49 protein-coding genes and 1 pseudogene (2 of these 50 cut by a window edge) are annotated in these 57,671 nt (G+C 71.8%); 24 read left to right on the forward strand and 26 right to left on the reverse strand.

Annotation, left to right across the window (positions count from 1 at the left end):
- From MPTA5024_RS06490 to MPTA5024_RS44175, 3 genes and pseudogenes are all read left to right on the forward strand, one after another.
- Positions 1 to 33, forward strand: partial view of an ABC transporter permease gene (locus MPTA5024_RS06490; protein ID WP_036320755.1) — the 3' end only. 1,323 nt of this gene lie to the left of the window's left edge; only the last 33 of its 1,356 coding nucleotides appear in the window; the start codon falls outside the window, past its left edge; its stop codon occupies positions 31 to 33.
- 3 nt (positions 34 to 36) lie between these two features.
- Positions 37 to 2,790 carry an alkaline phosphatase family protein gene (locus tag MPTA5024_RS06495; RefSeq protein ID WP_036320758.1) on the forward strand — a complete coding sequence of 918 codons (2,754 nt, stop codon included), beginning with the start codon at positions 37 to 39 and terminating at the stop codon, positions 2,788 to 2,790.
- A 159-nt stretch (positions 2,791 to 2,949) separates the two neighbouring features.
- Positions 2,950 to 3,159 (forward strand): annotated as a pseudogene (locus MPTA5024_RS44175) (NAD(P)-dependent oxidoreductase); the annotation flags it as partial.
- Positions 3,160 to 3,301: 142 nt separating this feature from the next.
- Here MPTA5024_RS44175 and MPTA5024_RS40645 read toward each other — a convergent pair.
- The 8 genes from MPTA5024_RS40645 to MPTA5024_RS06535 all read right to left on the reverse strand — a co-directional run bounded on the left by MPTA5024_RS40645 (position 3,302) and on the right by MPTA5024_RS06535 (position 10,470).
- Positions 3,302 to 4,108 (reverse strand): class I SAM-dependent methyltransferase, encoded by an 807-nt coding sequence (locus MPTA5024_RS40645; protein WP_036320761.1) that lies wholly within the window; start codon positions 4,106 to 4,108, stop codon positions 3,302 to 3,304.
- The gene (locus tag MPTA5024_RS40650; RefSeq protein WP_036320763.1) at positions 4,105 to 4,584 is read right to left on the reverse strand and encodes a GbsR/MarR family transcriptional regulator; all 480 of its coding nucleotides are present in this window, start codon (positions 4,582 to 4,584) and stop codon (positions 4,105 to 4,107) included. The genes MPTA5024_RS40645 and MPTA5024_RS40650 overlap by 4 nt, the downstream gene beginning before the upstream one ends.
- A 148-nt stretch (positions 4,585 to 4,732) precedes the next feature.
- Positions 4,733 to 5,458, reverse strand: a complete 726-nt coding sequence (locus MPTA5024_RS06510; protein ID WP_051457770.1) for a 3-oxoacid CoA-transferase subunit B — start codon at positions 5,456 to 5,458, stop codon at positions 4,733 to 4,735.
- The gene (locus tag MPTA5024_RS06515) at positions 5,455 to 6,135 is read right to left on the reverse strand and encodes a 3-oxoacid CoA-transferase subunit A (protein WP_036320766.1); all 681 of its coding nucleotides are present in this window, start codon (positions 6,133 to 6,135) and stop codon (positions 5,455 to 5,457) included. The genes MPTA5024_RS06510 and MPTA5024_RS06515 overlap by 4 nt, the downstream gene beginning before the upstream one ends.
- Positions 6,132 to 7,319, reverse strand: a complete 1,188-nt coding sequence (locus tag MPTA5024_RS06520) for a thiolase family protein (RefSeq protein WP_036323431.1) — start codon at positions 7,317 to 7,319, stop codon at positions 6,132 to 6,134. Before MPTA5024_RS06520 ends, MPTA5024_RS06515 begins: the two co-directional genes overlap by 4 nt.
- 236 nt (positions 7,320 to 7,555) lie before the next feature.
- The gene (locus tag MPTA5024_RS06525; RefSeq protein WP_036320767.1) at positions 7,556 to 8,305 is read right to left on the reverse strand and encodes an SDR family oxidoreductase; all 750 of its coding nucleotides are present in this window, start codon (positions 8,303 to 8,305) and stop codon (positions 7,556 to 7,558) included.
- Between the two features lie 17 nt (positions 8,306 to 8,322).
- Entirely contained in the window at positions 8,323 to 8,910 is a 588-nt protein-coding gene (locus tag MPTA5024_RS06530; protein ID WP_036320768.1) for an NADPH-dependent FMN reductase, read from the reverse strand.
- A gap of 63 nt (positions 8,911 to 8,973) precedes the next feature.
- On the reverse strand, positions 8,974 to 10,470 hold the full coding sequence (locus tag MPTA5024_RS06535; RefSeq protein ID WP_036320770.1) for an MFS transporter: 1,497 nt from the start codon (positions 10,468 to 10,470) through the stop codon (positions 8,974 to 8,976).
- Between the two features lie 86 nt (positions 10,471 to 10,556).
- Here MPTA5024_RS06535 and MPTA5024_RS06540 point away from each other — a divergent pair, with 86 nt between their 5' ends.
- Complete coding sequence (locus tag MPTA5024_RS06540) at positions 10,557 to 11,300, forward strand: TetR/AcrR family transcriptional regulator (RefSeq protein WP_036323433.1); 744 nt, start codon at positions 10,557 to 10,559, stop codon at positions 11,298 to 11,300.
- A gap of 70 nt (positions 11,301 to 11,370) precedes the next feature.
- Here the strand turns inward: MPTA5024_RS06540 and MPTA5024_RS06545 are convergent, their stop codons facing one another.
- Complete coding sequence (locus tag MPTA5024_RS06545) at positions 11,371 to 12,117, reverse strand: IclR family transcriptional regulator (RefSeq protein ID WP_232326245.1); 747 nt, start codon at positions 12,115 to 12,117, stop codon at positions 11,371 to 11,373.
- A gap of 124 nt (positions 12,118 to 12,241) precedes the next feature.
- Between MPTA5024_RS06545 and pobA the strand changes: the two genes are divergently transcribed.
- From pobA to pcaC, 6 genes are read left to right on the forward strand one after another with little or no spacing between them, the layout of a single operon-like run.
- Positions 12,242 to 13,432, forward strand: a complete 1,191-nt coding sequence (gene pobA, locus MPTA5024_RS06550) for a 4-hydroxybenzoate 3-monooxygenase (RefSeq protein ID WP_036323434.1) — start codon at positions 12,242 to 12,244, stop codon at positions 13,430 to 13,432.
- A complete protein-coding gene (gene pcaH, locus MPTA5024_RS06555; RefSeq protein ID WP_036320774.1) occupies positions 13,429 to 14,094 on the forward strand; it encodes a protocatechuate 3,4-dioxygenase subunit beta in 666 nt (221 codons plus the stop codon). Before pobA ends, pcaH begins: the two co-directional genes overlap by 4 nt.
- A complete protein-coding gene (locus MPTA5024_RS06560) occupies positions 14,091 to 14,582 on the forward strand; it encodes a hypothetical protein (protein ID WP_036320776.1) in 492 nt (163 codons plus the stop codon). The genes pcaH and MPTA5024_RS06560 overlap by 4 nt, the downstream gene beginning before the upstream one ends.
- Positions 14,572 to 15,741 carry a 3-carboxy-cis,cis-muconate cycloisomerase gene (gene pcaB / locus MPTA5024_RS06565; RefSeq protein WP_036320777.1) on the forward strand — a complete coding sequence of 390 codons (1,170 nt, stop codon included), beginning with the start codon at positions 14,572 to 14,574 and terminating at the stop codon, positions 15,739 to 15,741. The genes MPTA5024_RS06560 and pcaB overlap by 11 nt, the downstream gene beginning before the upstream one ends.
- Positions 15,738 to 16,493, forward strand: coding sequence for an alpha/beta fold hydrolase (locus MPTA5024_RS06570; protein WP_036320778.1), 756 nt, complete (start codon positions 15,738 to 15,740; stop codon positions 16,491 to 16,493). The genes pcaB and MPTA5024_RS06570 overlap by 4 nt, the downstream gene beginning before the upstream one ends.
- On the forward strand, positions 16,490 to 16,858 hold the full coding sequence (gene pcaC, locus MPTA5024_RS06575) for a 4-carboxymuconolactone decarboxylase (protein WP_232326246.1): 369 nt from the start codon (positions 16,490 to 16,492) through the stop codon (positions 16,856 to 16,858). Before MPTA5024_RS06570 ends, pcaC begins: the two co-directional genes overlap by 4 nt.
- Before the next feature lie 51 nt (positions 16,859 to 16,909).
- On the opposite strand, the gene MPTA5024_RS06580 is transcribed toward pcaC, so the two are convergent.
- Positions 16,910 to 20,974 carry a hypothetical protein gene (locus tag MPTA5024_RS06580; protein ID WP_036320780.1) on the reverse strand — a complete coding sequence of 1,355 codons (4,065 nt, stop codon included), beginning with the start codon at positions 20,972 to 20,974 and terminating at the stop codon, positions 16,910 to 16,912.
- 64 nt (positions 20,975 to 21,038) lie between these two features.
- Between MPTA5024_RS06580 and MPTA5024_RS40655 the strand changes: the two genes are divergently transcribed.
- Both MPTA5024_RS40655 and MPTA5024_RS06585 read left to right on the forward strand, forming a co-directional pair.
- The gene (locus MPTA5024_RS40655) at positions 21,039 to 21,206 is read left to right on the forward strand and encodes a hypothetical protein (protein ID WP_157099310.1); all 168 of its coding nucleotides are present in this window, start codon (positions 21,039 to 21,041) and stop codon (positions 21,204 to 21,206) included.
- Entirely contained in the window at positions 21,203 to 21,904 is a 702-nt protein-coding gene (locus MPTA5024_RS06585) for a hypothetical protein (protein ID WP_063794628.1), read from the forward strand. Before MPTA5024_RS40655 ends, MPTA5024_RS06585 begins: the two co-directional genes overlap by 4 nt.
- Positions 21,905 to 21,906: 2 nt before the next feature.
- Here MPTA5024_RS06585 and MPTA5024_RS06590 read toward each other — a convergent pair whose 3' ends face one another.
- A complete protein-coding gene (locus MPTA5024_RS06590) occupies positions 21,907 to 22,815 on the reverse strand; it encodes a helix-turn-helix transcriptional regulator (protein WP_051457771.1) in 909 nt (302 codons plus the stop codon).
- Between the two features lie 210 nt (positions 22,816 to 23,025).
- Between MPTA5024_RS06590 and MPTA5024_RS06595 the strand changes: the two genes are divergently transcribed.
- From MPTA5024_RS06595 to MPTA5024_RS06615, 6 genes are all read left to right on the forward strand, one after another.
- A complete protein-coding gene (locus MPTA5024_RS06595; protein ID WP_036320782.1) occupies positions 23,026 to 24,000 on the forward strand; it encodes an aldo/keto reductase in 975 nt (324 codons plus the stop codon).
- Positions 24,001 to 24,406: 406 nt separating this feature from the next.
- On the forward strand, positions 24,407 to 24,556 hold the full coding sequence (locus MPTA5024_RS40660; RefSeq protein WP_157099311.1) for a hypothetical protein: 150 nt from the start codon (positions 24,407 to 24,409) through the stop codon (positions 24,554 to 24,556).
- Between the two features lie 112 nt (positions 24,557 to 24,668).
- Positions 24,669 to 26,285, forward strand: a complete 1,617-nt coding sequence (locus tag MPTA5024_RS06600) for a cellulose binding domain-containing protein (protein WP_198166974.1) — start codon at positions 24,669 to 24,671, stop codon at positions 26,283 to 26,285.
- 94 nt (positions 26,286 to 26,379) lie between these two features.
- The gene (locus MPTA5024_RS06605; RefSeq protein ID WP_036320783.1) at positions 26,380 to 27,858 is read left to right on the forward strand and encodes an arabinofuranosidase catalytic domain-containing protein; all 1,479 of its coding nucleotides are present in this window, start codon (positions 26,380 to 26,382) and stop codon (positions 27,856 to 27,858) included.
- A gap of 146 nt (positions 27,859 to 28,004) precedes the next feature.
- Entirely contained in the window at positions 28,005 to 29,849 is a 1,845-nt protein-coding gene (locus MPTA5024_RS06610) for a cellulose binding domain-containing protein (RefSeq protein ID WP_198166975.1), read from the forward strand.
- A gap of 712 nt (positions 29,850 to 30,561) precedes the next feature.
- Positions 30,562 to 32,349 (forward strand): ricin-type beta-trefoil lectin domain protein, encoded by a 1,788-nt coding sequence (locus tag MPTA5024_RS06615; RefSeq protein ID WP_084369461.1) that lies wholly within the window; start codon positions 30,562 to 30,564, stop codon positions 32,347 to 32,349.
- A gap of 128 nt (positions 32,350 to 32,477) precedes the next feature.
- Here MPTA5024_RS06615 and MPTA5024_RS06620 read toward each other — a convergent pair whose 3' ends face one another.
- Positions 32,478 to 33,938 (reverse strand): RICIN domain-containing protein, encoded by a 1,461-nt coding sequence (locus MPTA5024_RS06620; RefSeq protein ID WP_036320785.1) that lies wholly within the window; start codon positions 33,936 to 33,938, stop codon positions 32,478 to 32,480.
- Between the two features lie 555 nt (positions 33,939 to 34,493).
- Positions 34,494 to 35,432: an amidohydrolase family protein gene (locus MPTA5024_RS06625; protein ID WP_232326248.1), complete on the reverse strand. Its 939-nt coding sequence runs from the start codon at positions 35,430 to 35,432 to the stop codon at positions 34,494 to 34,496.
- A gap of 166 nt (positions 35,433 to 35,598) precedes the next feature.
- On the opposite strand from MPTA5024_RS06625, the gene MPTA5024_RS06630 reads away from it, so the two are divergent.
- Both MPTA5024_RS06630 and MPTA5024_RS06635 read left to right on the forward strand, forming a co-directional pair.
- Complete coding sequence (locus MPTA5024_RS06630; RefSeq protein WP_036320791.1) at positions 35,599 to 36,891, forward strand: enolase C-terminal domain-like protein; 1,293 nt, start codon at positions 35,599 to 35,601, stop codon at positions 36,889 to 36,891.
- A 1-nt stretch (position 36,892) separates the two neighbouring features.
- A complete protein-coding gene (locus MPTA5024_RS06635) occupies positions 36,893 to 37,597 on the forward strand; it encodes a FadR/GntR family transcriptional regulator (protein WP_036320793.1) in 705 nt (234 codons plus the stop codon).
- A gap of 53 nt (positions 37,598 to 37,650) precedes the next feature.
- Here the strand turns inward: MPTA5024_RS06635 and MPTA5024_RS06640 are convergent, their stop codons facing one another.
- The 8 genes from MPTA5024_RS06640 to MPTA5024_RS06675 form a co-directional block, all read right to left on the reverse strand.
- Positions 37,651 to 38,607: a PDR/VanB family oxidoreductase gene (locus MPTA5024_RS06640; protein WP_036320795.1), complete on the reverse strand. Its 957-nt coding sequence runs from the start codon at positions 38,605 to 38,607 to the stop codon at positions 37,651 to 37,653.
- 36 nt (positions 38,608 to 38,643) lie between these two features.
- On the reverse strand, positions 38,644 to 38,865 hold the full coding sequence (locus tag MPTA5024_RS06645) for a hypothetical protein (RefSeq protein WP_036320796.1): 222 nt from the start codon (positions 38,863 to 38,865) through the stop codon (positions 38,644 to 38,646).
- Entirely contained in the window at positions 38,862 to 39,929 is a 1,068-nt protein-coding gene (locus MPTA5024_RS06650; RefSeq protein WP_198166976.1) for an aromatic ring-hydroxylating dioxygenase subunit alpha, read from the reverse strand. The genes MPTA5024_RS06645 and MPTA5024_RS06650 overlap by 4 nt, the downstream gene beginning before the upstream one ends.
- Before the next feature lie 2 nt (positions 39,930 to 39,931).
- Complete coding sequence (locus tag MPTA5024_RS06655; RefSeq protein ID WP_051457773.1) at positions 39,932 to 41,503, reverse strand: acyl-CoA synthetase; 1,572 nt, start codon at positions 41,501 to 41,503, stop codon at positions 39,932 to 39,934.
- Between the two features lie 59 nt (positions 41,504 to 41,562).
- Entirely contained in the window at positions 41,563 to 42,921 is a 1,359-nt protein-coding gene (locus MPTA5024_RS06660; RefSeq protein WP_051457774.1) for an MFS transporter, read from the reverse strand.
- 110 nt (positions 42,922 to 43,031) lie between these two features.
- A complete protein-coding gene (locus MPTA5024_RS06665) occupies positions 43,032 to 43,490 on the reverse strand; it encodes a MaoC family dehydratase (protein ID WP_036320798.1) in 459 nt (152 codons plus the stop codon).
- The gene (locus MPTA5024_RS06670; protein ID WP_036320799.1) at positions 43,487 to 44,380 is read right to left on the reverse strand and encodes an amidohydrolase family protein; all 894 of its coding nucleotides are present in this window, start codon (positions 44,378 to 44,380) and stop codon (positions 43,487 to 43,489) included. Before MPTA5024_RS06670 ends, MPTA5024_RS06665 begins: the two co-directional genes overlap by 4 nt.
- Before the next feature lies 1 nt (position 44,381).
- Positions 44,382 to 45,293: an SDR family oxidoreductase gene (locus MPTA5024_RS06675; protein ID WP_036320802.1), complete on the reverse strand. Its 912-nt coding sequence runs from the start codon at positions 45,291 to 45,293 to the stop codon at positions 44,382 to 44,384.
- A gap of 105 nt (positions 45,294 to 45,398) precedes the next feature.
- Between MPTA5024_RS06675 and MPTA5024_RS06680 the strand changes: the two genes are divergently transcribed.
- Positions 45,399 to 46,232, forward strand: coding sequence for a PaaX family transcriptional regulator (locus tag MPTA5024_RS06680; protein WP_036320804.1), 834 nt, complete (start codon positions 45,399 to 45,401; stop codon positions 46,230 to 46,232).
- 94 nt (positions 46,233 to 46,326) lie between these two features.
- On the opposite strand, the gene MPTA5024_RS06685 is transcribed toward MPTA5024_RS06680, so the two are convergent.
- The gene (locus tag MPTA5024_RS06685) at positions 46,327 to 47,679 is read right to left on the reverse strand and encodes an extracellular catalytic domain type 1 short-chain-length polyhydroxyalkanoate depolymerase (protein WP_036320807.1); all 1,353 of its coding nucleotides are present in this window, start codon (positions 47,677 to 47,679) and stop codon (positions 46,327 to 46,329) included.
- Between the two features lie 257 nt (positions 47,680 to 47,936).
- Here MPTA5024_RS06685 and MPTA5024_RS06690 point away from each other — a divergent pair, with 257 nt between their 5' ends.
- Positions 47,937 to 48,398, forward strand: a complete 462-nt coding sequence (locus MPTA5024_RS06690) for a MarR family winged helix-turn-helix transcriptional regulator (RefSeq protein ID WP_063794629.1) — start codon at positions 47,937 to 47,939, stop codon at positions 48,396 to 48,398.
- A 25-nt stretch (positions 48,399 to 48,423) separates the two neighbouring features.
- On the opposite strand, the gene MPTA5024_RS06695 is transcribed toward MPTA5024_RS06690, so the two are convergent.
- Genes MPTA5024_RS06695 through MPTA5024_RS06705 form a run of 3 tightly spaced genes read right to left on the reverse strand, consistent with a single transcriptional unit; the run spans position 48,424 to position 52,120 of the window.
- On the reverse strand, positions 48,424 to 49,476 hold the full coding sequence (locus MPTA5024_RS06695; RefSeq protein ID WP_036320809.1) for an ABC transporter permease: 1,053 nt from the start codon (positions 49,474 to 49,476) through the stop codon (positions 48,424 to 48,426).
- On the reverse strand, positions 49,469 to 51,022 hold the full coding sequence (locus MPTA5024_RS06700) for a sugar ABC transporter ATP-binding protein (protein ID WP_157099312.1): 1,554 nt from the start codon (positions 51,020 to 51,022) through the stop codon (positions 49,469 to 49,471). Before MPTA5024_RS06700 ends, MPTA5024_RS06695 begins: the two co-directional genes overlap by 8 nt.
- 12 nt (positions 51,023 to 51,034) lie before the next feature.
- Positions 51,035 to 52,120: a sugar ABC transporter substrate-binding protein gene (locus MPTA5024_RS06705; RefSeq protein WP_036320814.1), complete on the reverse strand. Its 1,086-nt coding sequence runs from the start codon at positions 52,118 to 52,120 to the stop codon at positions 51,035 to 51,037.
- 293 nt (positions 52,121 to 52,413) lie between these two features.
- Here MPTA5024_RS06705 and MPTA5024_RS06710 point away from each other — a divergent pair, with 293 nt between their 5' ends.
- On the forward strand, positions 52,414 to 53,148 hold the full coding sequence (locus MPTA5024_RS06710) for a FadR/GntR family transcriptional regulator (RefSeq protein WP_051457775.1): 735 nt from the start codon (positions 52,414 to 52,416) through the stop codon (positions 53,146 to 53,148).
- Positions 53,149 to 53,490: 342 nt separating this feature from the next.
- Positions 53,491 to 55,479 carry an alpha-L-fucosidase gene (locus tag MPTA5024_RS06715; RefSeq protein ID WP_036320816.1) on the forward strand — a complete coding sequence of 663 codons (1,989 nt, stop codon included), beginning with the start codon at positions 53,491 to 53,493 and terminating at the stop codon, positions 55,477 to 55,479.
- Between the two features lie 128 nt (positions 55,480 to 55,607).
- Here MPTA5024_RS06715 and MPTA5024_RS43270 read toward each other — a convergent pair whose 3' ends face one another.
- Positions 55,608 to 57,671, reverse strand: the 3' portion of a protein-coding gene (locus MPTA5024_RS43270; RefSeq protein WP_232326250.1) for an RICIN domain-containing protein. The gene runs 321 nt beyond the window's last position; the window shows 2,064 of its 2,385 coding nt (coding positions 322-2,385); its start codon lies off the right edge, out of view; the stop codon is at positions 55,608 to 55,610.

The raw sequence follows: 57,671 nt of genomic DNA on the forward strand, positions 1-57,671 counted from the left end.
GTCGATCTGCTCGCAAGCACCCCGAAGGATTGATTCATGCACGTCACGCGCCAGCGCGTCGCCAAGGTCCGGACCGGGCTCCTCGACGGGCGCACCGGCCGGCGGACCCGTCTCCTCGCGGCCGCCACCGCAACCCTCGTCGTCGCGGGCGGGGGCATCGCCTACGCGTCCACCGACGTCTTCGGCAGCAGCCAGGTCGGCCAGACCACCGACAAGGGCCTGGTCGCCTCCGCCGACCAGTACATCAAGCCGATCGGCGATCGTCTCGTCATCAACAACGGCAAGATCATGTCGTCCTCGGTCAGCCCGGACGGCACCCACCTCGCGGCCTCCATCACCGACGGCGGGATGGCGCTCGCCATCGTCGACCTGAAGAGCTGGACGGTGCAGCAGCTCGTCGGCAACAACGCGGCGGCGAACCTGCGCATCAGCGGCAACGACGTGGGCCAGGAAGGCCCCACGTACTCGCCCGACGGTTCGCAGCTGTGGCTGGGCCGCGCCGACATGTTCACCAAGTTCACCGTGAACCCGGACGGCTCCCTCGCCAACCCGGTCAACATCACCATCGCGGCGCAGGGCTCGAAGCACGCGCTCGTGGGTGAGCCGGTGTTCTCCGCCGACGGCAAGACCGTGTACGTCGCCGTCAACGGCCAGAACCGGGTGGTCGCCATGGACGCGGCGACCGGGGCCATCCAGCAGAGCTGGGCCGTGGGCAACGCCCCGCGTGACATGGTCATGGTCGGCACGAAGCTCTACGTCAGCAACGAGGGCGGCCGTCCGGCCAGGCCCGGCGAGACGACGATCAACTCGTACGGCACGCAGGTGCCGGCCGACCCGAACACCGGTGCGACCACCACCGGCACCGTCAGCGTCATCGACCTGGCGAACCCGGCCTCCGCGCCCGCGAGCATCGACGTCGGCCTGCACCCGACCGCGCTGTACGCCAAGAACGGTGCGCTGTTCGTCACCAACACCGCCACCAACGACGTGTCGGTCATCGACACCGCCGGCGACAAGGTCGTCCAGACCATCGCCACCCAGCCGTGGCCGCAGGCCTCGGTGGGCTACGAGCCCGACGCGGTGACGCTGACCGACGACGGTCACCTGCTGGTGACGCTCGGCCGCGCCAACGCGGTCGCCGTCTACCGGTACACCAGCCCGCAGGAGCCGGTCAGCTACGTCGGCCTGCTCCCGACGGACTACTTCCCCGCTGAGATCACCACCGTCGGCGGCCAGGTGCTGGTCTCCAACACCCGTGGCATCGACGCCCGCCGTCCCACCACGGCCGCCGGGCACGGCACCCACGACACGACGTCGAGCCTGCAGCGGTTCACGCTGCCGGACGACAAGGAGATCGCCAAGTACACGGACACGGTCTTCGAGCAGAACGGCTGGGGCAAGAACGACGTCAAGATCGCCCATGGCAACAAGCAGAAGGCCGAGCCGGTCCCGAAGCGTCTCGGCGACCCGTCGACGATCAACCACGTCTTCCTGATCGTCAAGGAGAACCGGACCTACGACCAGGTCTTCGGTGACATCGCGAAGGGCAACGGCGACCCGTCGCTGGCCCAGTACGGCGAGAACGTGACGCCCAACCAGCACGCGCTGGCCGACCAGTTCGGGCTGTACGACAACACGTACGACATCGGCACGAACTCCGCCGAGGGTCACAACTGGCTGATGCAGGCCGACAACCCGGAGTACACCGAGTCCAGCGCCGGTCAGTACCTGCGCAGCTACGACACCGAGGACGACGCCCTCGGCCACCAGCGGACCGGCTTCATCTGGAGCGGCGCGCAGGCCGCGGGCAAGTCCGTGCGTAACTTCGGCGAGTTCCACCAGTTCCTCACCAAGCCGGCCGGCGCGACGTGGCAGAACCTGTACTGCGACACCAAGAACATGCAGGCCACCGGGCAGAACACCGCCTACACCCTGAACTCGTCCTCGCCGATCCCGTCGCTCAACGACGTGTCGGTGCACGGCTTCCCGAAGTTCGACACCAGCGTGCCGGACATCTACCGGTACGAGATCTGGAAGCGTGACTTCGAGGCCAACGGGCCGGCGAACCTGAACATGTTCTGGCTGTCCAGCGACCACACGGGTGGCCCGGTGAACGGCGCCGCCCAGGTCGCCGACAACGACCTGGCGGTCGGGAAGATCGTCGACGAGATCTCGCACAGCAAGTACTGGAAGGACTCCGCGATCTTCGTCGTCGAGGACGACTCCCAGGCCGGCACCGACCACGTCGACGGTCACCGCGCCCCGATCCAGATCATCAGCCCCTGGGCCAAGCACGGCACCGTGGACAGCCACTACTACACGCAGATCACCATGATCCGCACCATCGAGCAGATCCTCGGGATCCAGCCGATGAACCAGAAGGACAGCGCGGCCACCCCGATGACCGCGGCGTTCACCGGCAAGCCCGACTACACGCCGTTCACCGCCCTGCCGAACCGCACCTCCCTGACCCTGGGTCTGTCGGGCTCCAACCTGCCGTCCTGCGGTGCGGACACCCCCGCGCCGCAGGACCCGGCCGCCGCGGCCCCGCCGTCGGCGAAGGTGCCCGCGGACAAGCAGGAGATCGCGAAGAAGTGGGGGGCCTGGAAGTCCCAGCAGTCGTTCAACGGGCCCAACGCCCGGGCCGACTCCGGCAACCCCGAGCAGATGAACCGCTTCTCGTGGTACGAGGCGCACGACTTCAAGAAGCCCTACCCGGGTGACGACGAGATCTACACCCCGGACCAGGTGCCGGGCGCGTACATCCCGTCGTCCGACACCGACGGCTGATCTTCAGCACCTCACGCGACGGCCCGCCGGCACCCCCGGCGGGCCGTCCGCGCTTCGACCGGCTGGAGAGGCGGCGCCTCCGGGATGATTTGATCGGACGAAAGGAAAGCGTTCGCGCGCCTCTACCGGGAGCGCCGTGCCGTCCTCGACTGGGACCGCCGCTTCCCCGGCTTCGGCAACTACCGGCGCACGGCCGGGATCGTCGGCGCCTCGGCCGTCGGCCGCCGGTTGATCGAGTTGCTGCGCCCGTTCGACCTCCAGGTGCTCGTCTCCGATCCGTACCTGACGGAGGACCTCGGCGTGCCGCGCGTGGAGCTGGACGAGCTGCTCGGCCGCTGTGACGTGGTGAGCCTGCACGCGCCCTCGCTGCCGGAGACCCGGCTCGCTCGGCGGGGAGCTGGCCAGGATGTCCGGCCTCGCGCTGGAGGAGCTCTCGCGCTACGCGCGCGGCCTGCCCTTCGCCCACCCGGTGACGGTGGAGACGCTCAGCCGCATCGCCTAGCGGTCCGGGTCAGAACGTGAACCGGTAGTCGACGGACGAGGCGCGCAGCGCCGGGACGGCGTGCATGAGCTGGTAGATGGCGCGGTAGCGACGTATCGGGATCCGGTCGCGGTGCGCGGTGATGGGCACCTGTTCCGCGCAGGTGAGGCGGGGGTTCATCCGCTCGACGTCCCGGCCGTCGCGCGGCGACCACCGCAAGATCTTGACCATCCGGACCGCCCAGGGAGCCAGCCCGTCGAAGAGCAGCTCGCCCGAGGCGAAGTGATCGGTCAGCCGGCGCAGCAGCCGGCCGACCTCTTCGGCGGTCAGGTACATCAGCAGCCCCTCGGCGACGATCAGGACGGGACCGCCGGCGGGGATCTCCTCCAGCCAGCCGTCCTCCGTGACGGACGCGCCGATCATCCGGTAGCGGTCGCGCTCGGGATAGATCCGCCGGCGCAGGCCAACGACCTCGGGGACGTCGACGTCGAACCAGGGCACCGTCCCCTCCGCGTCGAGGCGGAGCATCCGGCTGTCCAGGCCGCAGCCCAGGTGGAGCACGGTGGCGTCCGGATGGCGGGCCAGGAAGTCGCGGCCCCAGTCGTCGAGCTGCCGGGCCCGCAGCGCGACCACGAACTGGTTGCGCTCAGGCCGGACACGTCGTTTCAGCTTGCCGAAGTCGTAGTCGATGCGGCCGACGGCGTCGGCCGCGTAGTGGTCGCCGAGGATCGGGTGCGGCAGCCGGCTCTCCCACGCCCGCAGGTACAGGGTGCCGAGGAGCGTCCAGGTCACCCCGTCGTCGGGGACGGCCCTGAAGTCGACCTTGTCCGTGTTCACCGAGAGCTCCGCTCGTCCGTCCGACTGTCGCGATACGCCTGCCAGCGCTGGAGGAACTCGTCGGCGTCCCGCACCGTGAAGGCGAAGAAGGCGCGGGTCTCCTCCAGCCTGGCCCGCTGGTCGGGGCGGTCCTCGCCGACGACGGACAACCCGAAGTCCAGGGCCTCCAGGCTCAGCCGCAGCGCGGCGAACTGGACCCGCATGGCCTGCATCCACCCGCCGCCGACCACCCGGTAGCGGTGCTCGCGGTTCGCCGCGGGCGCGCGCTCGATCATCCCGCCCGTCTCCAGCTGCCGGGCGACCGTGCTGACCGCGGTCTTGCTCACGCCGAGCTCCGCCGCCAGCTCGGTGAGGGACCGGTGCGGCGGGTCGCAGATCATGAGCCGGCCGTAGAGGCGGCCCATCGTCCGCGTCCCGCCGAGGCGCTCCATGACCAGCCCCATGCGGTCGACGAACTCGCTCTCCTGCGGCTCCATCCGGCATCAACCTTGTCATCATCGTAAAGTACGTACTTTACGAAAGATACGCCCATTCCCCCGCGCCGGGCAACGTGGTCGAATCCCGCGGCCGAGAAGCGACGGGCATGCCGGTGGCCGGAGCGCCGCCCCCCGGCGTCGCGGTGGGTCAGGACCCGCCGTACGGCCGGGGGTCGCCCAGCGTGTGAAGGGTGACGTCCATCCGCGCGGCCAGGTGGCGGACGGTCGTGCCGTAGGTCTCGAGCACCGTGACGCCGTCCGGTCCGATGTGGAACACGGCCTGGTCGGTGTAGAGGCGGCTCACGCAGGCGAGGCCGGTGAGCGGGTAGGTGCATTCGGGGACGAGCTTGGGCGTCCCGTCCTTCGCGAACAGCGTCATCATGACGAACACGCTCTTGGCGCCGCCGGCCAGGTCCATGGCGCCGCCGACGGCGGGGATGGCGCCGGGAGCGCCGGTGTGCCAGTTGGCCAGGTCGCCGCGCTCGGAGACCTGGAAGGCGCCGAGCACGCACACGTCGAGGTGGCCGCCGCGCATCATCGCGAAGGAGTCGGCGTGATGGAAGTACGACGCGCCCGGCAGCTCGGTGACCGGGACCTTCCCGGCGTTGATCAGGTCGGGGTCGACGTCGTCGCCCCGGGCGGCGGGTCCCATGCCGAGCATGCCGTTCTCCGTGTGCAGGACGACCCCGGCGTCCGCGGGAAGGTGGTCGGCGACCGTCGTGGGCTGGCCGATGCCGAGGTTCACGAAGGAGCCGCGCGGGATGTCGCGGGCGACGGCGGCGGCGAGCTCGTCGCGTCCGAGCGGCCCCCGGCCGAGATGCTCCACCGTACGGACCCGGCCCGCGGCGCCGCCGGTGGTGGTGTGGTCGGTCACGGGGCGGCCTCCGTCACGGACAGGTCCAGGACGCGGTCGACGTAGATGCAGGGGGTGACGACCGCCTCGGGGTCCAGCATCCCGGTGTCGACGACGTGGCTCACCTGCACGATCGTGAGCGTGGCGGCGGCCGCCATGACCGGCCCGAAGTTGCGGGCGGTCTTGCGGTAGACGAGGTTGCCCATCCGGTCGGCGATGTGGGCGGCGACCAGCGCGACATCCCCCTTGATCGGGTACTCCAGCACGTAGTCGCGGCCGTCGATGGTCCGCGTCTCCTTGCCCTCGGCCAGGGGCGTGCCGACGCCGGTGGGGCAGTAGAACGCGCCGATCCCCGCGCCGGCCGCGCGCATCCGCTCGGCCAGGGTGCCCTGCGGGACGACCTCCAGCTCGATCTTCCCCGCCCGGTACAGCCCGTCGAACACCCACGAGTCGCTCTGCCGGGGGAACGAGCAGACCATCCGGCGCACCCGCCCGGCCGCCAGCAGCGCCGCCAGGCCGGTGTCCCCGTTGCCGGCGTTGTTGCTGACCACGGTCAGATCGGTCGCGCCCTGCCGGATCAGCGCCTCGATCAGCCGCACCGGCATCCCCGCCATCCCGAACCCGCCCACCAGCACGGCGGAGCCGTCCTCGACCCCGGCCACGGCCTCGTCGGGGTCGCTCACGACGACGGCGGTCACCGCGCGCTCACGTTCTCGAGGACGACGGCCAGGCCCTGGCCGACCCCGATGCAGATGGCGGCGACCCCCCACCGCTCGCGCCGCTCGCGCAGCACGTGGGCGAGCGTGCCGAGGACGCGCCCGCCGGACGCGCCCAGCGGGTGACCGATCGCGATGGCGCCGCCCCGGGTGTTCACGATCTCCGGATCGGTCTTCCACGCGTCCAGGCACACCAGCGACTGGACGGCGAACGCCTCGTTCAGCTCCACGGCGCCGACCTCATCCCAGCCGACGCCGGCGCGGCGCAGCGCCCGGTCGGCCGCCTCGACCGGCGCGTACCCGAACAGCTGCGGCTCCAGCGCCGTGGCCGCCCGGCCCGCGACGCGGGCGAGGGGATCGACGCCGAGCCGGCCCGCTGCGGCCTCCGAACCGAGCACGACCGCCGAGGCGCCGTCGTTCAGCGGGGAGGCGTTGCCCGCGGTGATGGTGCCATCGGGGCGGAAGGCCGGCTTCAGCCCGGCCAGCACGTCCGGCGTCGTCCCGGGCCGGATCCCCTCGTCGCGCGCCAGGTCGACGCCCTCCACAGGCACGACCAGGTCGTCGTAGAACCCGTCGTTCCACGCCGCGCCGGCCAGCATGTGCGACCGCGCGGCGAAGGCGTCCTGCCGCTCCCGGGAGATGGAGAACCGCTCCGCCAGCTGCTCGTTGGCCTCGCCCAGGGAGACCGTCCACTCCGCGGGCATGGCCGGGTTCACCAGCCGCCAGCCCAGGGTCGTGGACACCGCGGTCAGGTCCCCCGCCGGAAAGGCCCGCGACGGCTTGGGAAGCACCCACGGAGCGCGCGTCATCGACTCCACGCCCCCGACCACGACCACCTCGGCGTCGCCGCTCTCGATCGTGCGTGACCCGATCATCGCGGCGTCCAGGCCCGATCCGCACAGCCGGTTCACCGTGGTCGCCGGCACCGTCACCGGCAGTCCGGCCAGCAACACCGCCATCCGGCCCACGTTGCGGTTGTCCTCCCCCGCCCCGTTGGCGTTCCCCCACACCACGTCGCCGATCTCCGCCGGATCCAGCGCCGGCACCTTGGCCACGACCCCCCGCAACGCCACGGCGGCCAGGTCGTCCGGGCGCACGCCCGCGAGCGCCCCGTTGAACCTCCCGAACGGCGTCCGCGCAGCCGCGTAGACGAAGGCCGACCCCATGACACCCCCCCTGTCGCGGCAGGTCCCCGCCGCCGTCTCGGCGTGCGGATGCCGCATGTGCGTTTCCGTGGAAACGGTATGAAGCGACCCTAGTCGGGTCAATGCCGTCGGGCCGCCGCTCAGCCTTGGGCCACGACGTTCAGGTGCCGGTTTCCTCAGGCTCGGCGCGACAGACGCTCGTCCGCGCGCCGAGTCGGAGCGAGCAGACGAGCATCGGGCCGCTCGGTGGTGTGGGTCTACATGGTCGTCCCGCCTGAGACGTCGAGCCGATGTCCGGTGACGTACCGGCTGTCGTCGGAGGCCAGGAAGGCGACGGTTCCGGCCACGTCCTGCGGCGTGCCGAGCCGGCCGAGGGCCGTCTGTGACGACAGCCAGGCCAGGGCCTCGCCGACCAGGCGTCCTTGGTGCATGTCGGTGTCGATGACGCCGGGGGCCACGAGGTTGACCGTGATGCCGCGCGGCCCGAGCTGCTTGGCCAGGGCGACGGTCATGACGTCGAGTGCGGCCTTGGACATGGCGTAGTCGATCGCCCGGGGCATGGCCGCCCCGCGGGTCAGCATGGTGCCCACGGTGATGATCCGCCCGCCGTCGCGCAGTCGTGGCAGGGCTTGCCGGGTGATGAGGAACGGGGCCGTGGTGTTGACCGCGAGCAGGCGCTCAAGGCCCTCCCGGGTGACGCCGTCGATCTCGCTCTGCCCGCCGAGGATGCCCGCGTTGTTGACCAGTATGTCCAGCCCGTCGGCGTGCGCGTCGAAGGCCGTCCACAGGGCTTCGGCGTCACCGGGCGCGCCCAGCTCGGCCTGGACGGCGAAGGCCCGCCCGCCAGCCGCTTCGATGGCGGCGACGGTGTCCTTGGCGGCGGCGTGGTTGCCGCCGTAGTGCACGGCGACCCGGGCGCCTTCGCGGGCCAGCCGGGTGGCGATCGCGCGGCCGATGCCCCGGCTCGCGCCGGTCACCAGCGCCGTCTTGCCGGTCAATGTCGTCATGATCATGCCTTTCTGCTTTATGCGGTGTAGGGGGTGATGGTCTTGGCGTCGCGCAGGACGCGCGCCCACCAGCTCACTTGGTCCAGCAGGGTCGTGGCGGCCGCGGCCGGGCCGACGGGGTCCTTCGGCTGTCCGTTGCCGTCGAAGCACTCCCAGGCGCCGTGGAAGCTGACGGTGTCGCGGGTGGTGACGGCGTGCAGCTCGGCGAAGACGGCTCGCAGGTGCTCCACCGCGCGCAGGCCTCCGGAGATGCCGCCGTAGGAGACGAACGCCACCGGTTTGGCGTGGAACTGCTGGTTGTGCCAGTCGATTACGTTCTTCAGCGCGGCCGGGTAGCTGTGGTTGTACTCGGGGGTCACCACCACGAACGCGTCGGCGGCCGTCAGCCGCGGGGTCAGCCCGCCCAGGGCCTCCAGCACCGGCGTAGGTGCGGACATCGACGGGGCCGCCCCGCCGATCGGCACGTCGGCCAGGTCGATCACATCGACGTCCAGGTCCGGGCGGGACGCGGCCTGGCCGGCGAACCAGCCGGCCACGGTCGGTCCGAAGCGGCCGTCGCGGACGCTGCCGACAATGACGGCCAGCCTCAGCGGGTCAGTGGTCACGATGTTCTCCCTTCGTGACGGCGGCCTGTCGCAGGACCGCCGGCGATGTGGTCTCGGCCCGCCTCACGTGGCCGCGGTGGCGGGTTCGGCCGACGGGGCGCCGTCACGCAAGGGGACCTCGCGGATGAACCAGGCCAGCACGAAGGCGAGGGCGCCCAGCGCGGCGGCGCCGAGGGCCATGGCGTGGACGCCGTCGGAGACGGCGAGGCGAACGGCCTCCCGCGCGGCGGGCGTGAGCCGGACGAGCGCCTCGGGCGTCAAGGAGATCCGGGTGGCGGTCTCCGCGCCGAGGCTGTGGATGAGGGTGTCCTGCAGCCGGGCGGTGTACAGGGCGCCCAGGGCGGCCACGCCCAGTGAGGCGCCCATGGTGTGCCAGAGGGTGACCGAGCCGCTGGCCGCCCCCATGTCGCGCGGCTCGGCGCTGTTGATGGTGATGATCGTGGTGGACTGCATGAGCAGCCCCACCCCGAGCCCGCCGATCAGCGTCAGGGCGGAGGCGAGCGCCAGGTTGACGCCGGGGCGCAGCAGGAGCAGCGCGAGCATGCCGGCCGCCACGGTGGCGCCGCCGAGGATCGGGTAGATCCGGTAGCGGCCGTTGCGGCTGATGAGCCGGCCGGTGCCGATCAGCACGGCGACCATGCCGAGCATCGCGGGCAGGATCAGCAGGCCGCTGGCGATCGGCGAGGCGCCGTGGACCAGCTGCATGTACTGGGGCAGGAAGGTGGCCGCCACCACCATGCCGACGCCGCCGAGGAAGCGGATGACCTGGGCGAGGGTGAAGTTGCGGTCGGCGAACAGGCGCAGCGGGACGATCGGCTCGGCCGCGCGCCGTTCCACGAACAGCAGGGTGGCCAGCGCCGCCGGCCCGACGAGGATCAAGACGAGGATCGGGGCCGATCCCCAGGCGTACTGGGTGCCGCCCCAGCTGGCGACCAGGCTGAGCGCGACCAATACCACCGTCAGCAGCAGCGCCCCGAGGTAGTCGATGCGCGCCCTGATCCGGCGCCGCTCCAGCCGTACGGCGGCGCCGATGAGCAGCAGGGCCGCCGCGCCGACGGGGAGGTTGACGAAGAACGCCCACCGCCAGCCCAGTCGCTCGGCGAACAGGCCGCCGAGCAACGGCCCGGCGACGAAGGCGATCGGCATCATGACCCCGAACAAGCCCATGAGCCTGCCGCTGTGCCGGGGTGGCACCAGCTCGCCGATCAAGGCCAGAGCCCCGGTCATCAGCCCGCCCGCGCCCAGTCCCTGCACCATCCGGAAGCCGACGAGCCGGATCATGTCCTGCGCGGCTCCCGACAGCGCGGAGCCCAGCAGGAACATCGCGATCGCGGCCATGTAGACGACCTTGCGGCCGTACAGGTCGCCGAGTTTGCCCCAGATCGGCGTCGTGGCGGCCATGCAGATCAGATACGCCGTCGCCATCCAGGAGAAGTACTCCAGCCCGCCGAGATCCTTCACGATCGCCGGCAACGCCGGTCCGAGCATCATGCCGTCCAACGGGGCTGTGATCATGCCCAGCATCACGCCGATCACGCCCACACGAAGAGATCGATCCACACGTCCTCCATTTCGCGTACTACGTACGTGAAATGGACCATAGCCATTCAGGTACCATGTACGCAAATAGAAGGAAAGGGATGTGCATGGCCGACGAGGGAGCGACCAGCATCTGGATGCAGCCGGAAGGGCACGAGCGCTCCGGCCCGGGACGGCGCCCCGGCTACAGCCGCCGGCAGATCACCGGGGCGGCCGTCCGGATCGCCGACGCCGAGGGAGTGGAGGCCGCGACCATGCGGCGCATCGCGAGCGAGCTGGGCACCGGCGCCATGTCGCTCTATCGCTACGTACCCCGGCGCGACGACCTGTTCGACCTCATGATCGACCTGGCGATGAGCGAGATCGAGCTCCCCGACGGCCCGTCCGGTGACTGGCGCGGCGACCTGACGCTGCTGGCCCGGCAGATCCGCGCCGCCGGCCTACGCCATCCCTGGCTGATCGCGCTGCTCACCAGTCGGCCCACGCTGGGCCCCAACCTGCTGCGCGTGCACGAGTTCGCACTCGGCGCCTTCAACGGGACCGGGCTCGACATCGACGACATCACCGGCTTCGTCGGCATGCTGAACGACTACGTGCACGGCGCGATCCGCCGCGAGATCGGCTGGCTGGAGGAGGCCCGCCGCACCGGCCTGGACCCCGAGCGCTGGAAGCGGGACTACATGGGACCGTACGTCCGCCAGGTGGTCGAATCCGGCGCCTTCCCCATGTTCAACCAATCGGTTCTCGACTCCCGCACCGCCCACCTCGCCCCTGAGGAACGCTTCCGGCATGGACTCGATCGCATCCTCGACGCCATCGCCGCGCTCATCCCATCGCTCCGTCCCCGTTGAGCGGGAAGGCGGTAACGCTCCCGCGAAGGGCCGGCCGGCGTCCCGGGAGGACGATCCCCCGGCGGCGGTCTCAGTGCGACGACCGGCGGTGACCGGTCACGGCGGCCCGGTAGTCGACGGCGATGCCGGCCGCGACGGTCAGCAGCGGATCGATCAGGCGGGGCAGCTCGCGCACCCGCCACGAGGAGACCACGATCCCGACGGCCGCGACGGCCCGGTCCCCGGCCAGCACCGGCGCGGCCGCCGAGCAGGACCCGAGCGTCATCTCCTCGTGCGTGGTGGCGTACCCCTGGAGGCGCACCTGAGCCAGCTCGCGGGCCAGCCGGCCGGGCTCGGTGATCGTGCGCGGGGTCGGCCGCTCCAGCGGCCGGGACAGGTAGGAGCGCACGAACCAGCCCGGCTCGAAGGCGAGCAGCGCCTTGCCGACACCGGTCGGGTGCATGGGCAGACGGCCGCCGGTGCGCGACACGATGGGCACGGCGCGCTTGCCGTACACCTTGTCCACGTAGAGCACCTCGACCCCGTCGCGCACCGCCAGGTGGACGTTCTCGCCGGTGCCGCCGAGCAGCTCCTGCAGCCAGGGATGCGCCACCTCCTGCAGCGGGTCGGGCGCGAGCTGCCCGAGCTCCCAGAGGCGGCGGCCGATCTGGAAGCGCCCGTCCGCGCCGCGGCGCAGGGCTCGCCACTCCTCCAGCTCCCCGGCCAGCCGGTGGACGGTGCTCAGCGCCATGCCGGTCCGCTCGGCGATCTCCGTGAGCGTGAGCCGCGGGTGGCGGGCGTCGAACGCGCCGAGAATGGCCAGGGCCCGGGAGGTCACTGTACGTCCCGTCTCGCGCGCGCCACCCGGCATGGTGCCCCTCGCTCAGGAAACAATCCGCTGTCTTCCACTGGCTGGAAGCCAAGCCTACGCTCGTCGTGCCCCGCTCCCGATGCTCGTGGACATGCGAACACAGGTCGGGATCATCGGAGCCGGACCGGCCGGCCTGCTGCTGTCCCATCTGCTCCACCTGCGGGGCATCGAGTCCGTCGTGCTCGAACGCCGCAGCCGGGAGTACGTCGAGCGGCGGGTGCGCGCGGGAGTGCTCGAACAGGGCACGGTGGACACCCTCGTCGACGCCGGCGTGGGCGAGCGGCTCAAGCGGGAGGGGCTCGTCCACCGCGGGATCGAGCTGCGGTACGGCGGCGCGGGCCACCGCATCGCCTTCGAGCGGCTGGTGCCGGGCCGGGCCATCACCGTGTACGGGCAGCAGGAGGTCGTCAAGGATCTGATCGCCGCCCGGCTGGCGGCCGGAGGCGACGTCCGCTTCGAGGTGGACGGCGTGGCGGTGCACGACCTGGCCGGCGACCGGCCGTACCTGACCTTCACCGACTCCGGTGGGACGGCCCGGCGGCTCGACTGCGACGTGGTCGCGGGGTGCGACGGCTTCCACGGCGTCTCCCGGCCATCGATCCCCGAGGGGGTGCTGACCGAGTACCACCGCGACTACCCGTTCGCCTGGCTCGGCATCCTCGCGAAAGTGCGGCCGTCGTCGGAAGAGCTGATCTACGCGCGGACCGAGCGCGGCTTCGCGCTGCACAGCATGCGCTCCCCGGAGATCAGCCGCTTCTATCTGCAGGTGGCGCCCGACGAGGACCTCGCCGCGTGGCCCGACGAGCGGATCTGGGCCGAGCTGCGGGCCCGGCTGGAGACCGTGCCCGGCTTCGCCCTCGCGACCGGCGAGATCGTCGAAAGAGGCATAACGCCGATGCGCGGCTACGTGGCCGAGCCCATGCAGTACGGCAGGCTGTTCCTGGCCGGGGACGCGGCGCACATCGTGCCGCCCACCGGCGCGAAGGGGCTCAACCTGGCCGTGGCCGACGTGCGCGTGCTGACCGGGGCGCTGGTCCCCTTCTTCGCCGACGGCTCGGCGGAGGCCCTGGACGGCTACTCGACGGCCTGCCTGCCCCGGGTGTGGCGGGCCCAGCACTTCTCATGGTGGATGACGACGCTGCTGCACACGTTCGACTCCGACGACGCCTACGCCCGGCGGCTGCAGACCTCCCACCTCGACTACGTGACGTCGTCGGAGGCGGGCGGGACCACCCTGGCGGAGAACTACGTGGGCCTGCCCTACCGAGAGGAGTCCCAGTGACGCACCCACCCCACCTCTACCCGGACTACGCCAGCACGGTCCTGCGGGCGCCGTCCCGTCCGCCGCTCGCGATGGACGAGGACCCGGAGGCGGCCGAGCTGACCGGCCCGGTCTTCGGCCGGAGCGAGGTGGATCCGCTCGACGCCGACCTGACGTCGGGGCACGCGGGCGAGCCGATCGGCGAGCGGATCGTCGTCACCGGACGGATCCTCGACGCGGCCGGCCGGCCGGTGCCGGGGACGCTGGTCGAGATCTGGCAGGCCAACGCCGCCGGCCGCTACGCCCACGAGCGCGACGGGCACCCCGCGCCGCTCGACGCCAACTTCACGGGCGCCGGCCGGTGCCTGACCGACGACGAGGGCCGCTACCGGTTCGTCACGGTCAAGCCGGGGGCCTACCCCTGGCGCAACCACCACAACGCGTGGCGGCCGGCGCACATCCACTTCTCGGTGTTCGGCACCGCGTTCACCCAGCGCCTGGTGACGCAGATGTACTTCCCCGGCGATCCGCTGTTCTCCTTCGACCCGATCCTCCAGTCGGTCCCCGGCGCCGCCCGCGACCGGCTGGTCTCCGCCTTCGACCTGGCGGTCACCGAGCCGGAGTGGGCCCTCGGGTACCGGTGGGACGTCGTGCTGGGCCACACCCCGATGGAGGAGGCGTGACCACCCCTTCGCAGACCGTCGGCCCGTTCTTCGGGTTCGCCCTGCCGTACCCGGGCGACTGGGAACTCGTGCCCGAGGGGCATCCGGGGGCCGTCACGATCACCGGCCGGGTGCTGGACGGCGCCGGAGACCCGGTGCCCGACGCCCTGCTCGAACTGTGGACGGGCGACCCCGGCGACCGGGGCGCGCTCGGCCGCGCCGGGGCGGGTGTGTCGGGCTTCGGCCGGTGCGGCACCGCGCCCGACGGCTCCTACCGGTTCCGCACGGCGCCGCCGGCCCGTCCGTACCTGGCGCTGCTGGTCTTCGCGCGGGGCCTGCTCAAGCCGGTGCGGACCCGCGTCTATCTCTCCGGCGTCCCCGGCCCTCCGCTCGACGCGCTGGACCCCGCCCGCCGGGCGACGTTGCTCGCGCGCCGCGAGGGGCAGGACCTCTACCGGTTCGACGTACGGCTCCAGGGCGAGGAGGAGACGGTCTTCCTTGAGTTCTGACGAGGGGCTCCTGTCCCCGGTCCGGGCGGGCACGCGGGCGGAGGCGGCCACGGCCGACCACGCCTGGCTGCGTGCCATGCTGGACGCCGAAGTCGGCCTCGCGCGGGCGCAGGCCCGCCTCGGCGTGATCCCGGAGCGGGCCGCCGCGGCCATAGCGGCTGCGGCCGCCCCCGAGCGCTTCGACGTCGCCAGCCTGGCCCGCCGCGCCAGGGACGCGGGCAACCCCGTCGTGCCGCTGGTCGCGGACCTGCGGGCCGCCGCGCGCGAGGCGGGGGCCTTCGTGCATCACGGGGCGACGAGCCAGGACATCTTCGACACGGCCGCCATGCTGGTGGCCGTACGGGCCCGGCGGGTGATCCTGGCCGACCTCGACCGGGTGCTCGCCGCGCTGGCCCGGCTGGCCGCCGACCACCGCTCCACGCCGATGGCAGGCCGTACGCTCGGGCAGCAGGCCGTCCCGACCACGTTCGGGCTGAAGGCGGCCGGCTGGCTGGCCGGCTGCGCCGACGCGCGCGACCGCCTGGCGGAGCTGCGTCCGCCGGTGCAGCTCGGCGGAGCGGCCGGCACGATGGCCGGATACGGGGACAGGGCGCTCGACCTGCTGCCGTTGTTCGCCGCGGAGACGGGGCTGGCGGAGCCGGCGCTGCCCTGGCACACGCTGCGCACGCCGGTGGCCGACCTCGCCGCCGCGCTCGCCGCCGTCGCGGGCGCGCTCGGCAAGCTCGCCGTCGACGTGATCCTGCTCGCGCAGAGCGAGGTGGGCGAGGTGGCCGAGCCCGCCACACCGGGCCGGGGCGGGTCGTCGGCGATGCCGCACAAGCGCAACCCGGTGCTCGCCACGATGATCCGGGCGGCGGCGCTGCAGGTGCCCGCCCAGGCGCAGATCCTGCTGGCCTCGCGGATCGCCGAGCACGAGCGGGCAGCGGGAAGCTGGCACGCCGAGTGGCAGCCGCTGCGCGAGTGCCTGCGCCTGGCGGGCGGCGCGGCCGAGACGGCCGCCGAACTGGCGGAAGGGCTGGAGGTGTTCCCCGAGCGCATGCGGCGCAACCTCGACGAGCTGTGCGCGGTGCTGGCCGAGCACGACGAGGACCCCGGCGCCGGCTCGGCGGCCGCCCTGGTCGACCGGGCGCTGCGCCGTCACCGGAGGGACGGCTCATGATCCTGCACCACCGCCTCGACGGGCCGCCGGACGCCCCGGTGGTCGTCCTCGGGCCCTCGCTCGGCACGACGCTGGGGCTGTGGGACCCGCAGACGGAGGTGCTCACGCGTACCTGGCGGATCCTCCGCTACGACCTGCCCGGCCACGGGGAGTCGCCGGCGGCGTCGGGCTTCACCGTGGACGATCTCGCCGCCGGCGTGCTGACGCTGCTCGACCGGCACGGGCTGGACGCGGTGGCGTACGCGGGGGTGTCGCTGGGCGGGGCGGTCGGAACGGCGCTGGCGCTGCTCGCACCCGGCCGGGCGGGCAGCCTCGTCCTGTGCTGCGCCTCCGCCCGGTTCGGCACCCCGGAGAGCTGGCGCGAGCGCGCCGCGCTGGTCCGCCGTGAGGGCACGGCGCCGTTGACGACGACGCTGAGGTCGCGGTGGTTCACGGCGGCCTTCCCCGAGGCCGAGCGCCACCTCGACACGCTGCGCGGTGTCGATCCGGAGAGCTACGCCGCGTGCTGCGACGCGCTGGCGGCGTTCGACGCGCGCGGCAGGCTCGGACAGGTCCGCGCTCCGACGCTGGTGATCGCCGGGGCCGAGGACCGGGCGACCCCGCTCGCGGACGCGGAGATCCTGGCGAGCGGCATCCCGGCCGCCGAGCTGGTGGTGGTGCCGGGGGCCGCCCATCTGGCCGGTGTGGAACGCCCGGACGTCGTGACCGCGGCGATCGTCCGGCACCTGCGCGCGACCTGGAGGACGGCGTGAGTCACGAGGACGGCATGCGGGTGCGCCGGGAGGTGCTGGGCGACGCGCACGTCGACCGCGCCCAGGCCGCGACCACGGAGTTCACCGCCGACTTCCAGGACCTCATCACCCGGTACGCCTGGGGGGAGATCTGGACGCGGCCCGGTCTGGACCGCAGGACTCGCAGCTGCGTCACGCTCACCGCCCTGGTGGCGTGCGGGCATCTGGAGGAGCTCGCCATGCACGTGCGCGCCGCCCGGCGCAACGGGCTCACGACGGGCGAGATCAAGGAGGTGCTCCTGCAGACCGCGATCTACTGCGGGGTGCCCGCCGCCAACGCCGCCTTCGCCGTCGCCCAGCGCGTGCTGGCGCAGGAGGACGGATGACGTCGCCGCGTCCGCGTACGCCATAGGGCGCGCGCGGGCGCCCGACGTCGTTCAGAGCACGCGCTCGGCGGCCTCGATCCGGTCGAGGGCCGCGGCGACCGCGGCGGCGTGCGCCGGGGTCAGCCCGTCGAGCAACCGCGGCCCCCGCTCCCCCGCGAGCACCTTGGGCAGGGTGTCGACGACACCCGCCAGGAGGTGGTCACCCTCCCGGAGGAGCAGCTCGTCCGCCACGGCCCGGGCCGCGCCGGCGTCCCCGAGCGCCGCCGCCACCGCCCGGAACAGCAGGGTCGCGACGGGCATCGACCGCCACAGCTGGGCGGGCAGCCGGACGCGTCCGTCGAACACGTCCATCGCCCGGCGGGCGACGGCGAGCTCGGTGACGCCCAGCCCGGACAGCACGCCGCTGTGCCGCTCTCCCGCGGCGATCGCCCGCAGCGCGGTGATCAGGTCCTGGTAGTCCTCGTTGCCGGCGAACGTCACCCGGACCATGGTCGCGGCCTCGTGGTCGCCGCCGGCCGCCGCGTGCATGCCCTCCAGGACGGTGTCCCACATGACCAGGTAGGGGGCGAGCTGCGCGACGGCGGCGGGCAGCAGCCGGTGGACGACGACGTCGAACGCCTCCTCCTGCTCCCGGGCAGACCCGATCCGGTCGAGCGCCTCGGCGAGCGGACCGCCCGCCGCGGCGCACAGCTCAGCCCGGGAGGCGGCGACCCGGTCGGGGACGGCGCCGCTCATCCGGGCGGCCGCCACACGGACGGTGGTGTCCACCCCCGTCCGGCCGGCCAGGGCCGCGAGGAGCGCCGAGGCGAGCAGGTGCGTGAGCGACCCGGGCGCGCCCTGGAGGAACCGGAACACCCCGAGATTGTTGTGCGCGATGGCGATGTCGTGGGCGTTGCCCGCCAGGTAGGAGTAGCGCAGGGCGTCGGCGCCGATGGACAGGGCGGGCTCCTCGTGACCGAGGGCCATCCGGACGGCGGCGAGCGCGCCGAGCGTCTTCCCGAGATACTCCTTGTCCCGCGCCTTCTCGAACACCTGCCGGCAGTGATGGAGCTCCTGCAGCGCCTCGTCGTGCCGTCCCATGCCGATCAGCACGGCGGAGTTCTCGAAACGCGTCCGCGCGAGGTCGAGGTCGCTCGCGCCCCGTCGCAGCTGGGACCGCACGATCCGGCCGCCCAGCTCCAGCGACTCCTCGCCTCTGCCGAGGTCGCCGGCCGCGACCTGGCCGGACCTCAGCAGCATCTCCCACGCCGTCCAGGGCCTGACCTGGCCGCCGCTCTCGTGTCCACCGGGCTCCGGAGGGCCGCCCGCCTCCTCCATCAACCGGTACACCTCGGGCAGGACCTCCTCCGCCCTGCCCAGCGCGAGGAGGATGCGCTGGCGTTGCGCCCGGACGGCGATCCGCATCCACAGATCACGCCTGTCTGTGTACTCGACCGTCCGGTCGGCCAGGGCCAGGGCCTCGGCCACCCGCCCGCTCACCAGCCACATGTCGATCAGGTCGCCGGAGGCCGCCACGGTCGCCGCGTCGTCCCCCTTCTCCAGGGCGGCCGTGTAGAGGGACGACAGGAGGTCCCCGGCCGCGCGGGAGTCGACCGCCTGCATCGCCCGGGCCAGGTTCGCCCTGACGGGAATCTCGAGCTCGGTCCCCTTCAGAGCCCCGGCGCATCGGCGCAGCGGCGTCAGCGCCCAGCGGAGCGTCTCCGGGGAGTAGTCGGTCAGCAGCAGCGGCTCCAGGAGGTACGCGGCCTCCTCCCACATCCCGCTGCGAAGCAGGTAGGGCAGGGCCGTCCTGGTGGCCGCGACGGCCTCCGCCGTGCTGCCGCCCTCCTCCGCCCGGCGGATCGCCTGGCGGGCCATGACGTCGTGGTCGTGCGCCAGCGACCGGTCCATGCTCTCCCGTACGGCGGGGTCGGCGTGGTCGCGGATCGCGGCGGCGACGGCCGGGTGAACGCCCAGCCTGAGGCCCGGTTCCGCGTCCTCCCCCTCGATGGAGACCAGCCCGTGGCCGACCAGCGGGCCCGCGGCCTCCACGGCCCTCGGCGCGTCGCCCTCGCCGTACGTCTGCCAGACACCGTTCCACGTCCGGGCGACGGTGTCGGAGGTGCGGTCGGCGGGTTCGAGACAGGCGAGGAAGAGCGCCATGAGGCGCTGCGGGGCGGCGAGCCGGCCGACGACCTCCAGGGTCCACGACCGCAGGACGCTCAGATAGTCGCCCGCCTGCCCCGCCCACACGCTCTCCGCCATGCCGAGCAGCGGAAGCAGGACCTCGGGCGTGGCCGCCTGCGCGTCGGCGAGCTCCAGCAGCGTCGGATGCCCGTGCGCCGCCGCCACGACCCTGCGGGCCAGGCCGGCGGCGTACTCCGGAGTGAGCTGCGGCGACGTGCCCTCGGCCAGCATGCCCAGGTTGGGCAGCTCGGCCGCCAGGAGGGCGGCCTCCGCGTCCGGCAGCGTGTCCACGGTCTCGACGAGGACCCGGTCCGGGTCGAGCGCCGCGGGCCGATGGCGGGACGTGAGGACGGTTCTGGCCGGTCCCGTGTGCGCGGCGAGCATGTCGAGGAGCAGCCGCCAGCGCTCGTCGCGCCACTCCCCGGCGGCGTCGAGCAGCGGCTCGCAGCCGTCGACGACGAGCAGCAGGCGCTTCTCGCCGAACGTGGCCGCGAGCCCCCGCCGCTCGTCGGCGAGGCTCGCCGCGTCGCCGAGGAGCTCGACGAAGCGCAGGCCGTCCACGGCCTGTTCCATCGCGATCACCAGATCGGCCAGCGTGATGAGCGGATCGGCGGGCTCGTCCGGGACGCCGAACCACACGACCTGGTCGAATCCGCCCGCGTGCAGGTGGGCGAGCTCCTGCGCGCACGACGACTTGCCGGCTCCGGCCATCCCGTGGAAGAGCACAGCCGGGAGCCCGCTGCCGGGGGCGAGGGCCCGGCTGGCGCGGGACATCATGCCGACCCTGCCCACGAAGCGCTCCGGCGGGCCCGGGATGCCGGCGGTGAGGGGCGGCCGGGCGTCCCCGGCCGGCGCGGTCAGGCGGACGGCCGCGGCGTCCCGCCCGAACACGGTGACACCGGCGGCCGACGGCGCGTGCCGGGGATCCGGACCGGCTCTGACAGGGGACAGGGCCTCGGCCAGGGAGAGCCCCTCGTCGAGGAGCGCCGCGAACAGGTCCTCGGCGAGCCCGGCGGCGAACGGCTCGGCCACCGGAAACCGCATGCCGATGACCGGGCAGCCGAGCCGTTCCGCGAGTGCGGGCGCGACGCCGGGAGAGCGCCGGTAGATCTGCAGGTAGCCCTGCCCCCCGGGGTCGGTGAGCCGGAGGAGCTCCGCCCGGGCCTCGTGCGTGGCCGACTCGCACGCGGACGCGAACACCAGGCGCGTCGCCCCGCGCAGCGGCGCGAGCAGCTCGGCCAGGTCGTCACCAGAGACGGGGTCCCGCCCGCCGTCCTCCGCCTCCAGGGTGATGAGGCCGCCGCTTCCGTGCCCGGACAGGTGCAGCACGTCCCACCCGCCCTCGGCGACCGCCTCCGCCAGGCGCCGCCGGGTGACGCCGTACTGCAGCACGCGCAGCTCCACGTCCCGCCCGCCGGCCCTCAGCCGCTCCACCAGGCCGGCGATACGGCGGCGCTCGCGGCGCAGGTTCATCGCGGCCGTCACACCGGGCAGGCTGAACAGCGCGAGGATCCGCACCCCTCGCCCGCCGCCGGTGCGGACGGCCGGGAAGCCGAGGTCCATGCAGACGGTCACGCCGAGGGCGCGCAGCGGCAGCTCCAGAGGGAGGAAGGCGAGCGCGTGCGCCTGTCCGGGAAGCCGGATGTCGACCTCGCAGGGGGCCAGGCGCGTGAGAGCGCCGGTCAGCGGGCCGTACGCGTGCTCGCCGACCCACGCGGCCACCTGCGCGATGATCTCCTCGGCGCCGGCCTGCCGGTCGTCGTACGGCCCCGCGTAGCGGCGCAGGTAGCCGTGGAGATCGGTGAAGGCGTCGTAGCGCCAGTCGTCGCCCGGCAGCGCCGCGCGCCGCTCCCCCAGCGCCCGCCCGTCCGCGTCCCGCAGCGTCCAGTGCCACTCCATCCCCGAGTCCGCCCGCGTGAAGTCGCGGACCTCCAACCACAGCGTCTCCACCGGCGGCCTCCCCTCCCCGGACGGACTCTCGCACACCCCTCGCGAGCCTGGAATACTCTGGCCAATGGGGAACCCGCCCGAGCAGACGCCCGCCGTCAACGCCCTGCGGATCAGCGAGACCGGGGAAGTGGAGTTCTACGACGGCAGCGCCTGGCAGCCCTACCTGGAGCTGTCGGACGACGGTCCCAGCCCGGGCCCCGTGGTCAAGGACGAGGGGCACGACGACCGGTGACCTCTCCCCCATCGCGGCCGGACGTCCAGCAGACGCTCCCCTCGCCACTGGACTCGATCCCCGACCTGCGCGCGGCCGCCAAATGGATCCTCGCCTCCGCGGGCGCGGTCGGGGCCGCGCTCCTCGGCGGCGGCCCGCTCGTCGCCATCGGCAAGGTGCCCGACGCCGGCCACGCGGCCCTGGCGGGGCTCGGCCTGCTCGTCGCGCTCTGCGGGGTCGGCTGGGCGATCTGGCGCACCAGCGACGTGCTGATCCCGCCCATCACGACACTCGCCACCCTGGACGAGCCCGAGCTCAAGCCGCTTCGCGAACTCATCGCCCGCTCGCCCGAGGCCTTCTACGGCTCGGTGGCCCGCGACGTGGCCGGCCTCACGCGGCACCGGCAGATCGCGGCCGGCCTGCGGGCCAAGCTCGCCGAAGAGGGCGATCCCGCGCGGCGCCGCGCCTGGGAGAGCGCCCTGGAGCGGACCCGCGCCAACATCGCGATCAGCGACGCCTACCAGCGCCGTCTGCTCGACTTCATCCACGTCTGGCAGGTCCACGCGAAGCTCCGCCGCGCCCGCGCGCACACGCTGCTGGCCGGCGTGGTCGTCGCCGCCGGGGCGACCGTGTTCATGCTCGCCACCGCCGAGCCGGCGCACCCCGGCGGCCCCGCCACTCCGGCCGCGACCCCCTCGGTGAGCACGGCGGCCACCTGAGGTCAGCGCGCCCGGTCGCGCGCGTCCGTGCCGGCGCCTCGGTCGGCGGGTTCTGGGTCGTGCCGGCCGCCGAGCATGTCGAGCAGGACCATGGCGTCGTGGTCGGGGCTCGCGACGTCGGCGTAGTAGACCACGAGGCGGTGGCCGGGTGTTCCGTCGAGCTGCATGGACTGGTAGCCGAGCGTGAGGTCGTTGACCTGCGGGTGGACGAAGTGCTTGGTGCCGGGGCGATGGGCCCGGACGTCGTAGCGCTCCCACAGCTTGGCGAAGTCGGCGCTCTTCAACAGCAGCTCGCCGACGAGCTGGGCGAGGTCGGGGGCGTCGGGGTCGGTGCCGGCCAGGGCACGCAGGCGTGCGACGCAGCCGCGGATCCGGGTGTCCCAGTCGGGGAACAGGCCGCGGGCGGCGGGGTGGAGGAAGTAGTAGCGGGCGAGGTTGCGCTGCTTCACCGGCCAGCCCTCCATGCCCGCGTACAGATGCAGGCCGCCGGGGTTGGCGGCGAGGACGTCGAGGGTCCGGCTCAGGACGTAGGCGGGACTCGGCCTCAGGTTCTCCAGCAGAAGCGCGACCCCGGGCCGCACCGCGCGGCTGGGCGCGGTGGGCGGCTCGGACGGATTCCTGGCGGCCCGGGCGGCCAACCTGCGCAGATGCTCGTGTTCGTCGCCCTCCAGGCGCAGCGCGCGGGCCAGGGAGTCGACGACGGCGGGGCTGGGATGGGTCTCCTTGCCGCGTTCCAGCCGGGTGTAGTAGTCGATGCTGACCCCGGCGAGAGTGGCGAGCTCCTCGCGGCGCAGCCCGGGGGTGCGGCGAAGCCCCGGGCCGGTGGGGAGGCCGACCCGCTCGGGGGTGAGCTGGGTGCGGCGGGCGCGCAGGAACCCCGCCAGGTCGTTTCTTTGCTGGTCAGCGCTCACGCAGCCAGTGTGCCAGCCCGCTGACCGGGGTGAAGCGGCCGTGGGGGGCCCTGTCACTGCCTGGCACGCCGCTCCCCCGCACCGCGCGGCCTGCAACGGGACGCCGGGAGGCGCGAGGGTGAACAGGCCGCACGGGATCTCGATCCTCGTCGGCTCCTTCATGGGCTGCGACAACGCAGCCCCCGGCTCCCGTACGAAGGCGGAGACAGCATGCGCACCACCACACTCGGCACCCACGGACCGCGGGTCGGCGTCATCGGCCTGGGCGCGATGGGGATGAGCTTCATGTACGACATGGCCACCCCGCGGGACGACGCCGCGTCGGTGTCCGTCATCCATCAGGCCCTCGACCTGGGCGTGACTTTGATCGACACCGCTGACGTCTACGGCCCCCACACCAACGAGGAACTCGTCGGCCGTGCCCTCGCCGGCCGGCGCGACCGCGCGGTGCTCGCCACCAAGGTCGGCCGGGTGGTCGCCGACCCCACCGGCGGCCAGGACAACCTCCCCGTCATCGGGAGCGACGGCCGGCCCGAGCACGTCCGCGCCTCCATCGACGCCAGCCTGCGCCGCCTGGGCACCGACCACGTCGACCTCTACCAGCTCCACCGCGTCGACCCCGCGGTCCCGATCGAGGAGACCTGGGGCGCGATGGCGGAGGCGGTCGCGGCCGGCAAGGCCCGCCACCTTGGCCTGTCGGAGGTCACCGTCGAGGAGATCCGGCGCGCCCAGGCCGTGCACCCGGTCACGACCGTGCAGTCCGAGTTCTCCCTGTGGACCCGCGACGTCCAGGCCGAGGTCCTGCCGTACTGCGAGCGGCAGGGCATCGGCTTCCTGCCGTTCTCGCCTCTGGGCCGCGGCTTCCTCGCCGGCCGCTTCGCCTCCTTCGACGAGTTGCCGCACAACGACCACCGCAGGCGTCTGCCGCGCTTCCAGCAGGACAACCTGCGCGCCAACCTCGGCATCGCGGCCGGGGTCCGCGACGTCGCCGACCGGATCGGCGCCACCCCCGCGCAGGTCGCCCTCGCCTGGCTCCTCGCCCAGGGCCCCCACGTGGTCCCCATCCCCGGTACCAAGACCCCGAGGTACCTCGCCGACAACGCGGCGGCCGCGGACGTCCGCCTGTCCCCGTCGGACCTCGCCGAGCTCGACGCCCTCCCGGCCCCCGTGGGCGCCCGGTACTGATCCCGCCGGACCGGGGGACTCCGGAAAGGGCCGCAGAACGTCCACGCCGGGAGCCCACACCACAACTGAAACTTTCACCACAAGCCGTCGTGGGGGTGAGGTGACAGGGCCGGTAAGGGCGGTGGTACGCCTTCCGTGGGGTGGAGGCCCGGGGGCACGGCTTGACGGGGCCGGGCGGCGTCGTATTTGCTCCGCCGCACCACCACCAATCACCGATGAAGAGAAGGCCCGGTGCGCGAAAGGAAATGTTAGCGCTAACAGAACCTGATCCGCGTCACGGCCGTCGACGGTCTCCTCCTCCGATCCGCGACGTGCGACGAGGACCTCACCTCCATCCCGCCGAGGACGAGCACGCGCTCTGCCCGTCTGGCTACATATGTCGAGGTAGCGGCGAGGAAGGCCCGTGATGAGGCGCGGATCCCCTCACCCGCGGAACGGCGCGCGGACCCTGTCCGGGCCCGCCGTGACGCCGTACGCCGCGGGCGACAGGCCGATCGCGGCCGGCGGGACCACGGCGTCCGGCCTCACCTCCACGGTCGCCCGCACCGGCACCTGACCTCGTCGTTCATCACGAGCGGCCGGCACCCGCACCATCGGTGCCGGCCGCCCGGAAGCGGCGATCCGCCCGCTTCCGCCACACATCCGTTCGCTCACCCCAAGGAGGACCCGTGCGCAAGGTGAGAGCTCTGCTCGGCACCGGCATCCTCATAGGCGGCCTGGTCGCCCTGCAGGACCAGGCCGGCGCCCTGGAGAACGGGGTGGCCCGCACACCCCCCATGGGCTGGAACAGCTGGAACACGTTCGGTTGCAACATCTCCGAGACGCTGATCAAGCAGATGGCCGACGCGATCGTCAGCTCCGGCCTCCGCGACCTCGGCTACAAATACGTCGTCGTCGACGACTGCTGGTTCAACCCCACTCGTGACTCGGCGGGAAACCTGCAGGGCAATCCGTCGAGGTTCCCGAGCGGCATGAAGGCGCTCGGTGACTACCTGCACGGCAAGGGGCTCAAATTCGGCCTCTACGAGGTGCCGGTGGACAAGACCTGCGCGCAGTACTTCGGCAGCTACTCCGGGGCGACCGGAAGCCAGGGGCACGAGGTCCAGGACGCCAGGCAGTTCGCCGCCTGGGGGGTCGACTACCTGAAGTACGACTGGTGCTCGCCCAACGGCACCATCACCGACCAGGTCAACACGTTCGCGAAGATGCGCGACGCGCTGGCGGCGAGCGGGCGGCAGATCGTCTACAGCATCAACCCCAACAGCATCCACGCCAAGACGGGACCGCAGCGCAACTGGGGCGATGTCGCCAACATGTGGCGGACGACCGAGGACATCACCAACAAGTGGGACACCGGTCAGACCAACGGTTACCCGATGGGCATCCAGAACATCGTCAACGTCACCGTCCCCCTCGCGTCGTACGCGAAGCCCGGTGCGTTCAACGACCCCGACATGATGGAGATCGGCCGGGGCGGCATGAACGACACCGAGATGCGCAGCCACTTCGCCCTCTGGGCGATGATGGCCTCACCGCTCATCGCCGGCAACGACATCCGCAGCATGGACGCGGCGACGACGACCATCCTCAAGAACCAGAACCTGATCGCCGTCAACCAGGACTCCCTCGCCCAGCAGGCGCGTCAGATCAGCAACGACGGCACCCGTCGCGTGCTGGCCAAGAACCTGAGCAACGGCGACGTCGCGGTCGCGCTCTTCAACCAGGGCGGCAGCACGACCACGATCAGCACGACCGCGTCCGCGGTCGGCCTGTCGGGCGGCTCGTTCACCCTGCGCGACGCGTGGACCAACGCGACCAGCACCAGCACCGGCGCCATCACGGCCAGCGTGCCGGCGCACGGCACCGTCGTCTACCGGGTCAGCGGCGGCGCCACCCCCTCGCCGACCCCCACGCCGACCCCGTCGCCCACGCTCACGCCTACGCCCACACCTACGCCGTCGCCCACGCCGAGCGGCCAGCCCGCCGGCTGTACGGCGACGTACCACCTGGTCAACGACTGGGGCACGGGCTTCCAGGCCGAGGTGACCGTCGGCAACACCGGGTCGTCCGCGCTCAACGGCTGGACCGTGTCGATGACGCTGAACGGCGGGCAGACGATCACGAGCCTGTGGAACGGGGTGAACACCGGCACCACCGGTGCGGTCACCGTCAGGAACGCCTCCTACAACGGCGCCGTCGCCGGCGGCGGTTCGACGACCTTCGGGTTCACGGCCAACGGCAGCGGCTCGGCGGCCCCCGGCGGCATCACCTGCACGAGCTCGTAGCCGGACGCGGGCCGAGCCGGATCGGCCCGCGGACAGGCGAGCGCGACGTCGCGCTCGCGGAGAACACCACATCCCGTGAGAACGGAAGACTCCTGTGCGACATGTCAGCTCTCTTCGCCGGCGCCTGAGCGTGTCGGCCGCCGCCGTCGCCACGCTGGTGACGGCCGCCGCCGGAGTGGCGGGGACGCACGCCGCGTCCGCCGCCGCCGCCGGATGTCAGGTCACCTACACCGTCACCAACCAGTGGCCCGGCGGTTTCGGCACCAACGTCACCATCAGCAACCTCGGAGACCCGGTCAACGGCTGGCGGCTCACCTGGTCGTTCCCCGCCGGGCAGACCGTCACCCAGCTGTGGAACGGCACCTACACCCAGTCCGGCTCCCAGGTCACGGTCACCAACGCCTCCTACAACGCGACCATCCCCACCGGCGGCAGCACGAATTTCGGATTCAACGGGAGCTGGAACGGCTCCAACCCCGCGCCGTCGAGCTTCGCCCTGAACGGCGTCACCTGCACCGGCGGGGTCACCTCCCCCACCCCGACACCGACACCGACCCCGACACCGACACCGACCCCGACACCGACACCCACGCCGTCGCCGTCGCCGTCGCCGTCGACCAGGCAGCCGTGTGACATCTACGCCTCCGGCGGCACCCCGTGTGTGGCCGCGCACAGCACGACCCGCGCCCTGTACGCCGCCTACACCGGCCCGCTGTACCAGGTGCGGCGCTCCTCCGACAACACCACCCGCGACATCGGCGTCCTCAGCGCCGGCGGGGTCGCCGACTCCGCCGCCCAGGACTCCTTCTGCGCCAACACCAATTGCGTCATCACGGTCATCTACGACCAGTCCGGCCGCAACAACCGCCTCACCCAGGCACCTCCCGGCGGGTTCGCCGGCCCGGCCGCCGGCGGCTACGACAACCTGGCCGACGCCAAGGCCGCCCCGACCACCGTCGGCGGGCACAAGGCCTACGGCGTGTACGTCGCGGCGGGCACCGGCTACCGCAACAACGCCACCAACGGCGTCGCCAAGGGCGACCAGCCCGAAGGCATGTACGCCATCTTCGACGGCACCCACTACAACGGCGGCTGCTGCTTCGACTACGGCAACGCCGAGACCAACAGCCGCGACAACGGCAACGGCACGATGGAAGCCATCTACTTCGGCAACATCAAGGTCTGGGGCTACGGCACCGGCAACGGCCCCTGGATCATGGCCGACCTCGAGAACGGCCTGTTCTCCGGCGTCAACGCCGGCTACAACGCCAACGACCCGACCGTGAACTACCGGTACCTCACCGCGATCATCAAGGGCGAGTCCAACCACTGGGCCATCCGCGGCGGCAACGCCCAATCCGGCGGCCTGTCCACCTTCTACGACGGGAAGCGCCCGAACGTGTCGGGCTACAACCCGATGAAGAAGGAAGGCGCCATCATCCTGGGCATCGGCGGCGACAACAGCCACGGCTCCGCCGGCACCTTCTACGAAGGCGTCATGACCTCCGGCTATCCCAGCGACGCCACCGAGAGCGCGGTGCAGGCCAACATCGTCGCGGCCGGCTACCGGTAGCCCCGGGGAGATCACACCCCGCACCAGATGACAGGGCCGCCTCCGAGCGCATGCGGAGGCGGCCCACCCCCGTCCTGCCGGCTCACGCGACCGCCGGCGACGCCGTCCGCGCGGATGCCCGTCCGGACGGCCAGAAGGAGGAATCCGTGTCCACATCAACCCGCCGGAGACGACGCGGCCGGATCGCCGCAGGAGTCGCCGGACTCCTCGGCGCCGCTTCGCTCGTGCTGATCCCCCAGGGGCCCGCGAACGCCGCGTCCGCGGTCGCCGTGAACGGCGGCACCACCTACCAGACCATCGACGGCTTCGGCGTCTCCGAGGCGTTCGGCCAGGCCAACTCGATCCGCAACCTCGGCGGCTCGGCCCGCCAGCAGGCGCTTGACCTGCTGTTCAGCACGACCAACGGCGCCGGGTTCAGCATCCTGCGCAGCCTCATCCCCTCCGACTCCGGCTCCATCGAGCCCAAGGCCCCGTCCAGCCCGTCGGCGACACCGGCGTACGTGTGGAAGGGCGACGACGCCCAGGACCAGGGGCAGCTGTGGCTGGCCAAGCAGGCCAAGACCTACGGCGTCTCGACCTTCTACAACGACGCGTGGAGCGCGCCGGGCTTCATGAAGACCAACGGCAGCGAGTCGAACGGCGGCTCGCTGTGCGGCACCCCGGGCGCCTCGTGCGGCAGCGGCGACTGGCGGCAGGCCTACGCGAACTACCTCGTGCAGCACGCCAAGTACTGGTCGCAGGCCGGGGTCACGCCCTCCGCCGTCGGCTTCGTCAACGAGCCCACGCTCACCACGAGCTACTCGAGCATGCTGGTGAACACGTCACAGGCCACCAGCTTCCTGTCGGTCTTCGGCCCGGCCATGAGGGCGTCCGGCCTGCCCACGAAGGTGGCGTGCTGCGACACCCTCGGCTTCAACCAGCTGCCCGGCTACGTCAGCGCGGTCACGGCCAACTCCGCCGCCGACTCCGCGGTCGGGCTGTTCACCAGCCACGGCTACTCCGGGGCGCCCACCTCGCCCGTCGGCACGGGCAGCCGCCACCTGTGGGAGTCCGAATGGTCGATCAACGGCAACACGTGGACCAACGTCTGGGACAGCACCGGTGAGGCGTCCGGGATCACCTGGGCGCAGAACATCCACAACGGCATGACCGGCGCCAACCTGAACGCGTTCCTGTACTGGTGGGGCATCAGCAGCACCAGCCATGACAGCTCCCTGGTCGGGCTGAGCGGCTCGACGCTGACCCCGTCGAAGCGCTACTACGCACTCGCCCAGTACAGCCGGTTCATCCGCCCCGGCGCCGTACGGGTCGGGGCCACCACGGGTGACGGCAACCTCAAGGTCAGCGCCTACCGCAACAGCGACGGCTCGGTCGTGGTCGTGGTCCTCAACACCGCCGGCAGCGCCATCTCGGCCGGCTACACCCTCAGCAACACCGGGACGACCACCGGCACGGTCACGCCGTACCTGACCAACGGCGGCAGCAACATCGCCGCCCAGCCGAGCATCGCGCTGTCCGGCGGGACGTTCACCGCCACCGTGCCGGCGCGCTCCCTGGTCACCTACCGGATCACCGGCGGCGGATCCACTCCCTCCCCCAGCCCGACACCCACCCCGACACCGACACCCACCCCGACACCGACACCCACCCCGAGCCCGACGCCGTCGCCGTCCCCGTCGCCGACCCCACCGGTGACCGGCGCGTGCTCGGCGACCATCGAGACGACCAACACCTGGCCGGGCGGGTTCCAGTCCACGGTGACGGTCCGCGCGGGCAGCTCGCCGATCGACGGCTGGACCGTGACGTGGACCTGGCCGGGCGGGCAGACCATCAGCAGTCTGTGGAGCGGCACGCTGAGCGGGTCCGGCTCCGGTGTGACGGTCCGCAACGCCTCCTACAACGGTTCCCTCGGGGCCGGCTCCTCCACCACCTTCGGCTTCACCGCCAACGGCTCGGCGGCGACCCCCACCGCCACCTGCACCAGCCCCTGACGGGGCGGACGAGAGCGTGCCGGGGCCGCGGCCCCGGCACGCTCTTCGGCACGGGTGCCGGCGAGGGCGGTTTGCACCCCTGCTGGTGAATCGGTTCGACTACATCACCCGGTTGGCTCAACCCGGCTCCGCTGACCGCGCACACGCGCCGCCACGCCGTGTCCTCCCGTACGGGCAACGGTTTCCGGACAGCGACGACACACGCCGTTGACGTCCGCGACATCCGCCATTGACATCTGCCGAGGGGGAGATCTAGGCTTCCTGCGAACCGATTCGACAGCCATCTCGAAATGCCGGTGAGCCTTCCGGCGAGCGGGCCGCTCAGGCGGGGGAAGCGGCACCCGAACCCATTCGCGAGGAGTGCGAGATGAACATCGGCGAGACCGCCCGCCGAGCCGGGATGTCACGCGGCACCGGCCCGTGCCCGCTCAGCGCGAGGCGGGCCGGCTTCGGAAAGTCCGGCGGACCGTGCGCGCGCACCTCGCCCCGCCTCGGGACGATCGCGCCGGGCTGAGGAAGCCGGGCCTCCGCTGAGGGCCCCGCCCCGAACACCGCGCCCGGGCCGCGGCCCTCCGGCACCCGCCCACCCCCGCAGGTCCCCCCGTGCCCGGCACCGGTCACGCCGCCGCCCGCCGAGGCGGCGCCACATGCCCCAGGACGGACCTCCGGCCCGTCCTGCGATCCCCCCACCCACCAGTGCAAGGAGTCACCAGTGGACGTCACACCCATGAGACGGCGCAGGCGCCGGCGCGTCCTGGCCGCCCTGCTGTCCGCGTGCGCGCTGGCCGCCGCGTCCGTCGTCGCGGCCGGGCCGGCGCAGGCCGCCGACCAGTCCATCAGCGTCAACTTCTCGGTCGCGGGCGCCGCCCCGACCTACCGGGCGTCCGGGTGGATCTACGGCATGACCGAGAACGCCGCCAACCCCCCCGACCACTTCTTCACGGACGTGAAGTACCGGTACATGCGCGCCGGCGGCGCCCAGCTCGACAGCCCCGGCGGATGGGTGTCGGGCAAGTACGACCGCAGGTGGAACGCCACCCGCGCCCAGCTCCTGCGCACCCGCTCACTGGGCGGCCAGTTCGTCCTGCTGGTCCACGACCTGTGGGGCGCCGACGGCTACCCGATCTCCCGCTTCCCCGGCGACAACGGCGACTGGACCGACTACGACAACTTCCTCACCCGCCTCATCAACGACGTGCAGGCGAGCGGCGCCCCGGTGATGTGGGACATCTGGAACGAGCCCAACATCACCCTGTTCTGGAACCGCCCGCAGTCGCAGTACTTCGAGATGTGGCGCCGCGCCTACCAGCGCATCCGGTCCGCCTTCCCCTCCCATCTGATCGTGGGCCCCAGCCTCGCGGGCGTGCCCTCGACCAGCGGCTGGTGGACCCAGTACCTCGACTACGTCAAGGCCAACAACGTGGTCCCCGACATCGTCAGCTGGCACTCCCTGCCGGGCGACCCGGTGAGCAACGTCGCCACCGCCAACACCACCCTCGACTCGCGCGGGATCGCGCACCCCCGGCCGTACCAGATCAACGAGTACGGGGCGTCCAACGAGCAGAACCCGGCCGACGGCGCGTGGTACATCGCCCGGCTGGAGCGGGCCGGCGCCGACGGCCTGCGGGCCAACTGGGCCAGCGGGGGCAACCTGCACAACGACCTGGCCAGCCTTCTCCTCCACGACTCGTCGGGCAACTACCAGCCCAAGGGCGAGTGGTGGGTCTACCGCTTCTACGGCTCCCAGACCGGGCAGATCGCCTCGGTCACCCCCAGCTCCAACTACGACGCGTTCGCCACCAAGGCGACCGGGAACGCCAAGGTCCTCGTCGGCGGCGGCACCACGACCGGCAACGTCGCCGTCAACCTGCAGCGACTGGACACCACCAGCGGCGTCGTGCAGAACAACCAGGTCCGCGTGCTCGTCGAGCGCATCCCCTACAACAACGGCGGTGCCGTCCAGGGACCGGTCACCGTCCAGGACACGACCGTGACCCTGTCCGGCAACGCCACGACCGTCAACCTGCCGCACACCGCGATCGACGACACCTTCACCATCACCGTCCTGCCCCCCTCGGGAGGCACTCCTTCACCGACCCCCACCCCCTCGGCGTCGACGTCGCCCCTGCGCAACGTCAACGCGAACCGGTGCCTGGACGTCCCGAACGCGAGCACGACCAACGGCCTCCAGCTCCAGCTGTGGGACTGCAACGGCGGCGCCAACCAGCAGTGGACGTACACCTCTTCGAAGCAGCTCCAGGTGTACGGGAGCAAGTGCCTGGACGCCAACGGGCAGGGAACCGCGAACGGCACCCAGGTGATCATCTGGGACTGCAACGGGCAGGCCAACCAGCAGTGGAACGTCAACGCCGACGGCACCGTCACCGGCGTGCAGTCGGGCAAGTGCATGGAGGCGAGCAACTTCGGCACCGCCAACGGCACGAAGGTGCAGCTGTGGTCCTGCACCGGGACGACCAGCCAGAAGTGGACCCGGAGCTGACCGGCGACCCGTGAGGGGCGGGTTCCGCCCTGATCCGCGGCGCCGGCTGGACGCGCACCACGCGTCCAGCCGGCGTCGCGGGCGTGACACCCCCGCCGCCGGCCACGCGGCGGCGCGGAGGAGTCGTGTCAGCCTGCCGCGACGATCTTCCACTGCTGGTTCGTGCTGCCGCTGTCGCCGTACTGGCCGAGACCCGAGCCGCCGCCGGTACGGCCCATGCCGTCCAGATAGAGGCCGGTGGCGCGGTTCCTGATCCGCACGTTGTTGGCGCTGGTCACGACCGACCACTGCTGGTTCGCGCTGCCGCTGTCGGCGTACTGGCCCACGGCGGAGCCGTTGGCCGTACGGCCCATGCCGTCGAGATAGAGGCCGGTGGCGCGGTTCTTGATGCGGACGTAGGTGCCCGAGGTCTCGACGATCCACTGCTCGTTCTGGCTGGTGGTGTCGCCCGCCTGTGCGGCGGCCGACCCGTTGGCGGTGCCGCCCCCGCCGTCGACGTACAGGCCGGTGCTCGCGTTGCGGATCCGCACGTAGGTGCCGCCCCCGTTGCCCACGCCCCAGGCGTACTGCAGCCGGGTCACCCCTGAGGGGTTCACCGTCGAGAGACTGATGCCGGCGCCGCTGCCGCTCTTCCTGGTCAGGCTGTACCAGTCGTTGTCGCGCAGGCCGGGCCAGTAGACGCCGCCCATGCCGAGGCTGCGCAGCTTGCCGCTGATCCCGCGGATGTAGTCGGCGAAGTACGACCCGCTCGGCACGCTGTAGTCGATGGCGTCCCACTGGATGTCGTACTTGCTGCCGGGGCCCATCGGCCCGCCCCACTCGGTGGCGACGGTCCGGTCGGCGTACGCACCGACGAATCCGCCGAGGTGGTTCGCCCACGTGGTCTCGTCGTCGTAGGGCGGGGTGACGAACATCGTGTAGTCGTGCACGGCGAGCAGCGTGCCGTTCAGACGACTGTCGCCGCCGACCGCTGCGACGTTCGTGGCGAGGCCGGCGCCGTCGAGGATCACCCTGTCACGCGGAATGCTCGGATACCTCGCCAGCCAGGCGTTGTACATGTTGTTGAGGTCGGCGGCGCCGTAGCCGTACGGCTCGTTGATGACCTCGAAGTAGGCGTTCGGGTTGCTCCCGTACTTCGCGACGACCTTGTCCCACATCTGGTAGAACGCGGTCATGTTGCCCGGCTTGCCGCCGCTGTACGCCCAGTAGGCGAGCATGACCTTGCCCTTGCCGAGCGCGGTGTCGATGGCCCCGGTGTACGTCCCCCAGTAACCGGAGACGGTCGGCTCGTTGACGGGCATCCGCACGGTGTTGGCCCCGGTGATCGAGTACAGCTGCCCGACCACCCTGTCCGCGACGGTGGCCGCCGAGGAGTAGGTGTCGGACGGGCCGAGCCCGGACACGTAGAGCACGCCGTTGACGAAGTTGTCCCTCGCGTCGGCCCAGTTGACGCCCCTGAACTGACTCGTGGACGCGTGGGCCGGACTCGAGGCGACGGCCGGGAGACTCGCGGTGAGCGCGACCACCGCCAGCAGGCTGAACAGGGGCGACAGGCGCCTGCGACGTGCCACGTGACCAGGCGGACTCATGGGCTCATCCCTTCTGCGCCGCCGCTCCGGCGTGCCGGGGCCACCCGTGGGAGGAACAGGTGACAGCGGCTGAGCGACGATGACGACACGGGTCCTCGCCAGGGGTGTTAGCGCTCACATCTCTCGGACCCGACGCCGGACAGCCGAAGAGGAGGGAGATCACCTCTGGGAGGTATAGGTACCAATTACCTGTGGACCGCGACGGCCCGTCAAGACAGAAGTTTCGGATTCATCACACCGGGCTCCGCGTCCTGTGCGGACGCTCCGGCTCGGACCCGACGGCCGCAGCCGCGGGGGTCCGCCCTTTGCGGTCGCCCCGCGTGCCGCTCGGATCGCATACCTCCTGCTGACGATGGCAGGGGCGGCGGGAGGCGGCTGTCCGCTCTCCCCGGGGACCACCTCGTGAGGACGTCCGGCCGCTCCGCACGATCACGCGGAGGCGGCGGCGAGCGAGATGTAAGTTTCACACTCATTCGAGACGCGGCCGGGAGTGCTGGCACCGCGGATGCCGGTGCCGCCCCGGCCCGGGAACCCGTCCGGCGGGCCTGCGAGCCCTCACACCTCCAGCCGGTACACCCGTTCCGCGGTGCCGCCGAAGACCGCGTCCCGCTCGGCCGAGGTCAGGCCGGCGTCCGTGAGGAGCTCCCCCGCGGTCTCGGCCCAGGCGGGCAGTGAGCCGGCCAGCAGGCAGACCGGCCAGTCGGAGCCGAACATCAGGCGCCCGGGCCCGAACGCCTCGAGCGCGACCGCCACGTACGGCCGCAGCGCCGCCGCGTCCCACCGGTCCCAGACGGCTTCGGTGATCAGGCCGGAGAGCTTGGCCGTCACGTTCGGCTCCGCCGCGAGCTCGCGGACCAGCCCGGCCCAGGGTTCGAGCTCGCCGGTCGCGACGGGCGGCTTGGCCAGGTGGTCGAGGACGAAGCTCAGCTCGGGCACGGCCCGCACGGTCTCGATCGCGGCGGGCAGCTGGTGGGGCAGCACGAGCAGGTCGTAGACGAGGCCGGCGGCCGCCACCCGCCGCAGCCCCGCGCGGACGTCGTCGCGGGCGAGCCACCGGGGGTCGGCCTCGCCCTGGACCAGGTGGCGGACGCCGCGCAGCAGGTGCCCGCCGGGCGAGGCGGCCAGCGCGGCGAGCTCGCCGTCGAGGCCGGTGCGGGTCAGGTCGGCCCAGCCGACGACCCCGGCGACGGTCGCCGACCGGGCCGCCAGCGCGAGGAACTCCCGCGTCTCCTCCGCGTCGGGCAGGACCTGGACGAGCACGGAGGCGCCGATGTCCGCCTCGCCCGCGGCGGCGGAGTAGTCGGAGAGGGCGAAGTCGCGGCGGATGGGCGCCATCTCGGCCGGATCGAGCCAGGGCTGCGGACGCCGGGACAGGTCCCACAGGTGATGGTGCGCGTCGATGCGGGTCACGGTGCGTCGTGGGCCTCTCGTGCCAGGTGCCGGAGCGGTGCCGGTGGCCGCGGCCGGCCGGACCAGGTCGTCGTGTCGCGTCACGGTCGCCTCCCCCGCATGGTCGCCGTACAGGTGTGCCGTGCCCGAGCCTGGCAGATTCATCGGGTTGAAGTAAAGCCGTCGGAGCGAAATGTCCCCTCATGCTTGACCTCTGCCGCAGGTCACCCTACTGTTCAGTCAATATTCATCGGATCAATTGGAGCCCTCCATGCCGACGATCACCTCGGTGGACGTGATCGACATCAGGTTCCCGACCTCCGCCACGCGTGACGGCTCGGACGCGATGAACCCTGACGGCGACTACTCGGCCGCGTACGTCGTGCTGGAGACCGGCGACGACGACCTGGCGGGGTACGGCCTGACGTTCACGATCGGGCGCGGCAACGACCTGTGCGTGGCGGCCGCCCGGCAGATCGGGGCGCGTCTCGCCGGCCGGGACGTGGACGAGCTCGCCGCGGACCTCGGCGGCCTCTACCGGGAGATCATGTCCGACAGCCAGATGCGCTGGCTGGGCCCGGAGAAGGGCGTGGTGCACCTGGCCGCGGCGGCCGTGCTGAACGCCGCCTGGGACCTGGCCGCCCGCAGGGCGGGCAAGCCGCTGTGGCGCCTCGTCGCGGACATGTCGCCGGAGGACCTCGTCGCGGCGTGCGACTTCCGCTATCTGTCCGAGGCGCTCACGCCCGCCGAGGCGGTCGACATGCTCGCGCGGCTCGCTCCGACGCGCGAGGAGCGCGTCGCGGTGCTGGCGGAGTACGGCTACCCCGCGTACACGACCTCACCCGGCTGGCTGGGGTACGACGACGACACGCTGCGCCGGCTGTGTCGGGAGGCGGTCGCCGACGGCTGGACGCACGTCAAGCTCAAGGTCGGCGCCGACGTCGAGGACGACATGCGGCGGCTGGCGATCGCGCGCGAGGAGATCGGCGACCGGACGCTGATGATCGACGCCAACCAGGTGTGGGACGTGCCGGAGGCGATCGCGTGGGTCAACCGCCTGGCGCCGTACGAGCCGCTGTGGATCGAGGAGCCGACGAGCCCCGACGACGTGCTGGGCCACGCCGCCATCCGTAAGGCGGTGGCCCCCGTCGGGGTGGCCACCGGGGAGCACTGCCACAACAGGGTGATGTTCAAGCAGCTCCTGCAGGCGGGGGCGATCGACTTCTGCCAGGTCGACTCCTGCCGGCTGGCGTCGGTCAACGAGATCGTCCCGGTCCTGCTGATGGCGGCCAAGTTCGGCGTCCCGGTGTGCCCCCACGCCGGCGGCGTGGGCCTGTGCGAACTGGTGCAGCACGTGTCGGTCATCGACTACGTCTGCGTGAGCGGCAGCCTGGAGGGACGCGTGCTGGAGTACGTCGACCACCTCCACGAGCACTTCACCGACCCCGTACGGGTGGAGCGCGGCCGCTACCGCCTGCCCGAGGCCCCCGGGTACGGCGCGCGCATGCACGCCGGCTCCGTCGACGGCTACCGCTACCCTGATGGCCTGCGATGGGGAGGCTGACGTGGGCGTCATCGAGAGCGCGGTCGACACGATCAAGCAGATGATCATCGACGGGGAGCTGCGCCCGGGTCAGAAGCTCCCCGTCGAGAAGGACCTGGCCGAGCAGCTCGGCGTCGCCCGCAACACCCTGCGCGAGGCCGTGCGCGCGCTGATCGCCATGCGGGTCCTGCAGACCAGGCAGGGCGACGGCACGTACGTCACCAGCCTCTCCCCCGGGCTGCTGCTCGACGGCATGAGCTTCGTCGCCGACCTCCATCAGGACGCCGGAGCCGGGGAGTTCCTGCACGTGCGCAGGATCCTGGAGCCGGAGGCGACGGCGCTGGCGGCCGCCCGCATCCCCGACGCCGACCTGGCCGTCCTGGGCGACCTGCTCGACGAGGCCGAGCGGCTGGCCGCGGACAGCGCGGTCGACCACGGCAAGCTGGTCGCCCTCGACCAGGACTTCCACTCGCTGATCGTCTCCCACTGCGGCAACGCGGTGCTCGCCGCCGTCATCCAGAACATGTCCGGCCGGACCGTACGGGCCCGGATCTGGCGCGGCATGACCGATCCGGAGGCCGTGCAGCGCACGTTGCGCGAGCACCGGGCCGTGTACCGGGCCCTGCGGGCGCGGGACGCGGAACGGGCCCGCCTGCACGCCGCCCTGCACGTCCTCGGGGTCGAGGAGAGCCTGTCGCCGCCGTCGGAGGACGCCGGCGGCGAGTGACCGCGCCGCCCGGGGAGACCGGCGACAGCGGGAGCGGCGGCGGCCCGAGCGCCTCAGAGTTCGAGGACGAGACGCGGAGACCGGGCGCGGGACACGCAGATGAACATCACGTCGCCGGCCGCGCGCTCCTGCTCCGTCAGCAGGACGTCGCGGTGGTCGGGGACGCCGTCGAGCACCGTCGTCTCGCAGGTGCCGCAGGTCCCCTCGCGGCAGGAGGAGAGCACCGCGACCCCCGCCTCCTCGACCACGTCCAGGATCGAGCGGTCCTCCGGCACGGTCAGCGTCGTGCCGGTCAGCGCCAGTTCCACCTCGAACGCCGCCGCGGGCTCGCCGCCGTTCCGGGGCGCGGGCGTGAAGCGCTCGACGCGCAGCGCGCCCTCCGGCCAGGAGGCGCACCGTTCTTCCACGGCCGCCAGCAACGGCCCGGGTCCGCAGCAGTAGACGAGCGTCTCCGGACGCGGCACGCCGAGCAGCGCCTCCAGGTCGAGGAGGCCCGCCTCGTCCTGCGGGCGGAGCCCGACCCTGCCCGGATGGTCGCGGACGAGCCGGTCGGCGAAGGCCATCGAGGCCCGCGTGCGGCCGCCGTACGCCAGCCGCCAGTCCGCGCCGCGACGGGCGGCCTCCTCGACCATGGGGAGGATCGGGGTGATGCCGATGCCGCCGGCGACGAACAGGTAGCGGGGTGAGGCGGCGAGGGCGAAGTGGTTGCGGGGACCCCGCACCCGTACCGTGTCCCCCTCGGCGAGCCGGTCGTGCACGTACGCGGAGCCTCCGCGCCCGCCGGGCTCCCGGAGCACCGCCACGTGGAAGGCGAAGGCGTCCCGGGGGTCGCCGCACAGCGAGTACTGCCTGACCAGGCCGGGCGCGAGCAGCAGGTCGACGTGCGCGCCGGGCGCCCAGGCGGGCAGCGGGCCCCCGCCGGGACGGACGAGGCGCACGAGGACGACCCCGTCGGCGATCGGCGCCTTGCCCGCCACCTTCAGGTCGAGCTCCGGTTCCGCGGGGCACATGCTCGTCGTGCTCTCTTTCCTGGTCGGCGCCCCCTTTCACACGAGCGCGGCGGCGGGGGCCGGGGCGCCGGACTCCGGCGCCGGGCGCGGGCCGTGGCCCTCGGGATGGCCGAGCAGCCAGTCCCACAGGGCCACCGGGTCCTCGAACTCCTCCTCCGCGCCGCAGAAGCACACGGCGCGCAGGTCGTCGGTGCCCGGCGCCCAGTGGATGCGGTAGACGGCGCGTCCGCCGGCCGTACCGGGATCGCCGGTCGTCACGGGGCGGCGCTTCGCGGCCGTGCGGCGCTCTCGCCGGCCATCCGGGCGAGGATGCGCCGGGCGGCCAGGCCGCCGGTGTCGATGTTCACCGACAGCTCCTGGTAGTGCTCGCCTTCGCCGGCGAGGACCTTCTCCAGCGTGTCGAGCGCGGCCACGTCCTGTAGCACGACCGCGCGGTTGCTCTCCCGCAGGAAGTCGGAGACCCCCTCGTCGTCCAGCGCGAAGTCCCGGGCCACCGCCCAGAAGTCGTAGGTGCTGCCCTCCGTCGACGGAGTGATCGCGTAGACCACCTCGACGTGGAAGGCGTGCCGGTCGGCGCCGTCGGCGGCCGGCGGGGGCGACCCGACCGGCGCGACCCGGCTGTGCAGCAGGTACAGGCACGGCGGGTGGTACTCGATGTCCTGCCAGCGGGTGATGCGGCCCCTGATCCCCGTCGACTCGGCGTAGAACGGCGGGCAGGCCGCGTCGTCCATGTGCCGGCTGACGTGGACGACGCCCGCCTCCTCGTCGACCTCCGTGGTGATCGGCGTCTCCGCCACCTCAGGGGTGCCGATGTACCCGCCGTGCAGGTACGTCTCGTGCGACAGGTCCAGGAGGTTGTCGACGAGCAGGCCGTACCGCGCGTTCAGCGGCTCCATCCCGCACACCGTCGTGTATCCGGGTGCGGTCAGCCAGGGGGCGCGTGGGGGCGTGGTGTCGCCCGGCTCCCGGTCGCCGATCCACACCCAGACGAACGAGTCCTGCTCCACCACGGGATAGCTCCGCAGCCGGGCGGTGCGCGGGACGCGCCGCTGCGCGGGCACGGCGACGCAGACGCCGTCCGGTCCGTAGGTGAAGCCGTGGTAGCCGCACACCACCTGGTCGCCGACGAGGTGGCTGGGCGCCTCGGACAGCGGGAAGCGGCGGTGGACGCACCGGTCGGCCATCGCGACGGCCCGCCCGTCCTCCGTCCGGTACAGGAGGATCGGCTCGCCGAGGATCGTGCGGCCGAGCTGCCGTCGGCCGACCTCGTGTCCGTAGGCGGCCACGTACCACTGGTCGCGCGCAAAACCTGTGACGATCACGATCACTCCTCCGGGGTGACGGACTCGGTGACCGGCCCGGTGAGCGGCCCGGCGACCGGCAGGGGCCGGCCGCGCAGGTCCGATTTGCGGATCTTGCCGGAGCCGGTCCTCGGCAGGGCGCCGACGATGTCGACGTAGACCGGGATCTTGTACTTCGCGAGCCGCGAGCGGAGGAAGTCCCGCAGGCCGGCCGCGGTCGGGGCGGCTCCCTCGCGGGGGACGACGAAGGCCCGGCCGACCTCGCCCCACTTCTGGTCGGGCACCCCCACCACGGCGACCTCCGCCACGGCCGGATGCTCGAAGAGCACGCCCTCGACCTCCGCGGGGTAGACGTTCTCCCCGCCCGAGATGTACATGTCCTTCACGCGGTCGACGATGTAGAGATGTCCCTCGTCGTCCACCGTGGCGATGTCGCCGGAGCGGAACCAGCCGCCCTCGGCCGTCGCGGCGGCGGTCGCCTCCGGGTCGCGCCAGTAGCCGGGGGTGACGTTCGGCCCCTGGATCAGCACCTCACCCGGCTCGCCGGAAGTCACGGGGGTGAGGTCGGGCCGGACGACGCGCACGTTGGCGAAGAACACCGGCACCCCGGCCGAGCCCACCTTGCGCACGCTCTCCCCCGCCTCAAGGAAGGTCGCGCCCGGCGAGGTCTCGGTCAGCCCGTAGCCCTGGCAGAAGACCAGGCCCCGCTCCTGGTAGGTGCGGATGAGAAGGACAGGGACGGCCGCTCCGCCGGACATCAGGGTGCGCAGCGAGGACAGGTCGGCTCCGGCCCACCGCGGCGACCGGGCGAACGCCGCGAACATCGCGGTGACCCCGAACATCCAGGTGACGTGGTGCTTCTCGATGAGGTCGTAGCAGAGGTCGACGTCCCAGGACGGCATGATCACCGAGCTGGCGCCCTTGAGGAAGGTCGGCAGCAGCGTCTGGTTCAGCGCCGCGACGTGGAAGAGCGGCGCGCTGATCAGCGTCACCTCGGTGCTCGTCACGTCGACGCCGATCATGACGTTGACGCAGTTCCACACCAGGTTGGCGTGGCTGAGCATGGCGCCCTTGGGGCGCCCGGTGGTGCCGGAGGTGTACAGGATGAGGGCGACGTCGTCCTGCGACACGGGGACGTCGATCGGCGTGGGGTCCCCCTGCGACAGCCAGCTTTCGAACTCCGGCTCCCCCGGCGCGGGCGAGTGCAGGGCCACTACCCAGCGCAGGCCCGGCAGGGCGGGCAGCCCGCGCACGACCGCGGCGCACTCCGGGGCGTAGACGAGGACGGAGGCGCCCGAGTCCTCCAGCATGTAGGCGATCTCGGGAGCCGCCAGCCGGAAGTTCAGCGGGACGAAGATCGCGCCGAGCACGTGCGTCGCGAACATGGTCTCGGCGAAGGCGACGTGGTTCGGGCCGAGGTAGGCGACCCGGTCCCCGCCCCGCACCCCGGCCTCGCGCAGCCGGGACGCGAGCCTCGTCGTCCGCTCGTGCACCTGCGCGTAGCTGATCGACCGATCCGCGAAGACGAACGCGGTGCGGTTCGGGCTCATCTGGGCCCGGCGGGCGGGCCAGCCGCCCAGTCCGGCGTTCCGCATCGGTGGCAACCCCTGCGTCGGAGGGAAAGAGTCTGGGACAGGTGCGGCGGGCGACGGCGTCAGATGGAGGACGGCTTCGCCGCGCCGGTCACGTCGCCGGAGCCCGGCACCGGCACGGCGACCGCGGTCAGGTCCTGGCGGCTGGTCTCGCGCAGGGCCAGCACGCAGACCACGGTAAGCAGGCAGCAGCCGGCGATGATCGTGGAGATCGTCGTGGTGCCGCCGCCCCCGGACGAGGCGTCGAGCTGGGCGAACAGCAGCGGGGCCAGACCGGCGCCGAGCCCGGCGATCTGGTAGCCGAGCGAGGCTCCGGTGTAGCGGCTCCCGGTGGCGAACAGTTCGGTGTACAGCGCCGCCAGAGGGCCGTACATCAACGGGTGCAGCACCGCCTGGCCCAGCACGAGCGCGACGGTGAGCACGGCCGTGCTGCCGCTGTTCACCATCGGGAACAGGACGAAGGCGAAGACCGCCATCAGCAGCGCGCCCGCCAGGACGACGGGACGACGGCCGACCCGGTCCGACAGCGCCGACCATCCCACGATGCCCAGGACGGCCAGCGCGGACGACAGCGTGAGGCCGTTCAGCACGGCCTGCCGGGGGAAGCCGGTCCGCACGCCGTACGCGATGAGATAGGTGGTCAGGGTTCCCTGGGCCACGAAGGCGGCCAGCCCGACGCCCACCCCCAGAAGCAGCGTCCTCGGGTGGTTGCGGAGCACGTCGAGCAGGGGGGCCTTCTGACGGGAGACCTCCTCCCTGGCGGCCTCGAAGACCGGCGTCTCCTCCACCCGCAGCCGGACGAACAGGCCGATCGCCAGCAGGACGACGCTGATCAGGAACGGCACCCGCCAGCCCCAGCTCAGGAACGCCTGCTCGCCGAGGACCGCGCCGGTGCCGGTGAGGGCCGCGGTGGACAGCACCATCCCGAACGGGGCCCCGGCGTTGGTGAAGCTCGCCCACAGGCCGCGGCGGCTGGTGGCGTGCTCGGCCGACATCAGCACGGCGCCGCCCCACTCGCCGCCGACGGCGACGCCCTGCAGGATCCGGAGCAGGACGAGCGCGACGGGTGCGAGGGCGCCGATCTGCCCGTACGTCGGGAGCAGGCCGATCAGGAAGCTGGCGACACCCATGAGGGTCATGGTCAGCACCAGCATCCGCTTGCGGCCGAGGCGGTCGCCGAAGTGGCCGAAGAGCACGCCGCCCAGCGGCCGGGCGAGGTAGCCGGTGGCGAAGGTGCCGAAGCTGGCGACGGTCGCCGTGAGCGAGTCGAGCGAGGAGAAGAAGACCTTGTTGAAGACGACGGCCGAGGCCGTGGCGTACAGCAGGAAGTCGTAGTACTCGATGACGCTGCCCAGGAAGCTGGAGGTCACCGCTCGTCGGAGCTGAATGCGGCCGGGGGGTGTGACGGACAGGTTCGGCATGACCGAGCTCCTCGTCAGGGGAGCGAGCCGGAAACTCGCGTGCTTGTCCGGAGGTTAGGCAGTTTCGTTACGGACGTCAACAGTGTGCCGAATATGCGTGGCGGCTCGCGTCAGGCGTAGTGGCGGTAGATCGCCCGCGCGACGCAGGCGGGCTTGGCGGAGCCGTCGACCTCGACGGTGAAGTCGAGCAGCATCTGGACGCCGTCGCCCGGGACGTCCTCCACCGACACCACGGACGCCGCGAGCCGGATCTTGCCGCCGACCCTGACCGGACTGGGGAAGCGGACCCTCTCCAGACCGTAGTTGACGCTCATCGTCACCCCCCTGATGTCGAGCACGTCGGTGAACAGCGGGATGAGCAGCGACAGCGTCAGGTAGCCGTGCGCGATCGGGCCGCCGAACGGGCCGTCCTTCGCCCGTTCGGGATCGACGTGGATCCACTGGCGGTCGCCGGTGGCGTCGGCGAAGGTGTTCACCCTGTCCTGGGTGATCTCCAGCCATCCGCTGTGGCCGAGGTCGGCGCCGGCGAGCGCCCTGATCTCGCCGAGACCGTGCACCGTCGTGGTCATGTACGAGCCGTCCTCTCCTCCGTGGCCAGCCCGAGCAGGCGTACTGCGTTGTCCTTGAGAATCCTGGGACGGACCTCCGGCTTGATGTCGAGCCCGTCGAAGTCCGAGAGCCAGCGGTCCGGCGTCATCACCGGGTAGTCGGACCCGAAGAGCACCTTGTCCTTGAGCAGCGTGTTCGCGTACCGCACGAGCTGCGGGGGGAAGTACTTCGGCGACCATCCGGACAGGTCGATGTAGACGTGCGGCTTGTGGACGGCGACCGCCAGCGCCTCGTCCTGCCACGGGAACGACGGATGGGCCAGGACGATCCGCAGGCCGGGGAAGTCCACGGCGACGTCGTCCACGAGCATCGGGTTGGAGTACTTCAGCCGGATCCCTCCCCCGCCCGGGAGCCCCGCGCCGATGCCGGTCTGCCCCGTGTGGAACAGGGCGACCGCGCCCAGTTCCTCGATCGCCTCGTAGAGGGGGTAGGCCATCCGGTCGTCGGGCGCGAAGCCCTGGATGCTCGGATGGAACTTGAAGCCGCGCACGCCGTACTCCTCGGCGAGCCGCCGCGCCTCGCGGACGCCGGCCCGCCCCTTCCACGGATCGACGCTGCCGAACGGGATCAGCACGTCCGCGTGCTCGGCGCAGCTCTCGGCGACCTCCTCGTTGGAGATGCGGGGATGCCCGGTGGCGTGCTCCGCGTCGACCGTGAACACCACCGCCGCCATGCTCCGCTCCCGGTAGTAGGCGGCGATCTCGGGGATGGTCGGCCGCGGATGCTCCTTGAAGTACTTCTCGGAGGCGCCGAACAGGTCCGCGCTCAGTGAGGCGTGCCCGGCGGCCGACACCTCCGCGTGCGTGTGCACGTCGATCGCGACCAGGGCGCCGACGTCGGTGAGCGGCATGTCAGCGCTCCGGGATCCTGGGCGCGGGCACGCCGTACGTCTCGGGCTCGGCGCCGGGCCCCGTCCGCCAGGAGGCGGCGATGGCGTCGGCCGACCAGCCGCCGTCGGCGTACCCGACGGCCTTCTCGCGGGGGTGCGCCCAGAGCGCGAGCCGGTCTCCGCCGATCCCGATGGCCTGTCCCGTGACGTCCGCGGCGGCGTCCGACGCGAGGAAGACGACGAGCGGGGCGACGTCCTCGGTCGTGCCCAGCCCCTCCCCCTTGCGCAGCCACTCGGGGAACCGCCCGCCGGACCGCTCGGCCTCCTCGATGGCCGGGCCCAGGCCGGGGACGGTCCTGGTCATCTCCGTGGCCGCCACCGGGACGACGGCGTTCACCGTGATGTTCGCCCTGGCCAGCTCCATCGCCCAGGTCCTGGCCATCGCGACGATGCCCGCCTTGGCCGCGGCGTAGTTGGTCTGGCCGAAGTTCCCCCGCTGCCCCGCCGGCGACGAGACGAGGATGAGGCGGCCGCCGGTCCCCTGCTCGCGCATCCGGACCGCGGCCGCGCGGGCGCAGGTGAACGTCCCGCGCAGGTGGACGTCGATCACCGCGTCGAAGTCCTCGTCGGACATCTTCCACAGGACCCGATCGCGCAGGATGCCCGCGTTCGTCACCATGACGTCGAGCCGGCCGAACTCCTTGACGGCCGCGGCGACCAGCCGGTCGGCGACCTCGGCGGAGCCCACCGGGGCGGCCACGGTCGCGGCCCTCCCGCCCCGTGCGGCGATCCCCTCGGCGACCTCCGCGGCCGAGCCGCCGTCCACGTCGTTCACGACCACCGCCGCGCCGGCCGCGGCCAGGGCCTCGGCGTACGCCCGGCCGAGACCGCGGCCCGCGCCCGTCACGACGGCCACCTTGCCTGAAAGATCCATGTACGTCGCCTCTCGGCCGGGGAGTGCTCCATTGTCGAATCTATGGCAGATATGTGACTGTCGTCAAAGTTTTGCATGATATCGAGAACCGTCTACCCTGCTGCTGTGACCCTCGCCGGTGAAGACGACCAGACGGCGCAGTCCCCGCGCCCGCAGTCCCTGATGTTCAGCTTCCTCGGCATCTACGTGCTGCACCGGCGCACCGCCGTCTACTCGGGGAGCGTCATCGACGTGTTCGCCCGCCTCGGCGTGTCGGAGGAGGCCGTGCGGTCGACGCTCGCGCGCATGGTGAAACGCACCCTGCTGACCCGCTACCGGCGGGGGAGGAAGGTGTACTTCGGGCTCACCGCGCACGCCGCCGACGTGCTCGAGGACGGGCGCCGGCGGGTGTGGGAGACCGGCGCGGTGAACCGCGACTGGAACGGCACCTGGACCGTCGTCGGGTTCTCGCTGCCGGACAGCCGGCGCAGCACGCGGCACGACCTGCGCTCCCGGCTCATCTGGAACGGCTTCGGCCTCCTGCAGAGCGGCCTGTGGATAGCGCCGGGCACCAAGGACGTCACCGGCATCCTCGCCTCCCTGGATCTGGGCGACCACGTCACCGTGCTGACCGCGAGCGCGTTCAAACCGACCGAGGCGGCCGACCTCGTGCGGAAGGCCTTCGACATCGAGCAGATCGCCCGGCGCTACCGGTCGTTCCTCGCCCAGTGGGACGTCCCCCGGCCGCTGCCGGAGGCACCCGACGACCTCACGCGGCAGCTTCTGCTGCACACCGACTGGCTGCAGCTCGTCCGCCAGGATCCCCACCTGCCGGCCGAGCAGCTGCCCGAAGACTGGCCGGCCATCCGGGCCGAGCAGGTCTTCCACACCCTCGCCCGGGATTACGAGCAGCCCGCCGCGAAGCTCGCCGCCGCCGTCCTGGACGAGCTGGACCTGTGACGGCGGACGACGCCGGGCGAGGCCCCCGCCGGTGACGCAGACCCGAGGTGGGCCTGCGCCACATGGGCGGGGATCGGTGCGGGCAGGGCTCCGGCTACGCCGTGGCGCAGGCCGAGCCGTTCAGGGTGAAGCGGGTGGGAGCGGGGTTGCTCCCGCTGTAGGCGGCCTGGAAGCCGAAGCTGGTGCTGCCTCCGGCGGGGATGGCGGCGTTGTACGACATGTTCCGCGCGGTCACCTGGGCGCCCGACTGGGTCACGGCGGCGTTCCAGGAGTTGCTGATCTGCTGGTTGCCCGGCCACGTCCACGTGACGGTCCAGCCGTTGACGGCGGCGGCGCCGGTGTTCGCGACGACGACGTTCGCCGTGAAGCCGTTGTTCCAGGAGTTGGCCGTGTAGGTGACCCTGCACGAGGCGCCGGACGGCGTGGGGCTCGGCGACGGCGAAGGCGACGGTGACGGTGAGGGTGAAGGAGACGGGGAGGGAGAAGGAGAGGGAGACGGGGAGGGCGTCGGGCTCGGGCTCGGGTTGCTCCCCGTCAGCCCGAAGAACTGGATGGCGTAGGCGGCCATGCCGGCGGCCGGGAGGCTGTGCCCGGCGCCCTGGATGGTGTACGCCTCGACCCGGACGGTGCCCGAGGAGTCGGCGTAGCGGCGGCGGCTCCAGCCGGACTGCGGCGTGTCGGTGGACGTGGGGGTCTGGCTCAGGCCGTTGACGTTCGTCCACTGCTTGATCTCCTCCTCCAGCTCGGAGTAGGCGACCACGGTGTCGTTGGTGCCGTGCCACAGCTGCATGCGCGGCCACGGTCCCCGGTAACTCGGGTTGGCGTTGCGGACGACGTCGCCCCACTGCTGCGCCGTCTTGCCGACGCAGGGCGCGGAGTTGCCGCCCGGCTGGTAGGCCGCCTCGTTGGGGAAGCACGTGAACGGAACCCCCATGAACGCCGCGCCCGCCTTGAAGACCTCGGGGTACAGGGCGAGCATGGCGTTGGTCATCATGGCGCCGGAGGAGCTGCCGGTCGCGAACACCCGGTTCGGGTCGCCGTGGTACTGCTGCTCGACGTAGGTCACCATGGACATCAGCGACACCGGGTCGGTCTGGCCGCCGCGCACCTTCGACGCGTCCGACCAGTTGTCGAAGCAGTTCGACTTCTTCGAGGCGGACGGGTAGATCACGATGAACCCGTACCGGTCGGCCAGCGAGGCGAACTCGCTGGACGAGTAGAACTGGGGCCCCGAACCTCCGCAGGGATGCATGGCCAGCACGATGGCCGGATTCTGCTGCGCGCCGTTCGGCACGTACACGTACATGCGCAGGTTGCCGGGATTGGCCCCGAAACCGGTCACCTCGGTCAGCGTGGCCGCGGTGGCGGGGTGCGCGAACACCAGGGCCGCGGCGACGATCAGCACCGCCGTGCAGGCGCCGCCCAGCGCGGTGAGCAATCGCTTCATCCGCTCCTCCTCTTTCCGGATCGCGGCGGCTCTCTCTTCGCCTGGCGGGGGTCGGGGGACGCCGCCGTCTCGCGAATCCATGACGTGTGCCGGTATAGGAGCGGCCTCAGCAGGGGGTCAAGGCGCCGCCGGAGGGGGCGCGGCGAGCCGATCGGGACAGGGCGCGTTTCCGCTGCATATCAAGCTACTTGTTATCAATCTGCTTGAGAGCAAGCGCGAAACTTACATTCGCGCCGCCGCACGATATCGTTCGTCCGGTGAGCCCCCGCCGTACCCGCCGGACCGCCGAGGCCCCCTCCGAACCGCGCCTGAGCTATCTCGTGTTCCGGCTGGAGCGCCGCGTCCGGGCGCGTCTGGACGACGCCCTCGCCGGGCACGGCGTCACCACGACGGAGTACATGGCGCTCAGCGAGCTGCGCACGCGCGACGGGCTGTCGTCGGCGGAGCTCGCCCGCATCGCCTTCGTCACGCCGCAGGCGATGAACCTCGTCATCCGCGACCTCGAGCGGCGCGGGCTGATCCGCCGCGACCCGCACCCGGACGGCGGCCGGGTCCTGTGCGCCAGCCTCACCGACTCCGGGCTGTCGGTGCTGCGGCGGTGCGACGACTCCCTCGACGCGATCGAGAAGATCATGCTCGCGACCGTGGACGACACGGTGCGCGCGGCTATGCGGGAGGGTCTCACCCTCTGCGCGCGGGCCCTGCGGCCCGGCGACTGAAGACCCTCCCCGCCACGCCGGCCGGTCACTCCTGCGTCGTGCCGCCGGTCAGCCGGGACAGCGCGAGCGCCGTCAGGATGATCCCCCCGTTGAGCGCCTCGATCCACTGGGCCGGGACGCCCGCGAGGGTGAGGACGTTCTGGATCATGTAGAGCAGCAGGATGCCGGTGAACGCGCCGAACACCGTGCCCTTGCCTCCGTTGAGGCTCACCCCGCCGATGACGGCCGCGGCGAACACCGTGAAGATGGCACCGCTGCCCTGGGAGGCGGCGACGGACGCCAGCCGGCCCGCGAGCAGGAGGCCGCCGAGCGCCGCCAGCAGGCTCGCGGAGATCAGCGTGATCCACAGCACCCGGTCGGTCCGGATGCCGGCCGCCTTGGCCGCGTCGACGTTCCCGCCGATCGCGTACAGCGAACGGCCGAACCCGGTGAACCCCATCAGCACGACGCCGGCCGCGAACAGCAGCAGGCAGATCCAGATGGACGCGGGCACCCCGAGCCACATGGTGGAGCCGAGGTAGGTCATCGACGACGGCAGGTTGAAGAACGTCTGCCCGCCGGAGATGCCCGTGAGGAGGCCGCGCAGGACGATCAGCATGCCCAGGGTGACGATGAAGCCGTTGAGCCCGAACCGGACGATGAACAGGGCGTTCACCGCCCCGGCGAGCACGCCCACGGCGAGGGTGATCGGGATCGCCCAGGCTCCGGACAGCAGCCCCAGCCCGTGCCCGGTCCCCGCCGCCACCGTCACCCAGGCGGCCACCCCGGGCGCGAGCCCGAAGGTCGACTCCAGCGACAGGTCCATCCTGCCGGCGACCAGCACGAGCGTCTGCGCCAGGACGAGCAGCGAGATCTCCGACATCGTCTGCAGGATGTTGATCACGTTGTCGCCCTGCAGGAAGATCGGGTTGACGATCTGCCCGACTATGGCGATCACGACGATCGCGGGCACCAGGGCGAAGTCCCGCAGCCGCGCCAGGCGGAGCCGGGTGCTCCGTCTCCCCGATCCCGCGCCCGCCTGCCCGGGCGCGCCCGGCGGGCGTTCCGTCCCGGCGGGGGCGGCGGTGGTCTCAGGCATCGAGGTCGACTCCTTCCATTGCGGCCACCATCTCGTGGTCGTGCCAGCCGGCGGCCAGTTCCGCGACCACGCGGCCGTGGAACATCACGAGCACCCGGTCGCACAGCCGCAGATCGTCGAGTTCGTCCGACGCGATCACCACGCCGGTCCCGTTCCCCGCGGTCTCCTCGACCTTGCCGAGCAGGAACTCCTTGGACCGGACGTCGACCCCGGCGGTCGGGGTGATCAGCACGAGCAGGCGGGGGTCGTTCGCCAGAGCCCGGGCCATCACCACCTTCTGCTGGTTGCCGCCGGACAGTCCGGTGACGGGCAGGTCGGGGCCCGGGGTCTTGATGGCCAGATTCGCGATCATGTCGCGGGCCAGCTCGTCCCTGCGCCGGTTGCTGACGAACCCCGCCGGGCCAAGCCGCTCGGGGACGGTCATGGTGGCGTTGTCGGCGATCGACATCAGCGGGACGAGCCCCTGGTGGTGGCGGTCGCGGGGGACGAACCCCACCCCCGCGGCCAGCGACTCGGGCACGCTTCCGGCCCGGGGGCGGCGCCCGGCGACCTCCAGCGTCCCCGCGCGCGGGGCGCGCAGCCCCACGAGCGTCTCGGCCAGCTCGGTCTTCCCGCTGCCGCCAAGGCCGGCCAGCCCGACGATCTCCCCCGCGCGGACCCGGAGGTCCACGTCGTGGTAGACGTCGCCGTCACCCAGCCCGCCGGCGTCGAGGACGACGGGGGCGTCCGCCGGGACGGGCGTGCGCACCCGCCGCTCCCGCAGCCCCGCGGCCTCGCCGGTCATCGCGGCCACGAGATCCCCCTGCGAGAGCTCCGCGACCGGCGCGGTGAGGATGTGCCGGGCGTCGCGGAAGACCGTGACCCGGTCGCAGATCTCATGGATCTCCTGCAGGTGGTGGCTGATGAACAGGAACGTCACCCCCTGCTCCCGCATGGCCCGCATCCGCTCGAACAGCCGGGCGATCGCCGCCCCGTCGAGCTGGGCGGTGGGCTCGTCCAGGATGATGAACCTCGCGCCGAACGACAGCGCCCGGGCGATCTCCACGAACTGCCGCTGCTCCACGCCGAGCTCGCCGGCGGGCAGGCGGACGTCCACGTCCACCGACCAGGCCTCCAGGAGCTCGGCGGCCTTGCGCCACACGCTGCGCCAGCTGACCAGGCCGAGCCGGTTGCGGTCGTGCCGGTGCAGGTAGAGGTTCTCGGCCACGGTCAGCTCGGGGATGATCGTGGACTTCTGGTAGACGCAGGCGACGCGCCGGCGCCAGGCGTCGCGGTCCGACAGCCGGGGAGCCGGGGCCCCGGCGAAGCGGACCTGCCCGTCGTCGGGCGCCTGCAGCCCGGTCAGGATGGCGACGAGGGTGGACTTGCCCGCCCCGTTGCGGCCGACGAGGGCGTGCGTCTCCCCCGGCTCGATCGCGATGTGCGCGCCGTCCAGCGCCACCGTCTCGCCGTACTTCTTGGTGATGCGCTCCGCCTCCGCGACCGGCCGGCCCATGTCGGCCGGCCGGTCGGCGGGAGCGGAGGGAGGGCTCGCGGACTCGCCCATCGCCACGTCCCCTCAGTTCAGGTTGTTGCCCCACAGCGACTTGTCGTCGTATTTGAGGCTGGGGATGCCGCCGTACGTGCCGCCGTCGGCCGTGACGAGCGGAGCGGAGAGCTGGTCCTCCAGGAGCCCGGGGCGCACCTGCACGATCGTGCTGTCGTGGTCGGTCTTCCCGGCCTGGAACGTCTTGCCGTCGATCGCGTCCTTGGCGTACGACAGCGCCCACTTGGCGTACAGGTCCGCCGGCTGGGAGACGGTCGCGTCGATGTTCCCGGCCGCGATGTCCTTGAGCTCCTGCGGGATGCCGTCGTTGGAGACCACGAAGACGTGCTTGGCGTCGTCCGGCGGGACCAGCAGGTTGCGCTGCTTGAGCACCTGCAGCGTGCCGGCGAGGGCGAAGCTCGACTCCATGTAGACGCCCTTGACGTCCGGGTTCGCCGTGAGGACCGTGGACAGCTTCTGCGCGGCCACCGCGCCGTCCCAGTTCGCGGCCTCGCCGAAGACCTTGATCCCGGGGTAGTTCTGCTTCATGCAGTCGTTGAACGCCTCGGTGCGGTCGCGGCCGTTGATGGACGCCAGGTCGCCCTGCAGCATGACCACCTTGCCCTTGCCCTTGAGCTTGTCGCCCAGGAACTGGCAGGCCTTCTCCCCGTACGCCCGGTTGTCGGCGCGCACGACCATGAAGGCGTTCCCCGTGTCGGGCCGGGTGTCCACCAGGACGGCGGGGATCTTCCGGCCTTCGAGCTGCTGCAGCGTGGGGGCCACGGCCGCGGTGTCCTGCGGGGCCATCACCACGGCGCGCACGCCCTGCCCCACCAGGCTCTGCACGTTGGCGGTGAGCTTGGAGATGTCGTTCTGCGAGTTGGTGGTCTTCAGCTCCGTCCCCAGCTCGCCGCCGAACTGCGGGACGTACCTGATGTAGGAGTTCCAGAAGTCGGTGTCCGACCGCGGATAGTCGACGCCGATGACCGGCTTCGCCGCGGCGCCCGCTGTGGCGCCTCCGCCGTCGGCGGCCGAGCCGCCGCTGTTCCCGCCGCACGCCGCCGCCAGGAACCCCGACACCACCACAATCGCGGCGACCGCGAACCGTCTGTGTTTCAACGTATCTCCTTGTGGATCACTGCGACTGCGGAAGCGTCACCCTTGACAGGACATGGGATGTCTTTCTATGACCAAACCCCGGTCGATGTCCAGACTTCGTGCGGGCCGGAATTCTGAAATTCCAGGATGTTAAGGATTAACATGCCGCCTGGGCTGTATCCGGGGGAACCGGCACCGGTACGACGGGATGGGTATACATCACATGTCTGTCGCCCCACGCTCCTCGCCGTCGAAGGGCCGCGCGCGGCGGAGGGCGGTGTGCGCTTCCCGTCCACGCGTACGAAGATGCAGGTATGTCTCTCACCGAGCAGGCGATCGTGCGCATCAGGCAGCTCATCAAGGACGGCACGCTTCCGCCGGGGGCGCGGCTGCCTCCGGAGCAGGATCTGGCCGCCGAGCTCGGCCTGTCCCGCAACCTGCTCCGGGAGGCCGTCCGCTCCCTGGTCACCACCCGCGTGCTGGAGGTGCGCCGCGGTGACGGCACCTACGTCACCAGCCTCAAGCCCGAGCTGCTGCTGGAAGGCGTGGGACTGGCCGTCGAGATGATGCGCGGCGACGACCTGCTGGAGATCACCGAGGTCCGGCGCCTGTTCGAACCGGTTGCCACCGCGCTGGCGGCCACCCGCATCACCCCCGGCCAGCTCGCCGAGCTCGAACGCCACCTCGACGCCATGATCACCGCTCAGGACGACGTGGAGGCGCTCAACCATCACGACGACGCCTTCCACCGCGCCGTGTTCGAGGCGACCGGCAACACCTCGCTGTGCGCGCTGCTCGGCGGCATCGCCAGCCGGACCCTGCGGGCCCGCGTGTGGCGCGGCCTGGTCGAGGAGAACGCCGCCGGCCGCACCATCGCCGAGCACGCCGCCATCTACCAGGCCCTCGCCCACCGTGACGCCGCCCTCGCCCAGGCCACGGCACTCGTGCACGTCAGCACCACCGAGACCTGGCTGCGCGACAATCTCGGCCGCACCCCGTCCGGAACCCCTTCCGAGGAACCGCCGCACGAGCCGACGCGCATCCGATGAGAGCGCTGACATCCCATCTCTGAGGTGCGGCGATGGGATGACGTCACCGGCTCGCGGCCGGGAGAACACGCACTCCTGGATCACCCGCCGCCTCCACAGCCGAAAAGAGCGGGGGTTCCGTGTCCGTTCAGCCCTCCGGTCGCGCCGGCTCCTGACGGGGGTCTGGACAGATCGCTCTCGTTGGCTTACAAAGACATCCAATGTCTGTGTCGTGACGATCCGTTCATCTCGGTGAAACACCGAAGGGTCTCCGGAGGTCCGGTCCCCCGGTTCGCGGGCGGCGCGGCTCGTCCCGCCGTTCGCGCGCGCGCAGAAGAACCCCATCTCGAGAGGTTCCCGCCCATGTCCACCCCCTCGTTCCAGTTCAGCCGCCGCAGGCTCCTCGCCGCGGCCGGGCTCGCCACGGCGGCCGGCGTGCTGAAGGCCGCCCCCGCCTGGGCCACCGCCGGCCCGCAGAGCTACACCGCGAGCTGGTCGTCGGTCGACCAGCACCCGCCGGCTCCGGAGTGGTTCCAGGACGCCAAGTTCGGCATCTACTTCCACTGGGGCGTCTTCAGCGTCCCCGCCTTCGGCAACGAGTGGTATCCGCGCAACATGTACATCAGCGGATCGAACGAGAACAACCACCACAAGAGCGTCTTCGGCGACCCGTCGGTGTGGCCGTACCACAACTTCATCAACGGCGCTCGGGACAAGGCCGGAAACTGGGTGCAGTTCGCGCCGAAGCTGACGTCGGCCGGCGGCGCCTTCGACCCCAACGAGTGGGCCCAGCTGTTCGCCGACGCCGGCGCCAAGTTCGCCGGGCCCGTCGCCGAGCACCACGACGGCTACTCGATGTGGAACAGCTCGGTGAACGAGTGGAACTCCGTGGCCACCGGACCGAAACTGGACCTGCTGCGGCTGCACGCCGACGCCATCCGGGCCAAGGGCCTCAAGCTGCTGGTGTCCCTGCACCACGCGTACAACTTCACGGGCTACTACGACCACGTGCCGTCGCAGTCCAGCACGTCGCTCAAGAAGCTGTACGGGCAGCTCGACAGGACGAGCGAGAACCAGCTCTGGTACAACAAGCTCAAAGAGGTCGTCGACGGCTACCAGCCCGACATCATCTGGGAGGACTTCAACCTCACCCAGGTCGACGAGGCGCAGCGGCTGAACTTCCTGTCGTACTACTACAACCGCGCGGTCGCCTGGAACAAGGACGTCGTCGCCACCTACAAGGACGGGTACAACAACCGGGGCGAGGTCTTCGACTACGAGCGCGGCGGACCGGCCGGCCTCCAGACCCCCTACTGGCTGACCGACGACAGCATCTCCAGCTCCAGCTGGTGCTACACCGTCGGCATCGGCTACTACTCGCTCAACGCCATGCTGCACTCCCTGATCGACCGGGTCAGCAAGAACGGGAACATGCTGCTGAACATCGCCCCGATGGCGGACGGCACCATCCCGTCGGGGCAGCGGTCGGTCCTGTTGGGCATCGGCGACTACCTCAAGCGCTTCGGCGAGTCGATCTACGCCACCCGGGCCTGGACGGCCTACGGCGAGGGACCCACGCAGATGGGCGGCGGCTCCTTCACCACCCCGCGGGCGGGAACCTCCTCCGACATCCGCTTCACCCGCAGCAAGGACAACACGGTGCTGTACGCCACCGTGCTGGGCTGGCCCGGCGGCACGCTGAACATCACGACCCTGAACTCCAACCGGATCAACCTGGGCAACCTGGCCTCGGTCCAGTTGCTCGGCTCCAGCGCCGGCTCCTACGTCAACCTGCCCACGCGTACTCAAGACTCCTCCGGCCTGCACATCTCGATGCCCTCCTCCAGCGCCCCCTTCAGCGCCCCGGCGTACGTGGTCAAGCTGACCTTCTCCGGCCAGATCCCGGCCCTCGGCTCGGGCAGTGGCGGCGGCATCCCGACCGGGTGGGTCCGGATCGCCAACGTCACCACCGGCCTGGTCCTCGACAGCGGCGGGAACGTCGCCTCGGGGTCGGTGCTCAAGCAGTGGAACTACGACGGCAGCACCAACCTGCAGTGGCAGCTGGTCGCCCTCGGCAGCGGCTGGTACCGGATCGTCAACCGCACCAATGGCATGGTCGCCGACAGCTGGGGCAACACCGCCAACGGCGCCTCCTGCCTCCAGGCCCCCTGGAACGGCGGCAACAACCAGCAGTGGAAGCTGAACGACATGGGCAACGGCCGCTACCAGATCGTCAACCGCGGCACCGGCACCGCGCTGGACGGCGGAGGCAACACCACCGTCGGATCGACCACGGTCCTGTGGACGCCGAACTCCAACACGAACAACCAGTACACGATCACCGCGGTCTGACCGGCCCCGCGCCCGCCCGGCCCTCGGGAGCCGGGCGGGCGCGGGGTGACGGCGCCGTCTCGCGCCTTCACCACGGCCGGGAGCCGGTCCGCGCGTGGAGGCGCGGACCGGCTCGCGGGCCGGTCGGGTCAGACGCGGTTCCAGCGCTGGTTGGAGCCGGCGTTGCAGTCCCAGATGGCGAGCTTGGTGCCGTTCGCCGTGGCGTTGTTGGGCACGTCCAGGCACCGGTTCGAACCGACCGCGGTGATGGTGCCGTCGGAGTTGAACCGCCACTTCTGGTTGTTCTGCCCGTTGCAGTCCCAGATGATCACACTGGTCCCGTTGGCGGTGCCGCCGCCGTTGACGTCCAGGCACTTGTTGCCGTAGACCCGCAGCTCACTGGCGCTGGTGGAGGTCCACTGCTGGTTCGCCTGCCCGTTGCAGTCCCAGATCTGCGCCTGCGCGCCGTTCGCCTGGGAGGCGCCGCTGACGTCCAGGCACCGGCCCGAGCCGACGCCCTTGATCGCGTTCGTCCCGCCCGTCGGCGTCGGCGACGGCGAGGGGGACGAGCCGGTCTGGGGCCCCGCCGACGCCATCACGGACTGGGCGCCCGACGGCCACTGCCCGTTGGAGACCGTGACGTTGCCGGACACGACGCTGCCGCGGTCGCCGTTGGTCACATTGGTGCTGCCGTTGGTCGACCAGTTGCCGGTGACGGTGAAGTTCCCCATGTTCTCCCCGCCCCAGTAGTTGGCGGTGAGCCAGGTGCCGGTGTTGGACAGGACGTTGTTCCTGACGGTGTAGTACTTGGAACCCTCGTCGAAGTAGACCCCGAAATAGCCGTTGGTCCGCAGGCAGTAGTTGTCGCTGATCACTGCACCGGGGTTCCACGACAGCGTGTAGATGCATCCGCCGTCGGTCATCTGCTGCATGACGTCGTGCACGTAGTTGCCGACGAGCTGGTTGTTGTTCGCGGTGGTGGCCGTGGTGTACCGCGGCTGGTAGTTGTACAGGCCGCGGTTGGCGTACTGGGTGTTGCCGCCGGGCTCGTTGGCGCCCCAGCCGTACCCGATCGACATGCCGGTGTACGGCATGTTGTAGACCTCGTTGTGGGAGACGTTGGTGCCGCTGACGTAGGTGGTCAGGACCGAGACGATGCCCCGGTAGTCCAGACCGAGGTCGTGGATCCGGTTGTTGCTGACCGTGATGTTCCGGTTGACCATCCGCTGGTCGCTCGGGTGATGCGCGTCGGCGCGCACGCCGCCGACCACGATGCCGCCGGCCGAGTCGCGGGCGATCTCGGACCGGGTGACCGTGATGTTGCTGGCGCCCAGGCCGACACCGCTGGCGTGCGCGTTGGCGTCGTTGCCGATGCCGATGGCCGTCTGCCCCAGGTTGACGAACTGCGAGTCGCTGAAGGTGATGTTGCTGGCGGCCGAGACCTGCACCGCCGCCGGCATCTGGGACCAGTTGGGGCGGGTGGACTCGAACTGCTGGCAGCCCTCCTGGCAGGAGCTCGGCAGGTCGCTGGGCCAGAGCGAGTTGCCCGAGATGTAGGAGCCGGTCTGCTGGTCGGCGAAGCCCTGGTTGCTGCTGGGCCCGAGCCAGCTGGTGCCGGTGAAGGTGATCCCGGCGAACGCGATGTTGTGCGCGGGCGCGTCGTAGGTGCCGCCGACGTCCACCAGGGACTGCAGAGTCGGCAGCTCCACGCTGACGTTGCTCATGTTCTGCCCGGAGAGGGGGATGTAGGACAGCACGCCCGTGGACGGGTTGATGTACCACTCACCCGGGGAGTCGAGGAACTCGTAGGCGTTCTCGATGTACAACGGCCCGGCCCGGTGCGGAGTGGTGAACGTGTCGTACCCGAAGATGTTGTTGCTCCAGCTGGGCTGCTGCATCGTGATGAAGTTCCCGCTGATGCTCTGCACCCGGACGTACCGGTCGGTGAACGAGCCGACGCTCTCCAGCTCGATCCGGTTCTGGTTGGTCAGCGAGTTCAGGTAGCTCAGCGAGCTGTTGCTGAACCTCATGCCGCTGCCGTTCGAGGTGAAGTCGCCCCGGTTCAGCTGGGTGCGCGCACGCGTGGCGAGGGCGCCGTTGACGTACAGCTGCCGGGTGTCGATGCCGGTGCCGACGTTGGCCTGCCAGATGTTCTTCGACTGGTTGGCGAGCGTCCAGCCGGTGACGGCCCGCGCGCCGGTGACGACGGGGTG

It is taken from the genome of Microbispora sp. ATCC PTA-5024, assembly GCF_000511135.2.
Taxonomy (GTDB): Bacteria; Actinomycetota; Actinomycetes; order Streptosporangiales; family Streptosporangiaceae; genus Microbispora; species Microbispora corallina.

Bases quoted from the DNA above. Each gene is read 5' to 3' on its own strand.
- MPTA5024_RS06495 (WP_036320758.1), top strand. From the start codon at position 37: ATGCACGTCACGCGCCAGCGCGTCGCCAAGGTCCGGACCGGGCTCCTC.
- MPTA5024_RS40650 (WP_036320763.1), bottom strand. From the start codon at position 4,584: ATGGAGCCGCAGGAGAGCGAGTTCGTCGACCGCATGGGGCTGGTCATG.
- MPTA5024_RS06520 (WP_036323431.1), bottom strand. From the start codon at position 7,319: ATGGGGTCGGCCTTCGTCTACGCGGCTGCGCGGACGCCGTTCGGGAGG.
- MPTA5024_RS06525 (WP_036320767.1), bottom strand. From the start codon at position 8,305: ATGACGACATTGACCGGCAAGACGGCGCTGGTGACCGGCGCGAGCCGG.
- MPTA5024_RS06540 (WP_036323433.1), top strand. From the start codon at position 10,557: ATGGCCGACGAGGGAGCGACCAGCATCTGGATGCAGCCGGAAGGGCAC.
- pobA (WP_036323434.1), top strand. From the start codon at position 12,242: ATGCGAACACAGGTCGGGATCATCGGAGCCGGACCGGCCGGCCTGCTG.
- MPTA5024_RS06570 (WP_036320778.1), top strand. From the start codon at position 15,738: ATGATCCTGCACCACCGCCTCGACGGGCCGCCGGACGCCCCGGTGGTC.
- MPTA5024_RS40655 (WP_157099310.1), top strand. From the start codon at position 21,039: ATGGGGAACCCGCCCGAGCAGACGCCCGCCGTCAACGCCCTGCGGATC.
- MPTA5024_RS06595 (WP_036320782.1), top strand. From the start codon at position 23,026: ATGCGCACCACCACACTCGGCACCCACGGACCGCGGGTCGGCGTCATC.
- MPTA5024_RS40660 (WP_157099311.1), top strand. From the start codon at position 24,407: ATGAGGCGCGGATCCCCTCACCCGCGGAACGGCGCGCGGACCCTGTCC.
- MPTA5024_RS06620 (WP_036320785.1), bottom strand. From the start codon at position 33,938: ATGAGTCCGCCTGGTCACGTGGCACGTCGCAGGCGCCTGTCGCCCCTG.
- MPTA5024_RS06630 (WP_036320791.1), top strand. From the start codon at position 35,599: ATGCCGACGATCACCTCGGTGGACGTGATCGACATCAGGTTCCCGACC.
- MPTA5024_RS06640 (WP_036320795.1), bottom strand. From the start codon at position 38,607: ATGTGCCCCGCGGAACCGGAGCTCGACCTGAAGGTGGCGGGCAAGGCG.
- MPTA5024_RS06655 (WP_051457773.1), bottom strand. From the start codon at position 41,503: ATGCGGAACGCCGGACTGGGCGGCTGGCCCGCCCGCCGGGCCCAGATG.
- MPTA5024_RS06660 (WP_051457774.1), bottom strand. From the start codon at position 42,921: ATGCCGAACCTGTCCGTCACACCCCCCGGCCGCATTCAGCTCCGACGA.
- MPTA5024_RS06665 (WP_036320798.1), bottom strand. From the start codon at position 43,490: ATGACCACGACGGTGCACGGTCTCGGCGAGATCAGGGCGCTCGCCGGC.
- MPTA5024_RS06670 (WP_036320799.1), bottom strand. From the start codon at position 44,380: ATGCCGCTCACCGACGTCGGCGCCCTGGTCGCGATCGACGTGCACACG.
- MPTA5024_RS06675 (WP_036320802.1), bottom strand. From the start codon at position 45,293: ATGGATCTTTCAGGCAAGGTGGCCGTCGTGACGGGCGCGGGCCGCGGT.
- MPTA5024_RS06685 (WP_036320807.1), bottom strand. From the start codon at position 47,679: ATGAAGCGATTGCTCACCGCGCTGGGCGGCGCCTGCACGGCGGTGCTG.
- MPTA5024_RS06695 (WP_036320809.1), bottom strand. From the start codon at position 49,476: ATGCCTGAGACCACCGCCGCCCCCGCCGGGACGGAACGCCCGCCGGGC.
- MPTA5024_RS06700 (WP_157099312.1), bottom strand. From the start codon at position 51,022: ATGGGCGAGTCCGCGAGCCCTCCCTCCGCTCCCGCCGACCGGCCGGCC.
- MPTA5024_RS06710 (WP_051457775.1), top strand. From the start codon at position 52,414: ATGTCTCTCACCGAGCAGGCGATCGTGCGCATCAGGCAGCTCATCAAG.
- MPTA5024_RS06715 (WP_036320816.1), top strand. From the start codon at position 53,491: ATGTCCACCCCCTCGTTCCAGTTCAGCCGCCGCAGGCTCCTCGCCGCG.